Genomic DNA, 56672 nt, shown 5'->3' with positions numbered 1-56672 from the left:
TCGAGCGTCCGGGTGATCGGGAGGTTGATCCCGTAGAAGGTGGGCTCGTATCCGTCGACGACGCTGGCGGAGCTGGCGTCGAGTTCCCTGCCGGTCGTGAACTCGTCGAGGATCGCGTAGCGGATCGTGATCGAAAGGTCGGCCATCGGGACCAGGCGCTCGCCGGTGAGATCGGCCGCCACATACCAGCCGAGGTCCTCGGCGAGGTCACGCACGGCCGCCTCGGTGCGCCAGCGCAGCGCCCAGCGCCGGCGCCGGTTCGGGTTCTCCCACAGCCCCGTCATGAACATCCGGATGTAGCGGTTCCAGACGTCGATGATCCCCGGGGGCTGCGTCGCGTTGCCCCGGGTCGCCTGGATGGTCTCGCTCACGCCGTCATCCGAGCGCCGACGGCGCTCGGCCCAGTCCTCGGCGACCGCCCGTGACCAGACGCTGCGCCCGCCCACGCTGGCCTGGGGCAGCGGGACGTCGCCCTCGCCGCGGGCGAGGTAGGCGCGCAGGGTCGACGCGCCGATCCCGCCGATCGCGGCGAACTCGGCCTGGCTGACCAGTTGGTCGCCGGTGAGTTCCGGCGCGGCGAGGCGGACCACGCACTCCGCCAGCGGCCGGGCACCCTCGGGGCGGTACCCGGCCCAGCAGGCAAGCTCGTTCAGCCACGGGGCAACAAGCCGGGCGGGATCGACGCGGCCGGTGTCCGCGCCGACGTCCGCCACGGCGAACACCTGCCCGCGGGCGGCGTCCCCACCGCCGGCGAGCAGACCGGCCGCGCTGACGGTCGTCGCCCCGGGCACCGAGCGGCGCACGTAGGTCTCACCGCCGCTGGCGAGCCTCCGCCGCCGGTGCGCCACGGTGGTGATCAGGTCCTGGGCTCCGTGGTGATGCCCAGCGGGGCGGCCGACGTCGCCGTAGCAGGCGCTGGCGGCCAGGGCCAGGCGGGCGGGCCCGGTCGATCTCGGCGTCGCGTCATGAAGCCGCCTATTGTTCGCATTCGCAGAAATCCCGATAGGGACCCAGTGGCCTCGCTCTAAACCTCACGTCGCAATAAATTTCATGGCGAGGTAAACCGTTTCTTTTGGAGAGTGGTCGGGACCAATATCACGGCAACGAAAGGAGAGATGGTGACCCTTATGAGGAAAGTGCTGAGTCTTGGAGTAATGGTATTCGCGGTCTTCGCGATCGTCCTGGCAAGCACTACGGCGCAAGCCGCGCCGCCCGGTACTTCGCAGGGCGGCGGCCAGCAGGGCGGCGGCACCTGGAACGGCGGCGGCCAGCAGGGCGGGTACGGCCGTCACGACGGGTACGGCCAGCAGGGCGGGTACGGCCGTCACGACGGGTACGGCCAGCACGACGGGTACGGCCGTCACGACGGGTACGGCCGTCACGACGGGTACGGCCGTCACGACGGGTACGGCCGTCACGACGGGTACGGTCGTCACTGCCGTCATTATTATCGCTATCGCTGTAACCGTTGGTGAAGCGTCGAAAATCCTCCTACGACGGGAGATGAAGGTGCGCCGTGAACGTTCGTCCTCGGGACGGCGGGTTATGGCAGCCCGGCGATTTCTGACAATCGGGGCCTTCTCTGTCCTGCAGGGGAAGCGGCGATGATCCAGAGCCAACGCGGTGCAGCACTGGCCAAGCACAGCGAGACCCCCGCATGCGGCTAGAAGGTCGCTGAACCTGAACCAGAGGCTGTTTGGTGTCTGGTCCTCCGGGCCCGGGCGTGTGTCCGGACCCGGGGCGGCCGGGGGCCGCGTCCGCACGAGCAAGACCAACCGGGATGCAAGCACCCGTCCGGCGACCCGCGTACGCGCGTTGGGGCCGTGTGTGCACGGCCGTGCACACCGGTCTGCACGCCGTCGTGCACGGGAATTGCACGCCCCGTTGCGCGCGCGTCTTCAACTTTCGATCAGGCTCCCGCGCCCAGAAATGATCACGACGGCCCGCCCCGGGTGCGCCTTTGATCTTTTTCCTGGGGTGTGGCGGCCTGGTGTCCACGCCGCAACGAAACGACCCCCATGGCCACGCCGACGATGGAACCGACGGCGACGGCCACGATGAAGATCATGCTGTCGGTCATCGTGGTTTCCTCCCAGCCCGAAACATGTCCACGATGATCCGGTCGTATGGCGACGAGCGCCAGAGTCACGGTGCCGACCTCCTGGATGGGCGCCGGGTGTCCGGTCCCGTTGGAGATGGCCCGGGTCCAGGGCTGTGACCTGCCAGGGACCAGATCCGTGGGACACAGCGCCGCCCGCCCGTCTCGCTGGAGCTGGCCTATCCGACAAGATCTCTCCGGGTGTCCCGCTGTATCTGGTGCGTCGGGCACGGTCCGAGGGCATCGAGCCGAGCCGCCCCACCTGGTCTGGGTCGCGATAACAGACAGGATCGGTCCGGTCGGTGGCGTACAACCCACTCATGGCGGACAGCGGGGGATCAGCCCGGCGGGCTGGTCGGCGGTGATTGTGGGCGGTGGCCGGACTCGCCGGGCTGGGTGCGGTGGCCGCGGTGGTGGGGATCTGGCATCTGCCCGCGCGGATGTACCCGGGTGCCAGCGACGGCGCGGTCCAGGCCCGGGCGGCGTTGCAGGGCGGTCTGCTGACCGCGGCCGCCGCCCTGGTCGCCGTCGCCGGCGCGCTGATCGCACTGGACGAGACCCGCCAAGCCAACACCGAAACCCGCCGGGCGAACGAGGCCGCGGACGCCCGCGAGCGGGAGGCGAACAAGAACACCCACGTCCGGGAGCTGTTCATCCGCGCGGTGGACCTGCTCGGATCGGACAACGGCACGGTCCGCCTCGGGGGGATCTACGCCCTGGAACGCATCGCCACCGACTCCCCACCCGACCAGCGCACCGTCATGGAAGTCCTCTCCGCCTTCATTCGGACGCGCAGCACCGACCCCGCTCTGCGTCCACCCGTACCCGCCGACGGTGAGCCCCCGGTGCCGCCGGTCCGCCCGGCCGCGGACATTCGGGCCGCTGTCCAGGTCCTCGCCCGTCTCCCCCATCGCGACGGCGTTCCCCGCAGCGATCTGACCGGCGCCGATCTCACCGGCCCCGCCAGCCTCGACCACCTCGACCTCACCAACGCCACCCTCACCGGCGCCGAGCTGGGCGGGGCGAACCTCACCAGCGCCCGGGATCTGACCCAGGAGCAGGTAGACGCCGCTCAAGGTGACGATCGGACGCATCTTCCGGTGGGGGTCGTCCGGCTGTAGGGATCGGATGAAGATGGCCACTCAGTGCTGGTGAAACGCTGTTGTTGGCCAGCACCAGCACGCTGGCCGCCGTCATAGTTGGCCAGATTGACCGCGCCCAGCAGCTTCAGCGTGAGGCCCGCAACGCCGTGACCAGTGGCGCCCACTCTCAAAGATCATGTCCGCCGGACAGGCTGTGGGCTGAGGCGGAACAGCGCCCTTGAGACCGAGTCTCTTTACCTGGCCACCGCTCAGGAACGGACTACGGCCGACTCCAAGCCGTTGAACTGCAACCGCATACTGCCTTCGAGGTGGGCGACATCGACCTGGCCGTCGCCCGTGAGGACAAGGAGCACGTACTGTTCGGTACGGGTCACGCGTGTGCCGCTTCTCTCGGCGGCCAGCTCCACGGTGACGAGTGACACGGAGCGGCGGTGACCGTCGAGCATGATCGTGTAGGTGAACACGATACGTTCGTCAGGGACGATGTCCAGGAACTCCGAGCGATACTCGATCTGCTCCGGAACGCCCGAGGGGGCGAACGTGCCGCGGGCGATCTCGCATCCGCCGACGCGGAAGTCCAGCTCGTGATGGGCCGTCCCGGGTTCGCTGGGTATGCGGAACCAGCGTTGGCGCAGGGCGAGGTCGGAGAAGGCCGCGAAGACACGACCTGGCGGTACCGCCAGGTCACGGGACAGTGTGCAGGACCCGTGGACGAGGGGTGAACCTGCTTCGGCCGCGACAATGGCGCTGTCCGCGGTGGCCCTGGACGGGCGATCAATCGTCACCGACCCATCATCCCAAGGACTCCCCGGAGCCATGCCAAGCAGCAGCCGCGGCCGGCTGCGGGCCGCTGGCCAAGTACCCGTGCTACTGGCCAACCACTACGGCGAGTGGCCAAGTAGATCCGATCCCTACACCGGCCGGTGTCGTGGACGGAGTCCTGAGTCGAGGACCTGACGTCGCGCCGGTGCTGTCCGGTCCCGTCCGTCCGGGAGCCGATAGCGGACGAGGCCGGTCCGGGCCGGCCCCGACTTCTACAACAGATCCGTGATTCTGTTGTATCTTTCGATCATGTTCGCTGAGGCCGTCGCACCGTCCACCGACGCCGCAGTCGCCGAGATCGTCGAGCCGGGTGTGCTCGTGCCGGCCGACGGCGGCGACCCGTGGCCGCCGTTGGTCGCCCTCTGGCTCGACAGCGGGTTCGCGGCGACGACCCGGGAGGCGTACGGCCGCGGGGTCACCGAGTGGACGAGGGCCTGCGCCGGGTGGGACGTCCATCCGCTCGCCGCGCGCCGCCAGCATCTCGACCGGTGGGCCCGCGAACTGGAAACCGCCGGACAGGCCTCCACCACGATCGCCCGGAAGCTGTCCTCGGTCGCGTCGGTCTACAGCTATGCGATGGACGAGGGCGTCATCACCGCCTCGCCGGCCGCGCGGGTCCGCCGGCCGAAGACCGGCGACCGGCACCAGGCCCCCGGGATGTCCCTCGAAGAGGCGCGGGCGTTCCTCGCCGCCGCGGCCGCGGACGGGCCGCGCACCGAGGCGCTCATGGGCCTGCTGCTCCGCAACGGGCTACGGGTGTCCGAGGCGATCGGCCTGGACGTGGCCGACCTCGACACCGAACGCGGCCACCGGATCATCCGCATGGTCGGCAAGGGCGCGAAGGCCGCGGTCATCGTGGTCGCCCCGACGACCGGGCACGCCCTCGACGTCTACCTCGACGGCCGTGTCGACGGCCCGCTGTTCGCGACGGCGACCGGCCGCCGCCTCGACCGGGCGGCGGTCTGGCGCAAGGTCCGCCAGCTCGGCCGCCGCGCCGGCCTGCCCCAGACCCGGCTGTCCCCGCACAGCCTGCGCGCGACCGCGGTCACGCTCCTGCTCGACGCCGGCGCGAGCCTGCGCGACGCCCAGGACTTCGCCCGCCACGCCGACCCCCGCACCACCCGCGGCTACGACCGAGCCCGCGGCAATTTGGACCGGCACGGCACCTACACCCTGACCGCATTCCTCGACGGCTAACGACTCACACCGGCGTCAACCCACCCTGGTCAAGGCGACGGCTGCGGGGCGCCTACCCAGCCCGCGACGTCGGTTTTTCCTCACCTGCGCCGCTGCGGGCGAGGACCGACCGCTGTGCGTGTCAGCCGGCCCAGCCGTACTGGCCGCACAGCAGCCGTCGCGCGGCGAGTCCGGCCTGCGAGGTGGTCGGCGCGGTCAGCCCGGCCCAGGCCAGACCGAAGCCCGGGGTGGTCGAGTGCAACGCGGCGAAACCGGCACGCAGCGTGAGGATCATGAACTGGTTCGCGGTCTCGCTCACCTCACCCGGCGCCGGGGAGGGAGCCAGCTGCGCGGCCGCCACCGCCTGGCAGGCCGCGTCGGCGTACTGATCCAGGACCACGGTCGTGGTTGTCGAGGGTGCAGATGATGGCGTGGCCGTCGTCGAAGCCGGACCTGCAGCAGGGGCGGTGTTCGGCTCGGCCGGGTCGGTTCTGGCGCCGCAGGCCGCGAGCACGGCCAGGACCACGAGTGCGGGCAGTGCCGTACGGATGTGCATCGTCCCCCCGATGATCGAACGATCAGGGTAGCGGGGGTGGCATCGACATCATCGGCCACGCCCCATGGCTCCCGGGGAGCGTGCGCGGTGCGCGGGCTCCCTCTGCGCCGTCGGAGGTTGGTGACGCCGCGTCAGTCTGTTGATTGGCCTTCTCCTGTGTGGAGTTGGGCTCTCGGTAGGGTGCGGGATCACGTCCTACCGGGGGGATCATGGGACAGTCACGGTTCGCTGACCGTGTTGAGGCGCTGCTGCACCGGCGTGGTGTGCGGCCGCTGCTCGCGCTCGCGCTCGTCGCCCTGGCCGTCGTCGGTGTCGGTGTCGGTGTCGGCATGGCCATCGGCACGGCGGTGACGAACGCCGACCGGGTGGGGCGCAGCGAGGTGACGGTCGCGGGCTGCCGCCGGGACGCCCTTCTCGGCGCCCCGGCCGCCGATCTTCGGGTACAGAACAGCTCTCACACCACCACGAGCTACACCGTCACCGTGTCGTTCCAGGGCCCGGAAGGGTGGGGGCAGCGCAGCACCGGAATCACTACCGTCCTGCTGCTCGCCCCGGGACAGACCGCGACGTCGACCGCGCACGGCGTCCTGCAGCTTCCTGCGGGAGAGGTTCCGGTGTGCACGGTGGTCGGCGTGACGCGGACACGCGCCTACTAGGGCCCGTATCTGGTTGTGATCTGTTGGGAGGATTCGTCCTCGTGGCGGGGGGTGATCCGGTAGTTCGTGGTGCATGACGCGGGTGCAGTTGACCGATGCCGAGTGGGAGTTGATCGAGCCGTACCTGCCGATCGGCAGGTTCGGCCCGTACCCGCAGCGGTTGCGGGCGCAGTTCGAGGGTGTGGTCTGGCGGTTCCGGACGGGCGGGCAGTGGCGGGAGATGCCGCGCGAGTTCGGTGCCTGGCCGACGGTGCACAACTGGTTCCGGCAGTGGCGGGACGCCGGTGTCTTCGCGGCCCTGCTGGAAGGCATGATCGCCGAGGCTGCGAAGCGGGATGCGGTGGACCTGTCGTTGGTCAGTGTGGACTCGACGACGGCCAGGGCCCATCACGACGCCGCGGGGATGCACCTGCCGGCCGAGGTGAGTGGAACCCGTCGTACAACTCCCGCGACGAGATCGTCCGCTTGAACCGCGGATACGCCGTCCGCTCGATCGATGCCACCAGCCACCCCGCACCGCATCGCCGACAGTGATCGGCAGGCTACCGAGCGGCCCAACGCCGTACGCCACCGGGCTACAGCCGCCCGTTGCCCCTTTCTCCCGTATCTCGGCGGCCCCCCAACGGGGGCCTAGTCGGGCGGCCGGGGCGTGCGGGCTGCGACGATGAGGGCCGGAACTCCGGCGTCGTCGACGGGGGCCGCCCGGTGGGGCGGGCCGCGGCCGGCGGGGGAGGGCGAGGGAGGGGCGCGATGAGGGCACGGGGCTCTGCCGCAGGCCGGCCGCGGGGGAGAGGTCATCGGCCGATGGGCGGAACGGGCGGTGCCAGCCGCACGGCGGTGATGGTCTGCCAGGGACGGGCCGTCGCCCACGGGCGGCTCGCCCCGGGTCGCTTCGACGATCCGACCGCGAGGGCGTTCCTGCTTCCCGCCGAGCGGGGCATCGTCGACGAGGTGCGATCCGGGGATGCGCCGGCGGGCTGGGGACCGCGGTTGACCTTCGAGATGGTGCGCGCCTGCGCCGAGGTGATGGCGCCGCGCACCGTCGCGATCGACGAGGCCGTCCGCCAGGCATTGCCCGCCACCGGTGAAGCCCTCTCCGTGGCCGACGCGATGCCGGCCGACCCGATGTCGGCCGACCCGATGCCGGCCGACCCGGTGCCTGCCAACGGCGTCGAGACCGATGTTGTGCCCGTTGCCACGGCGCAGGTCGTCATCCTGGGGGCGGGGTTGGACGGGCGGGCGTGGCGGATGGCGGAACTCGCGGCCACGCCGGTGTTCGAGGTCGACCATCCGGCGTCGCAGCGCGACAAGCGCGACCGGGCCGGCGAGCTGGCGCCGGCGGGGGCGCCGCCGCGTTTCGTGCCCGTGGACTTCAGCCGCGACGACCTCGCCGCGGCGCTGGCCGCCGCGGGCCACCGCCGCTCGGTCCCGACGATCTGGATCTGGGAGGGCGTCGTGCCCTACCTCACCCGCGGCGAGGTCGCCCGGACGCTGCGGATCGTCGGCGACCGCTCCGCCGCGGGCAGCCGCCTGATCGTGCACTACCACACCCCGGCGCCCTCGGCGCCGCTCGGCCGGGGAGCGGCGCGCCTGCTCAGCGCCCTGTCCCGGCAGGCGAATCCGATGACCCGCGAGCCGAACCGCTCGGTGTGGACGCCGGCCGCCCTGCGCCGCGCCGTCGGCGTCCGCGGCTTCGCGGTCACCCAGGACGACTCCCTGCTCACCCTCGCCCAGGATCTCGGCACCCCGGTCCAGCACCGCCGCTCGCTGCGCAACGGCCGCATCCTCGTGGCCGACCGCGTCTCGGCACCCGCGTGAGGGCCGCAGGCCGCCCCGACTGATCCGTCACCGGGCCAGCGAGCACAGATCCGCTCCGTTCTCCACGTCACGGTCGACAACCAACCAAGATAATCAACAATGTTGACGACATTCGCCGCCGCCTGGATCGCCGAGCAGGTGTCCGCCGACCGGGCCGGCCGGCTCGTCGATCCCGCCATGGCGGGTGCTCGCCCCGTCGCGGTGACGGCGCCCGATACCGGCCCGGGGGAGTGGTCAGCAGGACATCCGAGGGGCCCTGGCATTAATCCGCTGTCGAACGCGATCGATCTGTAGCCGGATCGTCACGGCGTGTCTGTGAGCGCGTGTCCATGGTCTGCGGTCTGTCCGCGCGTGCCCGCTGACGGTGGTAGCGCTCGACGAGGAACGACACCAGGACCAGCCCCGCTCCGAAGACGCCATAGGGGAAGAAGCCCCAGAAGACTGCCGCCCACACGATGAACAGGCCGCCGACCACTGTGCCGGCGCGACGCTGGAAGGTCTGCGCTGCGATGTCACCGAACCGTCGGCGGACGGCCGCGGACCCCACGGTTGCCAGCACGAGGTTGACCGTCGAGAACCCGACGATCCACTTGTAGTCACCCGGGGGCACGGTGTCCATGCCTCAGGATAGGGCGACAAGCCCGCAATCACGGGTAATCGTCGTTGCCGCTCGCGAACGGCAACACGAGCACGGCGCCTCAGCAGAGGAGTCCCCGCATCATGATGTGGCAGTGGATCGGCCTGGCCCTGTTCTCCCTCACGGTGCTGCCCGCGGGACTGGTCCTGGCCGCGAACAGGGTGCCCCGCCGCCTGCGTACATGGTTGGCGCCGATACGCACGCGCGGCTGGGTCCTGCTGTTGTTCTACTGCGCGGCGCCCCTCAACACGATTCCGCGCCTGGCCGGCGCCACCTCCGCCGCGACTCGCACCTGCACCGCGGCTGGCTGCATCCTGTGTCTCGCCGGCTTCCTGCTGCTAGGCGTCGCCAGTCGGCGGCACCAGAACCGTGCCGCCGACAGACCGCAGTCGGCTGCCTGACCCGCTGGCGCGGTGTGCGGTCCTGCGGTCCAATTGAACAAGATAATCAACGGTGTTGACGAAATCGGTGAACCAAATTTGATCATAAAACAGTCATCGAAACCAAGCACCTGGCCACCGCCTCCAACAACCTCTGTCAGCGGACGGAGAGTGGGCGCGAACACGCTGACCGGGCTGCTGGGAGGATGTTCGTCCGAACGGTCCCTGGTGCAGGGACGCGAAGCGGTCGCGAGATCGCGGGGGAGGGCGGTGCGGATGGGCGACGGACGGCTTGAGGTCGACGCCGTATCCAAGCGCTACGGCGAGGTCGTGGCGCTGGACGCGCTGTCGTTCGAGGTGCGGGCCGGCGAGCTGTTCGGGTTCGTCGGCAGCAACGGCGCCGGCAAGACGACGGCGATGCGGATCATCCTCGGCGTGGTCACCGCCGACGCCGGCCAGGTCCGCTACGACGGCGCGCCGCTGACCCTGCGCACCCGCCGGCGGATCGGCTACATGCCCGAGGAACGCGGGCTGTACCCGAAGATGAAGGTCGCCGAGCAGTTGCACTACCTCGCCCAGCTCCACGGCCTGGGGCCGGCGGCCGCGCGCCGGGCGGTGGCGCGGTGGATCGAGCGCCTCGGCGTAGCCGCGCGGCGCGACGACGAGGTGCAGAAGCTCAGCCTCGGCAACCAGCAACGGGTTCAGCTCGCCGCGGCGCTCGTGCACGATCCGGTCGCCCTGGTGCTCGACGAGCCGTTCTCCGGGTTGGACCCGGTCGCGGTCGACGTGATGAGCGAGGTGCTGCGGGAGCGGCGCGCCGCCGGGGTGCCGGTGGTGTTCTCCAGCCATCAGCTCGACCTGGTCGAGCGGCTGTGTGATCGGGTCGGGATCGTGCGGTCGGGTCGGATGGTCGCCTGCGGGTCGGTCGACGAGCTGCGGGCGGGCGGCGGCGGGCGGCTCGTCGTGGACGCCCCGGACGCGCCGGCGGGCTGGGCGGACGCTCTGGCCGGGGTGCGGGTGCGCGGGCGGGACGGGTCACGCACGGTGCTCGAGCTCGGGCCGGGGGCGGACGATCAGGCGGTGCTGCGCGCGGCGTTGGCGAGCGGTCCGGTGCACGAGTTCCATCCCCGCCGGCCGTCGCTGGCGGAGCTGTTCCGCGACGTGGTGAGCGCACCCGACAGCCCCGGCGGCGCTGGCGGCGCTGGCGGCCTCGGCGGCGGCGAGGATGGCGGCGGCGGGGGACAGCCGGCTGCAGTGGCCTCGGTGGGCGCGCCACGGGCGGAATCGGCAGCGGCGCAGGCCGCCGAGGCCGGCCGGTCCGAGGCGCGTGTCGAGTCCACGGGCCGGTCGGCGTGAGCGCCGGGCCGGAGGCGTCGGCGGACGTCGGCGCGCACGGCGATGGCGTGCACGGCGCGGGCGGGCCGGACGAGTCGACGGGGGAGCTGGGGGCGTCGCGGGTGCTGCGCCTGGTCGCCGGCCGGGAGGTCGGCACGCGGGTGCGGTCGCGGGCGTTCCAGATCACCACGGCGCTGTTCGTCGTCGCGATCGCCGCGAGCGTGCTGGTGACCACCGCCGTCGGCGGTTCGTCCGCGCAGCGGGTCGCGGTGACGGCGGCGGACGGCACGCAGGCGGCGGCGATCGTGGCGGCGGCGCGTTCGCTCGACGTCGACGTCGCGGTGCGCACCTACGCCGACGCCGCGGCCGGGCGGCAGGCGGTGCTCGACGGGGACGTCGACGCCCTGGTGCTGGTCGCGCCGCCGACGGACGGGGCCGCGGGGGCGGGCGGCGGCTACCGGGTGGTGGTGGACTCCGAGCTGGGGGACTCGCTGACGTCCGTGCTGACCGTCGCGGCCCGCCAGGCGGCGTTGGAGGGGCAGATCTCCGCCCTCGGCGGGGATCCGGCGACGGTGGGCCGGGCGGTCGCGACGGCGGGGGTCGCCGTCACGGCGCTGCGCCCGCAGCCCGAGCGGGACGGGGCCCGGCTGGTGCTCGGACTGCTCGCCGGTGGTCTGATCTACATCTCGCTGCTGATCTTCGGCCCGGTGGTGGCACAGAGCGTGATCGAGGAGAAGACGAGCCGGGTGGTGGAGCTGCTGCTGGCCGTCATCCGCCCGTGGCAGCTCATGGCGGGCAAGGTGCTGGGGATCGGCGTGGTGGCCCTCGGCCAGCTCGTGCTGATCGGCGTGGTCGGGGTCGGGCTGGGGCTGGCCACCGGGGAACTCGACATCCCGGCGGGGGTCGCCGTGGGGTCGGTGGCGCTGGCGCTGCTGTGGTATCTGGTCGGGTTCGCGATGTACGCACTGATGTTCGCCGCCGCCGGAGCGCTGGTGTCGCGTCAGGAGGACGCCGGCGGGGTGACCGCCCCGATGATCGCCATGATCCTCATCCCGTACGTGCTGGGCATCTCGGTGCTGCCGTCGTCGCCGGACAGCGGCCTGATCCTCGCCCTGGCGATCATCCCGCTGTTCGCGCCGATCCTGATGCCGATGGTGATCGGGATCGGCAGTGTGGCGGTCTGGCAGGTGCTGGTCGCGCTGGCGTTGACCCTGGCGTGGATCGCGGCGCTGGTCTGGCTGGCCGGGCGGGTGTACGGCAACGCGGTGAAGCGTTCGGGGACGCGGGTGGCGCTGCGCGACGCGCTGCGCGCGGCCTGACTCCTGCGGGCCGCGTGAGCTCTGCGCCCGATCCCGCCGCCCGCGCGCCACGATCGGTAGCATCCGGAGCGATCGACCGGGCGCCGGCCATGCCGACGGCGCCCAGGCCAGCGACGACCGATGCCGGCCGGCCGGGCGCCGATGCCGGCTGGTCAGGGAAAGAGAACAGGGAGCGGTTCGTGCGAGACATCGCCGTCTTCAGCGGCAGTGCCCATCCCATCCTCGCCGAGGAGATCTGCGCGCACCTCGACGTGCCGCTGCACCGGGTGCGGGTCCAGCGGTTCGCGAACGACTGCCTGGAGGTGCAGCTACCGGCGAACTGCCGGGAGCGCGACGTCTTCCTCATCCAGCCGCTGGTCACGCCGGTGCAGGAGAACCTCGTCGAGCTGCTGCTGATGCTGGACGCGGCGCGCGGGGCGTCGGCGGCGCGTACGACGGTGGTCCTGCCGCACTACGCCTACGCCCGCTCCGACAAGAAGGACGCGCCGCGGATCTCGATCGGCGGGCGGCTCGTCGCGGACCTGCTCGTGGCCGCCGGGGCGAGCCGGGTGCTGGCGATGACGCTGCACTCGCCGCAGGTGCACGGCTTCTTCAGCGTCCCGGTGGACCATCTGCACGCGCTGCGGGAGCTCGCCAAGCACTTCCGCCGCCACGACCTGTCGAACACGACGGTGGTGTCGCCGGACCTCGGTAACGCCAAGGAGGCGGCGGCGTTCGCGCGGATGCTCGGGGTGCGGGTCGCGGCGGGGGCCAAGCAGCGGTTCGCCGACGACCGGGTGAGCATCAGCACGGTCATCGGGGACGTGGCCGGCCGTGACGTCATCGTCCTCGACGACGAGATCGCCAAGGGCAGCACGGTGCTGGAGCTGCTCGAACGGCTGCGCGAGCTCGACGTGCGCTCGGTGCGGGTGGCGTGCACGCACGGGCTGTTCTCCGCCGGGGCGCTCAAGCGGATCTCCGACCAGCCGGACGTCGTGGAGATCGTCTGCACGAACACGGTGCCGATCCCGCTGGACGACCGGGTGCCGAAGCTGGAGGTGCTCACGGTCGCGCCGCCGCTGGCCGAGGCGATCCGCCGCATCCACAACGGCGAGTCGGTCAGCGCCCTGTTCGACGCCTGATCCCGCCTGCGGGGGCGTGCCTCGGCGGTGGTCGCTGTCAGCAGGGCCGCGATGCGCGGAGGCTGGCGGGGGCGGTGGCAGCCGGATCGGCGACGTCCCGTGCGGCGGCGAGGGCCGCGAAGGCAAGGGAGCGCAGCGGCCCCGTCCGCAGCTGTCCGCGCGCGTGGAGCGGATGCCCTCAATGGCCTCGCGAGGGCGGGTGTCGCCGGGAGCCTTCTGTTCGAACTGCTGGTTCTGGCGCTCCCTGTTGCTGCCAGCCGCATCTCTGGCCGCGCCGGCTTCACCCCGCGCGGCCATCACGTGAAATGTGCGGGGAGACCCACCCAGCCAGGGTCGTAGGGCCAACCGGCGCTCTGACAGAGTGGGCGTCATGGTCACCGAGCTCGGCGTCGATGCGTCGAACGCTACCCAGTTCGCCAGCTGGGACGGCGAGGGAGGCGCTTTCTGGGTCGCGAACGCCGATCGCTTCGATGAGGGGGTCGCCGCATACCGCGATCGGTTTCTGGCTGCGGCCGCGATCGACGAGACGGCGACCGTGCTCGATGTCGGGTGCGGCAGTGGACGGACGACCCTGGACGCCGCCCGCTGCGCCACCGCCGGCTCTGTCCTGGGCGTGGACCTGTCCGCACAGATGCTCGAGCTGGCCCGCCGGCGCGCCGAACGCGAGCACGTCACGAACGCGACCTTCGAGCAGGCCGACGCGCAGATCCATCCCTTTCCTGCCGGAGCCTTCGACGTCGCCGTCAGCCGGCACGGGGTGATGTTCTTCGGTGATCCCGTCGCCGCTTTCACCAACCTCGCGCGCGCCCTGCGTCCCGGCGGGCGCATCGTTCTGCTGACCTGGCAGCCGTTCGAGCGCAACGACTGGCTCAAAGCCTTCTTCACCTGCCTGGCCGCTGGCCGGGAGATACCTGTCCCACCGTCGGACGCGCCGAGCCCGTTCGCCCTCAGCGACCCCAGCCGGATCCGGTCGCTGTTGAACACTGCCGGGTTCTGCGACGTTCGACTGGAGGGCCTCGTCGAGCCCATGTATTTCGGTCCCGACCCCGACGACGCCTTCCGGTTCGTCTCCGCCCAGCATGCCGGGCTGGTACGCGACCTCGACCCCGCCGCCGAAGACCGCGCGCTCGCCGATCTGCGAGCCGACCTGGCCGAGCACCACACCGAACGAGGCGTCCTGTACGACTCGGCCATCTGGCTCATTCAGGGCCGCCGGGACTGATGTGTTCCGGAGTGCGCGGCGCCGGGCTTCTGAAAAGTGTTGGCGGCGATGCGCACGCTTCTGCCAGGGTGGAATGGTGATCGACGAGCTTCCGGACGGTCTGGTGCTGCGCCATCCCACCCCGGACGATCAGCGGCGTGTCCTGGCCGTCATGGACGCCTGGTGGGCGGGTTTCCAGGGCGACGCCGGGTCGTTGCAGCGCAGCCTGCTGCTCCCGCGGTTGTTCTTCCAGCATTTCACCGACAGCAGCTTCCTGGTGGAACGCGACGACGGCCGGCTGGTGGCGTTCCTCATCGGGTTCGTGTCGCAGTCCCAGCCCGAGGTCGCCTACATCCATTTCGTCGGGGTCGATCCGTCACTGCGCCGCCGCGGTGTCGGTGCGCTTGTCTACCGGCGGTTCTTCCGCCTGGCGGCCGCCCGAGGCTGCCGCCGGGTGCGGTGCGTCACCAGCCCCGGAAACACGGCCTCGCTGGCGTTCCACACCGGCCTCGGCTTCCAGGTCGATCCCGGCGACACCACGATCGACGGTGTCGCCGTCCACCGCGACTACGACGGCCCCGGACTTCCTCGCGTCGCCTTCACCCGGGCGCTCACCGACCCGACGTCGCCGCCCCCACCACCGGCGATCAGAGACGTGCGGGTCTGTTTCCTCGGGGATTCCTTCACCGCGGGTGTGGGCGATCCCACCGGCCTGGGCTGGGTCGGACGCCTGGCCGCACGCACCGAGAGCAGGAGCCTGCACCTCACCGCCTACAACCTCGGGATCCGCGGAAACACCTCCGCGCAGATACGGGCCCGGTGGCGCCAGGAGTGCCTCCCGCGCCTGTCCGAGGCGCCGGAGGCCCGGCTGGTGCTGTCGTTCGGCGTCAACGACATGACCCACGACGGCCAGGGCCTGCGTGTCCCTCCCGAGAAGTCGGTGGACAACCTCAGGACCCTGCTCACCGAAACGCTGCCGACCCTGCCCGTGCTGATGGTCGGACCGCCCCCCTCCGGGGACCCGGGCAGAGACGGACGCGTCGCCGCACTCGACGAGCAGTACGCCACCGTCTGCGCGGCGAAGAACGTTCCCTACCTCACCGTGTTCGCCGCGCTGAAAGAACAACAGTCCTGGCAGCAGGGGATCGCCGCCGGCGACGGCGCCCACCCCGCGGCGGCCGGCTACGAGCAGCTCACCCGCCTCATCGCCGACCCGTGGCGACGCTGGCTCAACGATCCCCGGATGGGACAGACCTCCTGTCAGGCCAGGTAGCGGTCATCCGGCTACTGGCACTCCCGGCTACTGGAAGAAGTCGAGCAATGCCGGTGCGATGGCGTCGGGGTGTCCGCGCTCGTCGCGGTTCTGGGTGACCGCGTGCGTCTGGCCGGGGAGCTCGACGTGCGTCGCACCGGGGATGATCGCGGCAAGGCCGGTCACGGCCGTGCGCAGGAACGGCCGGGTGGCGCTGCCGTTGATGAGCAGTACGGGTGTGGCGATCGCGGCGAAGTCCGCGATGCGGTCCGCGTTCTCGCGAACGATGGCGAAGTCCACCGGGAGTGCTTCGGCCTGCGCACGTCTCTGCGCGGAGGTGAGCATCCGGCGGGAGAACGCCGCGAGGACACCGACCGGCAGGCCGAACATCCACGGCGGGCCCATCTGCGAGATCTTCATGCCGAGCCCCATCGCGGTCGCGAGGTCACCCGCGGCGACCGCGGCGTCCATCCGTGGGGCGAGGTCGAGGCGCATCGAGCCGTCGAGGGAGAGGGGCGGCTCGAACAGGGCCAGGCGTTCGATGATCTCCGGGTGGGCCAGGGCGGCCCTCGCGGCGATGATCGCGCCGGAGCTGATACCCAGGACCCGGCGGGCGCCGGTCGCGGCGAGCACGGCGTGGAGGTCGCCGACGTCCACGGCGGTCGTGACCGCGTCGGGGTAGGGTCCGCTCGCGCCGCGCCCGCGACGGTCGATCAGGTGGGTGCGGTATCTCGTGGCGAGCAGTTCGGCCAGGTCCGCTTGGCTCCTCGCTGCCTGCATCGCGCCGTGCACGACGACCACGCCCGGCCCTGAACCGAGGCTGTGGTACCCGATGGGCGTGCCATCGGCGGCCCGCACCACGCTGTCGGCGACTTCCGCATCCTGAGACACGCACTTATCTTAGTGACTAAGAGACTTCGATGTCACGGTCGGTGTCACGATGAGAGGGTGACTGCTGACCCGGACGCCGAGATCCGGCAGGACCTGATCGAACGGCTGCGGCTCCTCGGAGAGATCGAGTCGACCCAGACCGCGTTGTTCCACCAGGCCGCTGCCGCGACGTACGGCCTCGGGGTAACCGACATGAAGGCGCTGAGTATCCTGCTGCGCGACGGGCCGCAGACCGCGGGCTCCCTGATGGCGCGGCTGGCCGTGACCTCGGGAGCCGTCACCGGCGTCATCAACCGCCTGGAGGACCACCGGCTCGCCCGCAGGCAGGCAGACCCGCAGGATGGGCGCAAGGTCGTTGTCACGGTGGACCTCGCCGGGTTGGCCGCTCGCGAGAACGTCTATCTCGGCATCGGGGCCGCCTTCGACCGGCTCCACGCCACCTACTCCACCCAGGAGCTGCGTTTCCTCACCCGGCACCTGGAAACCGCCATCGAGATCACCCGCCAGGAGACAGCCGCCCTCAACCGCGCCAGGGCCAGTCCCGCGCGCGACCTTCGCCGATGACCGTCATGAACGCGATCCACCCCACCTACCAGGCGATGATCGAAGTAGGCGACCACTGCTATTCTTCTGGCGGCCGTGCGAGAGGACGAGGAGGTGGTACCCGTGAACGCAGTATCGACATGGGTGCTCCCCTCCGGGGTCACGGTCGGACGATAGGTCGTCCGGGAGCGCCGTTCACGAACGCTCCCGAAAGGCACGACCATGCGATTCACGTCCGAACAGCGCCTCGACGACGGCGTCCTCGAACGCGCATTCACCCTCGGCGAGATCCCCGGCATCCTGTGGACGCCCGGATCCGCATCCGCACCTGCCCCGCTGATCCTGGTCGGCCACCCCGGCGGACTGCACACGATGCACCCCCGACTGGCGGCCCGGGCCCGGCACTACGCGGCGCAGTACGGCTTCGCCGCGGCCGCCATCGAGCTCCCCGGCAGCGGTGACCGGCCCCGTTCGGCCGCCGGCGAGCAGGCTCGCACCGACCTGCGGCGGGCGATGGAGGCCGGCGAACCGGTCGACGAGATCGTCGACGCCCTCGTCCTCCCGCTGGTCGAAAAGGCGGTCCCGGAATGGCAGACCACCCTGGACGCCCTCCTGGCGCTGCCCGAGATCGGCGGCCCGGTCGGGTATGAGGGGGGAGTGATCGCCATCGGCATCCGGCTGGCGGTGGTCGAGCCGCGCATCTCGGCCGCCAATCTGTTCGCCGGGAGTTTCGTGCCCGCCACCCTGGTCGAACAGGCCCGCCAGGTCACCATTCCGCTGCAGGTCCTGCTGCAGTGGGACGACGAAGGCAACGACCGGCAGTCGGCCCTGGACCTGTTCGACACCTTCGGCACCAGGGAGAAGACGCTGCACGCCAATCTCGGCGGGCACACCGGCGTTCCGTCGTTCGAGATCGACGCCGGGGCCCGGTTCTTCGCCCGGCATCTGCGCTAGCCGCCGGCCGGCCCCGCCGTCAGGCGCCAGCAGCAGACGGTAGGCGGTACCGGCCGGTCGGGGCGGCGCTCGGCCACATAGCCCCCACCAAGCACGCCGCCCGGGGCGTCGGCAACCCGCCACGCACGGGAGATCGGGGAGGTGCGTTCGGCTACCTGGTCGTCGGCGACGGCCGCGCCGCGGCGGGGCTGCTGTCGTGGAGGATCGGTTTCTCCCAGATCAGGAGGTAACGCCAGAACAGGAGCCGTCGCACGCGCGCGCCGGGCAGCACCGCGGCGGCCACGCGGGCGGCCTGGCGCGTGGTCAGCGGCGGATCCAGGACCACGGGCATGCCCGTGCGCGTGTGATGCTCCTTCGCGAACGAGCTGGTACCCCGCAGCAGCCTGTTCGCCAGGAAGATGACGCCAAGCAGGCGATATCCGACCATCGCGACGATCTCGACAGGCCACTCCCGGCGCAGGTCCAGCCGGGGAAGGACGACGGCGGCAAGGACCCCTCCGGGCCGCAGCGCAGCCGCGAGCACCTCAAGCGCGTCCTCCAACGGCATGTGGTGCAGCGCGGTGATCGAGACGATGGCGTCGTAGTCCTTGCCCGGCAGCGGATCGACCAGCACGTCGGCGAGAACGCAGGTGACGTTGTCGGGGGTGCGACGCCTCGCCTCCTCGATCATCCGCACGGAACGGTCGACGGCGTCGACCTGTTCGACGCGCTGGGCGAGCCGGGCCGCGAACGCTCCGGCGCCACAGCCGACATCGAGCACCCGCCGGCAGGGCCGCGGCAGGTGGCGCAGCAGCAGCCGCTGGTAGTAGACGTTGTGATCCCAGTCGAGCACAGCCGACACTATGCCGCTGCACAGCCGCCGCCCCGCAGGCGGTCTAGGCTACGGCGGTCTGGCTGCGGTCACCCCTGGAGGCTCACCTTCGCCAGCCACGGCCGCGGTGCATCCGGGCCCGCGGCCCGCACCCGCGCCGCGCGGACCAGCCGCGCCACGAACCCGCCTCAGCCTCGAACCCGCCTCGGCCTCGAACCCGATCATCGAAAGGGCCGTGGGTTCGTCGCGAAGACCCCTCAGTCAGGCTGAACTTGCGAAGGTTCCGGGACTCGGGTCCGTGCCACCAGGTCGGGTATGTGGTTGTGATCAGACGGCTTGTCTGCGCCACCAGATCCGGACCGTCGAGGCGTCGAGGGGGGGACGTGGGGACACACCGTGGCCATGGAATCCGGGGTCGTCCTCACGCCGGGCTCGCCTCCGACGGCGCCGGCACGGTTCCGCGGAACACCACGATCAACAGTGTCGGGCTCGAGCCGAGCAGGCCGTACCCCACCGATCACGTACAGACATGAAGATCGGCCCGCGGTAGACCCGGCCCCACGGCGGCCGGCAGGTGCAGGAGCCTGACGCCCGTACGCCCGGCCCCCACCGTCATCAACCTCCTGCACGTACCGACACAACCGAAACAGGCCCCGGCCCACACGGAGCTCCCGTACACCACCCCTTGATCACAAGTAGAAGGGAATCAACGTGCCTCCGCCGTTCGTGCTGTACGGCACCGACCGGATGACCGGTGAGGACTACCCGGACGGCGCCAAGGCCACCGCATTGCCCGCAGCGGCGGACCATGGACAACCGCCAAGCAGGCCGCTTGCTGCCGGCCACCGACTCGCCAACAACAACCTCACCAAGCCGAGACACTCGCCAACTTCCCGCGATCTCTGCACCCGGCCTCGATCGCCGCCTGCAGGTTGGCCATGGTCCGCCGAAAACAAGGTGGGAAAAGGTCAGGATTGGCTGATGTCAGTGTCCGCTGTATCGTTGAGGCATGGTCAAGGTTGCCTCACCCGCGGAGGTGCTCGCCCGGTTCGGTCACGCGCTGTCCGATCCGACGCGGGCGCGGCTGCTGCTGGTGCTGCGGGCCGGCGGGGCCTACCCGTCGGAGCTGGCCGAGATCCTCGGCGTGGGCCGCACGAACCTGTCCAACCATCTCGCCTGCCTGCGCGGATGCGGGCTGGTCGTCGCCACCCCGGAGGGCCGCCGCCAGCGCTACGAGCTCGCCGACGACAAGCTCCGCCACGCGCTCGGTGACCTGCTCGACGTCGTCCTCGCCGTCGACACCGAGCACGTGCACTCCGACAGCGGCGCCGTCGCCGCGGAGGCGGTGGCACCGGCGCCGGCCGGGCCCGGGGCGGGCATGTCCGCCGGGGCGTCCCTGGCGGGGGTGGGTGAGTCATGACCGCGCCCGACCACGGCCACGAGCCGCACGTCGGTCACGAAACGGACCATTCTCACGAGGCCAGCCACGCCCATGAGGCCAGCCACGCCCACGCCCACGGGCACAGTCACGGGGTGCCGGGGGGGCGGAGGGGCGCGCGGCAGCGGCGCCGGCTGTGGCTGGCGGCCGGGCTGAACCTTGCGATCGTCGTCGGGCAGGCGGTGGCCGGCTTCGCCGCGGGGTCCGTCGGCCTGCTCGCCGACGCCGGGCACAACCTGACCGACACGGCCGGGGTGGTGCTCGCGCTGGTGGCGTTGACGTTGTCGCAGCGTCCGCCGTCGGCGCGGCGCACGTTCGGCGGGGTGCGCTGGCCGGTGCTCGCCGCGCAGGCGAACGCCGCGGCGGTGCTGGTGGTGACGGCCCTGCTGGCCGTCGAGTCGCTGCGCCGCCTCGGCGAGCACGGCCCGGTCGACGGTCCGGTGGTCGTCGGCGTCGCGTTCGCCGCGGCGGTCGTCAACGTGGTGAGCGCCCTGGTCGTCCACGAACGCGACGCCGATCTGAACACCCGCGCGGCCGTGCTGCACCTGGCCGGGGACGCGGCGGTGTCGGTGGCCGTCGCCGCGTCGGGTCTGGTGATCTGGCTGGTCGGCGGCTGGTACTGGCTGGACCCGCTGGTGTCACTGCTGATCGCCGTGCTGATCGCCGGGCAGGGGGTGAAGCTGCTGGTCAGCGCGTCGCGGGTGCTGCTGGAGGCGACGCCGGAGAGCCTGGACGTCGCCGCGGTGCGCGCCGACATCCTGCGCGACACCCATGTCCTCGACGTGCACGACCTGCATGTGTGGAGCCTGTCCGACCGGGTGTTCGCCGCGTCGGTGCACCTGGAGCTCGGCCATCTCGACGGCGTCGAGGATGGTCATCCCAGCCTGGCGCAGGCGCGGGCGGTGTCCGACGGGATCAAGGCGATGCTCGCCGAGCGGTACGCCATCACGCACGTGACGATCGAGTCCGAGTGCGAGCCGTGCACCCCCCCGCACGACGATCCCTGCGGCATCGCCCGTGACCGGGCGGCGGCCGGCGAGCCGAGGATGTCCGGGGCTGGCCGCGACTGATCGACTGCGGTCACCTCGACTGCGGTCACCGGCCGCGTCCGCACGGGTGCGGAGGTCTGACGAGTAGCCGACAGCGACAGGACGCGCTGGTCCGCGCGCTGCGACGATCGCGGCGTGACGGGTGTGGTCGGGTTCGGGGTGGGCTGGCGGCCGGAGCTGGCCGCGGTGCTCTGCTCCGGGCCCGTAGACGGTGTGGCCCGCGGCGAGGAGTCGGCGGGCGGTCTCGAAGCCGAGACCCTTGTTCGCTCCGGTGATCAAGGTCGTGGTCATGTCCTCAGGGTGCGGCCCGCCGCGATGGTCAGGCAGACGTCGGATCTTCCTGGGACTGCCAGTACCAGGACGGTCCGCCGCGGCGGGGTGCACAGTGGTGCCGTGGCGCCCACGGAGTTCCGGCACCCGGAGTTCGGGCGCACGGTGCGGCGCTGGCGCGACCGGGTCTCCCCGCAGGCGGCCGGGCTGCCCGTCGGCGGCCACCGGCGCGCGGCCGGGCTGCGCCGCGAGGAGCTCGCCCTGCTGGCCGGTATCTCGGTCGACTACGTCACCCGGCTCGAGCAGGGCCGGGCGACCCACCCGTCGGCACAGGTCGTCGAGGCGTTGGGGCGGGCGTTGCGCCTGTCCGCGGCCGAGCGTGAGCATCTGTTCCGCCTCGCCGGGCTCGTGCCGCCGGGCCAGGGCACGGTGCCCGCCTACATCACCCCGGGGGTGCAGCGGATGCTGGACCGGCTGACGGGGACGCCGGTGGCGGTCAGCGACGCGGCGTGGACGCTGCTGCTGGCCAACCCGCTGTACACGGCGTTGATGGGGCAGCGCCGCGGCAGCGAGCGTAACGCGGTGTGGCGCACGTTCCTCGGCGCGCCCAGCCGCGTGCGCCACACCGCGCAGTCCCAGGACGACCTCGAGGTCTCGCAGGTCTGCGCGTTACGGGCGGCGGCGCACCGGTATCCGGCGGACCAGCGGCTGCGTCGCCTGGTCGCCGAGCTGCGCGCGCGCAGCGACCGGTTCGCGCAGGTGTGGGATTCCGGTGCGGTGGGCCGGCCCGCGGCGGGCCGCAAGACCGTCGATCATCCGCAGGTGGGCGCCGTGACCCTGGACTGCGACGTGCTCAGCGTCGCGGGCAGCGACCTGCGCATCCTGGTCTACACAGCCGAGCCCGGCTCGCCCGACGCCGAACGTCTCGCGCTGCTCGCCGTCCTCGGCGCCCGGACGCTTTCTCCGCCGGAGGGCAGGGAAGAGCCGCGCGGGAGCGGGGCGGTCGGCGGCGGCTGCTCGGAAGTCGCCGGGAAGGTAGGCGACGGGGCGGGAACGGGCGATGATCAGCGTCTGCTAGCGTACGGCTGTGTTCGACTGGAGTCACAACGCCTACTACCAGCGGCTGCTGCTGCGCCAGCTGCCGCAGCCTGGCCGGCGGGTGCTGGATGTCGGCTGTGGCGCCGGCGCGTTCGCGGCCCGGCTCGCCCAGCGCAGTGAGCAGGTCGACGCCGTCGATCGTTCCGCCGAGATGATCGAGCAGGCGAGGCGAGGCACCCCGCGCAACGTGCACTGCGTGCTCGCCGATGTGCTGGCTGACCCGCTGCCGGGCAAGGACTACGACGCGATCTTCTCGATCAGCGCGCTGCACCACATGCCGTTGGCGGAGGCGCTCGGGGTGCTCGCGGCCGCCCTGCGGCCCGGCGGGGTCCTGGCCGTCGTTGCTCTGCCCCGGACGGACCTGCGCCACGAACTGCCCGTCGAGATCGTCGCGGCGCTCGGACATCGCCTGCTGGGCGCGGTGTTCTTCGCGAACAGGCTCCTGGGACTGGGAGGCGGAAGCTGGTTCGCGAAGGACCCTGCGCACGCGAGTATGCCGGTGGTCATGAACCCGCCGCTGACCACTCGGGAGGTCGCCCGTCTGGCCGCTGCCGTGCTGCCCGGCGTACGGGTGCGACGGCTGCTGTTCTGGCGTTACCTCCTGATCTGGCACAAGCCGATCACCCCGGCCGGCTGACAGGTCGGGCTCGGCCACAGCACGTCGCCGGCCCTCGCGGCCCTCGCGCGAGCCGCCGGCGCAGCCAGTCCGAGCCGTCCGGCGGCCGGCGCTGTCTGATCAGAACGAGCCCCGAGGCTGCGGTCTGACGGTGAACTCGGTAGTGGGTAAAGCTGGTGCGCAATTCCATCCGGGGAAGCGGTGATCCTGAGCCCATGGACTCTGCGCTGGAACCGGCCCCGGTGGTGGTCCGTCTCGCCCGTGACGACGATTTTCCCGCTGCGCTGGACGTCTGGCGCGAGGCCAATGGCGCCCGTGGACGACCTCCCGACGCTCGCGTTCGCGCAACGCCCTGGAGCTGTGCGGCGGGTCGCGGCGTGCGGTGCGCGGGATCGGGGGCAGGGAAGGCGCACGGCACGCCGCAACGGACCCGTCGGCGCCGTGACCGGTGGGACGGACGGCGGGGCGGGGCCGACGTCACGGCGCGGCCGGCCCCGATGGTCGTTCGGGCGGTGCTGGGTCAGACGGCGGTGCGGGGTCGGACGGCAGTGCGGGTCAGACGGCGGTGCGGGTCAGGCGGCGGTGAACACGAGGGTGGCGTTGTGGCCGCCGAAGCCGAAGGCGTTGGCGACGGCGGCGTGGACGGTGTCGTGGCGGGCGGCGCCGGTGACCACGTCGAGTTTGATCGCCGGGTCGAGGCGATCGAGGTTGCGCACGGGGGGGATCGCGCCGTCGCGCAGGGCGCAGATCGTCGCGATCGCGCCGATGGCGCCGGCGGCGCCGAGGGTGTGGCCGGTCATCGACTTCGTCGCGGTGACCGCCGGGTGGGTGCCGATGGTCTCGGCGATCGCCTCGGCCTCCAGCGGGTCGCCGACCGGGGTGGAGGTGGCGTGGGCGTGCACGAGGCCGATGTCGGTGGGGGCCAGGCCCGCCCGGGTCAGGGCGGTGCTGATGGCGCGGGACTGCCCGGCCGGGTCGGCGGTGACGATGTCGAGGGCGTCGGAGTTGACCGCGGCGCCGGCGGCGACGGCGTGCACCCGGGCGCCGCGGGCGGCGGCGAAGGACTGCCGTTCCAGCACGACGATGCCGGCGCCCTCGCCGAGGACGAAGCCGTCGCGGTCGGCGTCGAAGGGGCGGGAGGCGGCCGCGGGATCGTCGTGGCGGGTTGACAGGGCCCGCATCTGCGCGAACGCGGCCAACGGCAGGTTGTCGATGGCGGCCTCGACGCCGCCGGCGACGACGACGTCGGCGAGGTCGTGCTGGATCATCTCCATGCCGATGGCGATCGCCTCGGCGCCTGAGGCGCAGGCGCTGACCGGGGTGCGGGCGCCGGCGCGGGCGCCGAGGTCGATGCTGACCCAGGCGGCGGGCCCGTTGGCCATCAGCATGATCACCGCGTGGGGGGACATCTTGCGGGCGCTGCCCGCCTCGACGATGCGGTGCTGGCCGAGGGTGGAGGCCACCCCGCCGTAGCCGGTGCCGATGACGACGGCGAGGCGCTGCGGGTCGACCTCGGGCCGTCCGGCGTGCGCCCACGCCTCGCGGGCGGTGACGATCGCCATCTGTTCGCAGCGGTCGAGCCGGCGGCTTTCCTTGCGGGGCAGCGACGCGCCGGGGTCGACGGGCAGCCGCGCGGCGAGGCGGACGGGCAGGTCCGCCGCCCAGTCGTCCTCGAGGACCGTGACGCCGGATCTGCCCGCGAGCAGCCCGCTCCACGTGGTGTCGAGGTCGCCTCCGAGCGGGGTCATCGCACCCATCCCCGTGACGACGATTGTGTCGTGCACCACCCTGTCTCCCCTTCGCTGCCGCTGCCGTGGTGGCGCGGGACGGCCATGTCACGGTCCCGCTGCCGTTGTCCGGGGTTCACCTTCGCAGCCGCGCCGCGCCCGGCCCAGCTCTGACGGCGCCGAGGTCGGCGGCCTGTCCTTGTGGCTTTCCCACAAAGCACGACCGCGAGCACCGGTCCTGCGTGTCGACCCCGGCATGGAGGCGCGGGGTGTGCGGACCGAGCGAGCAGCGTCAGGCCGACGTCGCCGCGGTAATCGATCCACGCCAACCGGTGGCCGATCCTGTGCCACCGTGTTAATCATGACGGTGCTGGGAGACGCGCTGGAAGCGATGGTGACGTCCGCCGAACGGTGGATGTCCCTGCGGACCGAGCTGCACTGGCGGGTCGACGGCGAGGCGCGCGCGGCGGCGCAGAAGGCGACCAACGCGGCGCTCGGCTTGCCCGCCGCGATCTCGCCGCCCGGCGCCCCCGCATCGTGCAGGACGCCCGCGGCGGTGGAGCAGCGGCGCGGTTCCCTGCTGGCCGCCCCGGACCTGCTGCGGATCGACTGGCACGACGACGACGCGGCGATCGTGGTGCGGGGCGAGCAGTGGCGCCGGCGTCGCGACGGTCAGGTGCAGGGTTCGCCGCCCTCCGAGCCTGGTAATCGGCTTGTCGCCCTGTGGATCTCCGAGCTTGTGCTCGTACGGCCCTGGCAGGTCCTGTCCGCCCTGTCGCTGTCCGTCCGTGCCGCCGGGGACCGGGAGGGGCGGCGGGCGACCTGGCTGCGTGGGGTGCTGCGCGAGCCGGGTGCGCTCCGTCAGGTCCACGGCCTTCCCGAGGGCGACGCCTACGACCTGGTCGTCGACGACGCCACCGGACTGCTGCTGGAGCTGACCGCCTGGTCCGGCGAGCAGGAGGTCGAGCGGGCCACCCTGCGCCACCCGCAGGTCGACGGACCTGTCGACGCGGACCGCTTCGACCTGGACACCGTCGGCACGGTTGACGAGTCCGAGCCGCCCGTCGGCCGGTCGCGGCCGCTGGCGGCGCTGGCCGGCGAGGCGGACTTCACCCTGCTCGCTCCACGCGACGAGGCCTACTTCGGCAGCGTCGATCCTGACGACGAGGACGGGATCGCGGTGATGGCGTATCCCGCCGGGGGACGCCCACCCGACCGTCGCCTGTGGTTCACCCAGTCCCGGGGAGCGAGGATGGCGGACCCGGCCGAGTGGGAGACGATCGTGTTGCCGGACGGCACCCCCGCGCGCTGGTGGTCGCCCGCCGCCGACCCCGAGCAGGGCCATCTGCGGTTCGAACGGGCCGGCACCCAGGTCTGGATCCAGGGCCGTGATCACCAGGGCATCCACGATCTTGCCGCCGCCCTCGCACCGGTGCCGCCGGAGCGCCTCTAGGTTTCGGGTGTCCGGCGTCGGGGCGGGGTGGTTTTCGTCAGGAATGCCATGAGTCGCCACGGGCGGGTGGGATGTTGCGACGACTCGACGAACCGGGTCACCACGAGTGGCGAACAATCCCCGATCACGCTTTCCGGGCGACCCCGCCGTAGATGCCGACCTGCGCGTCGCGCAGGGGGGTGGAACGGTCGTCGTCGGGCCGCCAGCGGTGCGCGAGGAGCAGGCCCGGTTCGACCAACTCCAGTCCGTCGAACAGGCGTTCTACCAGGGTGTGGGTGCGGAGCTGGAACGGAAGGCCACGCCTGCGGTAGGCGGCCGCGAACTCCTCGGCTTCCGGGTCGAAATCCGCGGTCCCGTGGGTGAGGACCAGATAGCTGCCCGACGGCAACGCATCGACGAGGCGACGCACGATCGCGTGGGGATCCTCCTCGTCGGAGACGAAGTGGAGGATCGCGACGAGGGACAGGGCGACCGGCCGGGCCAGGTCCAGGGTTTCGCGCAGCTCGGGCGAGTCGAGGATCGCGGCCGGGTCACGGATGTCGGCGTCGATGTAGGCGGTCTGGCCCTGCGGCGTGCCGGTGAGCAGGGCGCGGGCGTGGGTGAGCACGATCGGATCGTTGTCGGCGTAGACGACGCGGGCCTCGGAGACGATGCTCTGGGCCACCTCGTGCAGGTTCGGCGACGTCGGAATCCCCGTCCCGACGTCCAGGAACTGGCTGATCCCTGCCTGCGTGGCCAGGTAACGCGTCGCCCGTGTCATGAAGGCGCGGTTCTCCCGGGCGGTCACCCGCGCGTTCGGAAACGCGGCGATCGCCAGGTCGGCGGCCTCCCGGTCGGCCGGGAAGTTGTCCTTGCCGCCGAGGTAGTAGTCATACATCCCCGCCGGGTGCGGCAGATCCGTCCGCAGCGTCTTGCCCGCCGAGCCCGTGTCGGCACCTGGGTCCGCCATCGCCCTGCCCCCTCACGCTCACGCTCATGCCACCAGACGGTCACCCTGTCGGCAGGGAACGGGGCAGGCCGGACGGATACGCATGAGAATCACGGTGCGCGGCAATCGTCGGTTGGGATGGGTGCCGTGTCCTATCGCCATCGATCGGGCGCTGGGGCGCCTCCGTCGTGACCGTCTCCGTAGGTGTGCCAGGCCACCGCGCGTCGCCATGGCCAGCGGCAGGGCGAATTGTCTGTGGCCGGAGAGCAACATGACGAGTCGAGACGTCTATCCTGTTGCGCGAATCGGAATTTCATGGCCTATTCCAGGGGCCGGTAGCGTCGGAATCATGGAGTGGAGTTTTCAGTCAGCCGAAGAGCTCGCGGCCGCATTGCGTTCCGGTGACGTGACCTCGGCGGAGCTGACCGACGAGGCGATCGCCCGTATCGAGCGCGACGACAAGGTGATCAACGCGATCTGCGTGCCGGACTTCGACCGCGCGCGGGCCGCCGCGCGCGGCGCCGACCAGGCGCGCGCCCGCGGCGAGGACCGGCCGCTGCTCGGCATTCCGGTGACGGTCAAAGAATCCTACAACATCGCCGGGCTGACCACGACCTGGGGCATGCCGCAGCACCGGGACTATGTGCCGGCCGAGGACGCGGTACAGGTGTCGCGGCTCAAGGCCGCAGGCGCGGTGGTGCTCGGCAAGACCAACGTGCCGTTGGGGCTGCAAGATATCCAGAGCTTCAACGAGCTCTACGGCACCACCAACAATCCATGGGATCACGATCGCACGCCGGGCGGATCCTCCGGCGGATCGGCGGCGGCCCTGGCGTCCGGATTCTGCGCGCTGTCCATCGGCTCCGACCTCGCCGGTTCGCTGCGCACCCCCGCGCATTTCTGCGGCATCTATGCGCACAAGCCGACACGCGGACTGGCGGCAACCCGCGGCATGGTCGCGCCGCCGGCACCGCCATTGCCGGTCGACCTCGACCTCGCCGTCGTCGGTCCGATGGCGCGCACTGCCCGCGACCTCGCGATGCTGCTCGACGTCATGGCCGGACCGGACCCGCTGACGCTCGGCGTGGCGCACGACGTGACGCTGCCGCCCGCGCGCCACGAGCGGCTCGGTGACTTCCGGGTCCTGGTCGTCGACGAGCATCCGCTCATTGCGACCGGGTCCGCTGTGCGGGCGGGCGTGAACCGGGTGGCCGACGCGCTTGCCGACGGCGGCGCCCGCGTCGAGCGGCACACTCCGCTGCTGCCCGATCTGACCGAAGCCGCGACTCTCTACACGCAGTTGCTGTTCTCGGGCTCCGTCGCGCGTTTTCCCGTCGAGGCGTACGAGCAGCTGCGGACCCGCGCCGCCGGACTGAGCGCAGACGACCGGAGTCTCGACGCGGCGCGGCTGCGCGCCATGGTGTTCAGCCACCGCGACTGGATCGAGGCGAACAACCGTCGCGAGCTCCACCGCCACGGCTGGCGGCAGCTGTTCGCCGAGTTCGACGCCGTGGTGTGCCCGATCACGCCCACTCCCGCGTTCGGTCACGACCACAACCCCAATCCACTGGAACGCCGGATCGACATCGACGGCGTCGAGTACCCGTACTTCGACCAGCTCGTCTTGGCCGGCCTGGCCACCATGCCGGGCCTGCCGGCCACCGCCATACCAGCGGGCCGGTCCCCCGAGGGCCTGCCGGTGGGAGTGCAGCTCATCGGCCCGATGTTCGAGGACCGCACCCCGCTGCGGCTGGCCGAACTGCTCGAGCAGAAGATCGGCGGCTTCCAGACACCGACGTTAGGGCGTACCACCGGGTGTCCGTCGAGGATGAGGTAAGGATGTTGTCTTTCCACTGACCAGCGGGAACAACCGCCACAACCCCTTTCTGGTGTATTCGGTTCCCACCCCCACAATGGCCAACCAGCATGCTCCCGGTGACGTGGTCGGCTTCGCGGACGGGCGCCACCCGTGACGACGACCGTGATCCGGCCGCGGTGGGGGAGCCGGCATCGGCGCGCGCGGAGCTGGTCAGTCGCTGCGGGTGGCTTCGGGGCCGGTGATGCGGCGCAGCAACGGGAAGGTGGCGGCGAGGACGGCGAGGGAGGCGAGCAGGCCGGCGAGGACGACGAGGTAGTACTCGCCCGCGGGTGGCCGCAGCGTCTCGTGGAGCTGGGAGCGTAGGAACAGGCCCGCGGCGAGGAATCCGGTGCCGATCGACACGACGGTGAGGACCAGCAGCGGCAGCGCGCTTTCCAGGGCGACGACGCGGCGCAGCATCCCGAGGGGGGCGCCGGCGAGCCGCAGCAGACCGAAGGGCCGTCTGCGGTCGTTCAGCCCGGCCACCACACTGACGGCCAGGCTGGCGCCGGCGATCGGCAGGCTGGTGAGGATCACGACGTTCGCCAACTGCTGGTAGGCGGTGGTCAGCCGCATGCCGCGGTCGAGGTCCTCGGCGATGGTGACGGGCAGGTAGGAGGAGGGGTAGGCGAGGTCGAGCACGGTGCGGGCCCGCTCGACCGCCGCCGGCCCGTCGGTGTCCACGGCGAGGGACTGGACCGGAAGGTGGCGCAGACCGTCGAGGGACAGGGCCGCCGGCCAGACCGTCCCGGCGTGGTCGCCGAACCTGGCCTCGAAGTCGGTGCTGAGGGTGGCCGTGTCCGATCCGGCCGCGCAGCGGCCGAGCGCCGGGGTGCCGGACAACTCGGCGCAGGAGACGACACCGATCAGCGGGTCGACGTGCCCCGCGCCGGGAGGCCGATGGATCACGGTCACGCCGCGCACGCCGGGGACCCGGCGCAGATCGCGCAGCAGGGAGGCCGGGATCGAGGCGATGTCCTGCGGTCCTGCGAGGGTGTAGGTGGTGAAGCGGTCGATGAGGGTGTGGCGTTGCGCCGGGCCACGTGCGGCGACATGGTCGCGCGTGCCGGTGGTGCCGTAGGCGTTGATCGTGGTGATGATCCCGACGGCGACGCTGGTGACGAACAGGGCCAGGACGAGACCGGCGACGGCGCGGAAGCCCGCCTGCGGGTTGTCGGCGAGGCGGCGCCCGGCGATGAGCACGGCGGGCCGCTGGGTGCGCCGGGCTGCCAGGCGGGCGCCGGCGTGGGTCAGCCACGGTCCGACGGCGATCAGTCCGATCATGGTCAGCAGGATCCCGGACAGGTATGCCTGGACCTGACCGGCGGTGCTGGCGGGCTGGCCAGCGTGGACGAACCAGACGAGTTCGCCCAGGCCGGCCAGCAGGGGCAGGATCCGCCAGGCCCGCGAGGGGCGGGGGGTCACCTGCCGGGTGACGCCGAGCGGCGAGAGGGTCACCCGGCGCAGCGCCAGGCGGGCCGCCGCCGCGGCGGCGATCGGCACGCCGAACGCGACCAGCAGGACGTCGGCCAGGCTCAGCGACAGGTCGGCGGGGTAGAACGGTTCCCCGGTGAAGGGGATCGGCGCGAGCGCCGGGCGCAGCAGGGCGAACAGCCCGAACCCGGCGGCGACGCCACCGACCGCGGCGACGCTCGACTCGACCGCCGCGATCACCGAGATCTGCCGCGGAGTCGCACCGAGAAGGCGCAGGGCGGCGAAGCGCTGCTCGCGGCGGGCCGCGGACAGCCGCGTCGCGGTGCCGATGAAGATCAGGACCGGGAACAGCAGTGCGGCGGTGACGACGGACAGGACGAGGTCGATGCCGTTCGCGTTGATGCCGACGTCGAGGCACTGCCCGCTGCAGCCGCTGGGCGGTGTGGTGGCGATGGCGGTGACCCGCTCGGCCTGCGGTGTGCGTGCGAGCTGGTCGGCGCGGCGGCCGACGACGACGAGCAGGGAGTCCGGGGCGGGCAGCGCCGCGGGGCCGAGGGTGCCGACCTGCCGTCCCGGGTAGCGGGCGCCGAGTTCGGCGGGCGGGGTGGTGCGCAGCAGCGTGGCCAGCGCCGGGGAGGCGTAGAACTGTCCCGGGCCGGGCAGGCGGGTCAGGCCCGGGGGGAGCGGTGCGTGCGCGCCGGTGGGGGCGACGTCGACCCGGCCGATCTGCCTGCCGTGGAAGGCGTCGACGCTGAGCAGCCACCACAGCGGATCCACCGCGCGGCCAGCCGGCGGTGTCGCCACGTTCGACGCGGTGCCGGTGGCGAGCCAGGCGTAGCGGGCGTTCTGGGCGTTGACGGCGTTGATCCCGGCGAGGGTGGCCAGCAGCATGGCGGCGCCGAGGGCGACGGCGCCGGCGATGAGCGCGAGGCGCACGGCCGACTCCCGGCCGCCGCGCAGGGCCAGGCGCAGGCCGAGCCGGATCACGACGCAACCGGCGCGGGCGGGGCGGGCGGGGCCGGGGCGAGGTCGTAGGAGGTGACCGTGCCGTCGCGGACGATGATCTCACGGTCGGCGTAGGCGGCCACGCGCGGCTCGTGGGTGACGAGGATGACGGTCGTGCCCTGCTCGCGGGCGCTCGCGACCAGCAGGTCCATGACGTGTTCGCCGGTCAGGGAGTCCAGCGCGCCCGTCGGCTCGTCGGCGAACAGGACCTGGGGGCGGCCGACCAGGGCACGGGCGAGTGCGACGCGTTGCGCCTGCCCGCCGGAGAGTTCACCGCAGCGTCGGGTCCGGGTCGCGTCGAGGTCGAGCCGGGTGAACCAGGTCCGGGCGCGGGCCAGCGCCTCGGCGCGGGGGGTTGCGCGCAGCAGCAGCGGCAGCGCGACGTTCTCCTCGGCGCTGAGCTCGGGAACGAGCTGGCCGAACTGGAACACGAACCCGAAGCGGTCGCGCCGCAGCGCGCTGCGGGCGTTCTCGCGCATCGTGTCCACCCGGCGCCCGTCGAGGAGGATCTCGCCGCTGTCGGGGACGAGAATGCCGGCCAGGCAGTGCAGCAGCGTCGACTTGCCCGAACCGCTGGGCCCCATGACGGCCAGAATCTCCCCGGCCCGCACCGCCACGCTGGCGCCGCGCAGCGCCGGCGTCGGCCCGAACGCCAACGTCACCTCCCGTGCCTCGAGCAGCGGGCCGGCCGCCTCGGATCGCCCCCGGGCGGCGGTCCCAGCGGTCTGGGCCGGCTCGGCGCTCACGCGCGCACCACCGCGGCGAGCGCGTCGAGGCGGGCCGCGGTCAGCTCGATCCAGCGCAGATCGGCCTCCAGGTGGAACAGGCCGTGGTCGGCCAGCAGCGCGTCGACCAGGCCGCCGGTCCGTTTCAGCGCGGTCAGCTCGCGCATCCGCTGCAGGTGGGCGGCGCGTTGGCGGTCCAGGTAGCCCTCCGCGGAGCGCCCCGACATCAGGGCCAGCACGACCTTGACGAACAGCACCGTCTGCAGGTGGGGCTCGGGTTCGACGGGTTCGTGCAGCCACGCCTCGACTTCGCTGACCCCCTGTTCGGTGATCACGTAACGCTTGCGGTCAGGACCTGCGCCCGGTTCGGCGTCGCCGACGAGGACTTTTCCGTCCCGGGCCAGGCGGCCCAGGGTGGCGTAGACCTGGCCGAACGGCAGGGGTTTGCCGCGGCCGAAGTAGGCGTCGTAGTCGCGTTTGAGGTCATAGCCGTGGCTCGGCTCTCGCTCGAGCAGGCCCAGCAGGGCCATGGGTACCGTCACACCCCAGTGTCTACATCGAGTGTATACGCGCGGTCAATAGCGGGCGGGTGGTGAGGGGCGAGCCGGGACACGCCTTGTATCGACATCACCATGGCGGATTTCGCGCTGTTCACCCGCGACAAGCCGGCCGACGTCAAGCTTTCCTGCACATGAACGCGCTCGACCAGGGACGGGAACACCCGAGGAGCTCTACCGGGACGGCAATCTTGGCGCCGAGCGGTCCGCGGCCGCGGACAAACTCACGACAGACCCGGCATCCAGCTGGGACGCCAGCGTGGCACGGTTCGGCGACATCCTCACCGCTCTGCTCAGGTGATGAGCCGGGTCAGGGAGCGTGGCTGCGCGTGGGGGTGGGGGTGGGGATAATCCCTGCCCGAAGCACCGTCATGGTCGCGGGAAGCGGGAATGGGTCGCGCCGGGACCGAGGTGCCAAACGGGCCGTGTAGCCTGAGTTCACGAGCATCTGTCCGGGGGTCGCACCACGGGTGTTCTTGACGGGGGTCAAATAGTAGGTGCATTTAGAGGATTCTCGCGTTGTGTCCGTCGCAGGGCGCGGCGTCGTATGGTTCGGCATTCCCGCCGGATGGCGGCGAGCCCTGCCGGTGGTGGTGGCCGCGTCCGTCCTGGTGGCGGGCGTGGGGGCTTTCCTCGGCTGGGGACACGGCGTGGCGCGGGTCGGTTTCGACAGCGGTTCGATGTGGCTGTCCGGGTCGACGGCGGGTGTCGTCGTGCACGCCGCGGGCACGTCGGCGACCGCGGATGCGCCGGTGCCGCTGCCCGGTGGCGCCCACCAGGAGCTGGACCTGGCCGTCGACGGGGACGCGGCCGTCCTCGTCAGCGCGGGGACCACGGGAACGGTGGTGCGCGTCGACGCCTCGGCGCCCGGCCGGCCGGTGGCCAGGGCCTCCTTCGCCGCCGAGGGTGATCACCTCGAGGTCGCCGTCGCCGGAGCCGACGGGTACGTGGTCGACCGCGAGGCGGGCACCATCGTCGTCATCGACCCGAGGTCCCTGCGTCCCCGTGGGCCGGTGCGGCCGCTGGGCGCGCCAGCCGGCGGGCTGTGGCCGGACGGGGAGGGCCGGGTCTGGGTCGCGCTGGCCGGCGGGGTGGTCGTGCCCGTCACCGCCGCGGGCGTGGGCGCACCCGTGGCGGTGACCCGCTCCGGGCGGCCTGCGGTCGTCGTGCTCGCGAACGGCCGCCCGTGGGCCGTCGACGCCGCCGGGGGTCGGCTCGTGGCCCTGCGTGGCGCCCGGGACGTGATCGTGCTTCCCACGGACGGCGGCGGGCGGGCCGCCGAGGTCCGGGTGCCGCGTGGGGACGGCGGGCCGGTGGTGCCACTGATCGTCTCCCCGCGCCGCGCGCTGCTCGTCGACACCCGCTCCCGGCGGGTCCGCACCGTCGCGTTGCCGGCGGGCGGGGCGGCGGACTCCCTCGGCGCGCCCGCGCTGCAGCGGGGAGTGCTCTACACGCCGGACAACCGCAGCGGCCGCGTCGTCACCGTCGACACCGCGACCGGGCGGGCCGGACCTGGTTTCGCCGTGGGCCCCGCCGGTGCGGACATCGATCTTGTCACACGGGGGGCGATGCTGTGGGCCAACGACCGTCGCAGCGGGCAGGCGAGCGTCACCTACGACGGCCGTACCCGCCCGATCCGCCCGCGCCCCGCCGCGCCGCCGGCCACCGAGGCGCACGGGGCCACCAGCCCGCCCACCTCGACGTCCTCCCTGTCGCCCACCCCCACCACCCCGGCGACGAACCCGGCGGCCACCCGAGCGCCGGCGCCCCGAGCACCGACGGCGCACCCGCCCGCCACAGCGGCGCCGGCGGGAACGTCGCCGCACGCCCAGCCACCGCCGTCGACCGGTCCGCGGCCCTCGTCGAGCCGGCCGATCTCGCCGGCCCCGGAGGTACCTCCGCCCGGAACGCCGTCCCCCGCCGGCGAGGGGCCGAGCACGTCCGCCGGCGACCGTTGGGGCGTGCCGACGCCGCCACCGGGACCCACCGCTCCCAGCACCCCGCCCCGCCTGCCGCCGCGTTCGGTCCCACCCCCGCCGCCACCGAGCGCGGGACCGAACGCGGGACCGGGACCGGGGGTCGGCACACCGGTGGGCACCCCGTCCGACGAGGCGACTGGTACCTCGGGCCGCCGGCCCGGTGACATGACGGTGCGGGTGGCCGGCGACTCCCTGGTGGACGTGACCTTCGCGGCCCCGGCAGGGGTGTCGGCCGCCGGGGCGTCGCTGTCGGTCACTCCGGACGCCACGATCGTGTCCACCTCCGGGAACACGTTCCGGGTCCGCGTTCCCGACTGCGGGATGCGCACCTACTCGATCACCTTCCTCGACCCGGCGGTCGCGGCGCTGCGCCACGACTCCTACGGATGCGCGCAGCCGGGTCGTCTCGCGAACCAGCGCATCGTCACCGGCAACGGCTTCTTCGATCTCACTTTCACCCCACCGAGCGGCGGCCCGACCGAGCAGGTGTGCTTTTCCTACACGTTCGTCCAGTTGGGAACGGGCGGCACCCGCGGCGAGAGTGGTTGCCTTCAGCCGTGGGCGGCGGAGTTCACCCAGCTCGCGCCGGACGGGTTCGTCCACTTCGACGTCCGCCTCGGCATGGGCACCTACATCACCAATTTCCACTACCAGGTCTGCAACGCCGTCGGCTGCTCCGAGATCACCACCGACACCATCACCGCCTGGAAGGATCCAGGCTGCTCCTACTGCGTCTACCAGAACATCGACGACCTGCCCCTGCTCGACGCTCCCGGCGGCAGTCCCACCGGCCCCGTGCTGCCCGCGACGCCGCCGAACACCTGGGGTGTCCAGGTGCAGGTGCAGTGCCAGGCGACGGGACCCGCCTGGCCGCCCGACAATCCCCTGTCCACCTGGTGGGACCGGGTGATCTACGACGGCCAGCCCGGCTTCGTTCCAGACGTCTACGTGGGAACGCCGATGTCGCGGGCCAACGAGCCGTCGCCGGGGATCCCGCCGTGCTGAGCGGGCGCGGCGGGGGGCGGCCACGGCTGAGCCGCCGTGGCATGGTCACGGGGGCCGCCGCCGTGGGCGGGCTGGTCGCGGGCCCGCTGCTCGGCTACCCGGAACTGGCGATGCTCGGTGCCGGCGCCGCGGCCGGCGTCGCCCTCGCCGCCGCCGTCGTCTGGCTGCCGCACGTCCCGATGACCGCCACCGTCAGCCTGTCGCGCGCCGTGGCCGCACGCGGGGACGACGTGTCCGCCCGACTGCGGCTTCGGCTGCGCGCACGGCCCGGGCGGCGGCGCGGCGAGGCGGAGATCCAGCTCGCCCTGCCGGGCACGGGATGGGCGGGCCGCGCGCTGCTGGCGGGCATGGTCGACGTCGTCGCCGAGGTGGCGGTGCCGACCGGCCGCCGTGGCCTGCACACGGTCGGTCCGCTGCGCCAGCGCCGCGCGGACCCCTTCGGTCTGGCCGTCCGGGCCCGAGACGTCGGCGAGGCGACGTCGCTGCTGGTGGGCCCGCGAATCCTGCCGATCCCCGCGCCGGCGCGGGCCCGCGTGCACAGCCCCGACGCGGACGCCACGCCGCCCGGACGGCGTGACGGCGGGTTCGCCTTCGCCGGGATTCGGAACTACCAGCCCGGTGACGACCTGCGCCGCATCCACTGGCCGTCGACGCTGCGCGCTCGGGCCGGTCAGCCGCAGACGCTGCTGGTGCGCCGGTTCACCGAGTCCCCCGAGCCCGCGCTGAGGCTTCTGCTGGACACGCGGGCGGCGTCCTGGGCGGCGGACGGTCCGGCGGCGTTCGAGGAGGCCGTCGACGTCGCCGCCTCGCTGGGGGCCGCCATGGTGCGCGCCCGCGGGCGGCTGCTGCTCGCCACCACCACCGCGGCTCACGGCGGCGTAGGCGTCGGCGGGGCGGTTCTGGCCTGCGACGGTCGGCGCGGCGACGTCGACCGGATGCTGGCCTGGCTGACCGTGCGCGGCATCGACGAAGACCCGCCGCGGCCCGTGGCGGCACCCCACACCAGGTGGCCGGCCGGGACGGCGGTGACGACGGTGGTCGTCACCGGGCGGCGCGGGCCGGGGACGAAGGGGCTGACAGCGGTGCTGGCGGCCCACCCAGACGGGCGGGGCCGGCGGAGCGGGGCGGGCGTGTTGCTCGTGCGCCTGGGCGCCGGGCCCCCGGTCACCGAGGCCGCCGTGGGGGGCGTGGCGGTGCTGTGCGCCGCGGACGCGCCGGCGCTGCTGCGGCTGTGGGCCGCGGCCGGTGAGGGGCGCGGCCGGTGAGGGGCGCGGCCGGTGAGGGATGACGTGCGAGGTGCGCAGGGTCAGCGGACGGCCGCCGTGGTTTCTCCGCAGGGGCCGCTGTCCGATCTAGGTGACGGGAGGGGTCTGCGGGGTGAGCGGATCGCCGCTCCGGTGGCGGTCGGGGCGCGCGCCGCGGTGATCGCCACCGTGGTCGTGGCGACGCTGTGTGCCGGGTTCGCGTTCGGTCGTGCGTTCCCCTCGTCCGCGCTGTGGTCGGCAGTGTTGGCGGGTGCGGTCGGGGGACCGGCGGCGCTGGTCGTCGCCCGGCGGCTGGCCGGGCGGTGGCGGGTCGTGCCGGTGCTCGGCGCCGCCGTGATCTGGGAGCTGGCCGGATGGTTCGGTGTTCTGCGGGCGAGATCGGCACCGTGGGCCGCGCGGACGGTGCACGCGCTGGTCGTCGACCTTCCCGACGGGCCGGCCCGGATCCTGGAGTCGACCCTGCCGGTGCGGCCGACTGCCGACCTGCTGGTCGTGCCGTTCACCGTCACCTGGCTCGCCGGCGCCGCCGGGATGATCCTGGCCCGCCGCGACGGGCCGGCGCTGCGGCCTCTGCTGCCCGCCGCACTCGCGGTGGCGGTGGCGGTCCTGCTCGCCGCGCCCGGTCCGGCCGCGATCATCCCCACGGCGGGCCTGGTTGCCTGCGCGGCGGTCCTGCTCGCCGCGGCGCGACCGCCCGCGCTCGCCCTGTCCTCACCGCCGGACGTCCCCGCCACGGACATCCCCGCCACGGACGACCCCACCGCGACCCGGCTCGTCCGCCTGCGTCCGGCCGCGGCGGCCGCGGGTGTCACGGCGCTGGTGGTGGCCGCGGCGGCGCTCGTCGGCGGCGTGGTCGACCGGGGCACCGGGGCCAGGGCCGATCCCCGCGGTGTGCTGCGGCCGCCGACGCATCGCTGGGAGGACGTCAGCCCGCTGAGCAAGGTCAGCGGCTGGCTCGGTGAGCCGGAGCGGGTGCTGTTCACCGCGACGGCGCTGGGCGGGGCGGCACCCGGTCGCACCTGGCGCCTGGCGGTGCTCGACACCTTCGACGGCCGGGACTGGTCAAGCTCGGCGCGTCCGGTGCCCGCCGGGCTCGGCGTGCCCATGCCCAGCCGTGGCGTCGACGGCGCCGCCCGCGCGCGGCTGGGTCCACGCTCGTCGCTGCGTGTCGACGTGGGCGAGCTCAGCGGCCCGCTGCTGCCGACCGTGGACCGCGTCGTCGGCCTGGACGCCCCCGATCTGTCCGTCGACGTCGCGACCGGCACCGTGCTCTCGCGGGTGCCGCCGCGGCCCGGCGCGACCTATGGGCTGCGTGTGCGCGCGGTCAGGGAACCCGGTGCGGCGACGCTCCGCGACGCGGTGGCGCTGCACCCCGACCTGGCGGGGCAGGGGCCGGCGGGGTTGCCGGCGGCCGCGCCGGTGGGCGATGGCGTCGCCTTCGACGGCGCGGTGGCGGGGCCGCTGACCCGGCTCGTCACGGACGTGCGCCGTTCGGCGGCCGGCGGGTACCCGGCGGCGGCACTGCTCGCCGACACGCTGCGTTCCGGTTTCACCTACGATCCGGCGTCCGGCGCGGGGCACGCGCCGGCTGATCTGGCCGCGTTCCTGCAGAAGCGGCGCGCGGGAACCCCTGAGCAGTTCGCCGCCGTGTTCGCCCTGGCCGCCCGGGGCCTGGGACTGCGCTGCCGGCTCGTGGTCGGGTTCCGCGCCGCTGGGTCGCCGCACGCGGGCGTCGCGGTCAGTGTGCGGGGGGCCGACGCCACCGCCTGGCCGGAAGTCGCCTTCGACCGGGTCGGCTGGGTGGCGTTCGACCCCACCCCGCGTCGCGCCGACGGCACGCACCCGGTCGCCGCGGGCGGCGCCGGATCCGGCGACGCGAGCCAGGGCCCGGGCGGCGCGCAGGGCGGCGCGGCGGGCGGGCAGGGATCGGCGGCGGGCGACGTCTCGGCGACGCGCGGCGTGGCGCGGCCACCGGCGCCCGCCCCGCCGCCGCGCCACGACCTGCTGCGCCGCGTCCTGCTGGTCGTCGCCGGTGTGCTGGGCGGAGTGGCGCTGTGCTACCTGCTCGCCGTGCTCGTGCTGCCCCGGGCGGTGCGCGCGGGGTGGCGGCGTCAGCGTTCGCCGCGTCACCGGGTCGGTGGCGCGTGGCTGGATCTGCTCGCCGAGCTGGGTGACGCGGGCACGGCGCCGCCGCTGGCGGCGGGCCGGCGCGCCACGCAGGCGCTCGTCCTGCAGCGGCTCGCCGCCCGAGGGCCCGGCGCCCGACAACAGGCCGGGCGAGGGCAGGCCGGGGGGAGGCAGGGCACTTGGAGGCAGGGCACTTGGAGGCAGGGCGAGGACGCGGCGGCGATGCACCGCCTCGGGGAGCTGGCGGGAATCGCCCTGTACTCGTCGGCGACGCTCACCGACCGCCACGCCGCGCAGGCGTGGCAGGACGCCGACCGGCTGCGCCGGGCACTACGCCGGGCCAGACCGTGGTACCGGCGGGGGATCGACCGGATGCGGCCGCGGCGGTTGCTGCGACCGGGTCCCGACGGGGAGCGGATGGGCCCCGGGCAGCTCGTGCGGGTGGTGCGGGCGCCGCGCGGGCCGCGCCGCGTACGCCTGCCGACCTGAGAGCCGGCATCGATGTGGCCGCGTCGCGCCCACCAGGCGGGCCGTCCGGCGGGCCGTCCGGCGGGCCGTCCGGCGGGGCGGCCGTCGTCGGGCCGCGAGGGATCGGGCCGCGAGGGATCGGACAGCGAGGGAGATGTGGATGGCCAGGGGGCTGCGGGACGGGGCCGGGCTGAGCAGCGCCGGTTACCGTGACCTGTTTGACGATCTGACGGACAACGTCGAGCAGCGGGTCCGCGGGAAGAACGCGGCGGTCCGCCTCGCGCTCGCCTGCGTCCTGGCCCGCGGCCACCTTCTGATCGAGGACGTGCCCGGCGTCGGCAAGACGTTGTTGGCGCGCAGCGTCGCGGACTCCTTCGGGTTGTCCTTCGCGCGTGTCCAGTTCACCGCGGACCTGCTGCCCGCCGACATCACCGGTGCGGAGATCTACGATCAGGCGGCGAACGCCTTCGAGTTCCGCCGCGGCCCGCTGTTCGCGAACGTCGTGCTCGCCGACGAGATCAACCGGGCCTCGCCGAAGACGCAGTCGGCGTTGCTGGAGGCGATGGAGGAGGGGCACGTCACCGTCAACGGTGTCCCGTACCCGCTGCCCGATCCGTTCGTGGTGATCGCCACGCAGAACCCGGTGGAGATGGCCGGCACCTACCCGCTGCCCGAAGCCCAGCTCGACCGGTTCCTGCTGCGGGTGAGCCTGGACTATCCCGACGCCGCCGCCGAGGTCGACGTCCTGCGCGATCATCACGAGGGCCGCCACGCCGTCACGCTCGACGCGGCGTTGCGCGCCGACGAGGTCACGTCGCTGTTCGCGTTCCCGCGGCGGGTCGAGGTCACCGAGCAGGTCCTGCGTTACATCGTCGCGGTCGTGGCCGCGACCCGGGCGATGCCCGGGGTGGCGCTGGGGGCCAGTCCGCGGGCCGGCGTCGCGCTGCTGCGGGCGGCCCGGGTGTGGGCGGCCGCGGCGGGCCGCGGCTACGTCGACCCGGAGGATGTCCAGGGTCTCGCCCCGTCGGTGCTCGCCCACCGGCTGATCCTCGATGCCGCCGCGCCCGCGCAGGTCGGGGACATCGCGGCGCGGCGGGTGGTCCAGGAGGTGCTCGCCCGCGTCCGGCTGCCCCGCGCGTTCGACTGACCGGACACGGATCCCCGCCAGGCGGTGATCGTCGCGGGTGCCGGTCAGCGCAGGGCGTCACGGGTCAGCGCAGGGCGTCGATGACGGCGGCGCGCACGGCGTCGCCGTCGGGCCGTTCGCGGGCGATCCGGCGCCAGGCGTTGCGGGCCGAGCGGGTGCCGACCGGAACGGAACGGCGCACGACGGCCGCCTGCGCGGCGCCGAGCGCGGCGGCGGGGAACGGCGTGGTGAGGGCGAGTTCGACCGTGCTCGCGGTGGTCGTCAGCTCCACGCCGGCGATCAGTGCGCCGGCGGGGTCGCGCCACAGCGGCAGTAGGTAGACGTCGGCGTCCCGGCCGGTGTCGCCGACGGGGCCGGTGTCGCCGGCGGGGGTCGCGACGGTGACGGCGAGGACGTCGCCGTCGTTGCCGCGTTCTCCGACGGCGATGAGCACGTCCACGGTGGCCCGGCCGGTCGAGGTCGCGATGACGCGCATCCCGTCGACGGCGGATTCCACCCGGTCGCCCGCACGGGTGCCGTCGCCGCCGGTGTCGGCGCGGGCGACGAGTCCACGGTCGAACAGCGGCAGCGGTCGCAGGCGTCGCCCGAGTTCGCCGAGCAGGCGGCCCAGGGGCCGGGCGTCATCCGGCTCGGCCCGAGCCTGCGTCCGGGCCTCGTCGCGGGAGCTGTCGGGATCGTCGTCCGCCGCCGTCGGCGGGTCTGCCGGATCGCTGTCGGGAATGCCCAGGTCGTGCACGACGATGTTGCGCAGCAGGCGGGGAAGCCGCGGTGGGGGTTCGCCGCCGGCGCCGTACCGGCGGGCCTCGGACCGTCCGATCGCCGCCAGTTCATCGTGGATCGACCCGAGCGCACCGCGGTCCGCGGCGCGCAGCGCGGTGCGCAGCGCGTCGAGCAGCACGCCGACGCGGTCCCACTGCTCGGGCGGCAGCCGCCAGCGCGCGATCGCCGGGAGCAGCGTCACCAGGTCGGGGTCGGCGGTGCGGTCGAGCGGTGGCGGCGTGTCCGCGGACGGCTGGTCGGCGTTGTCCCCCTGATCCCCCATGGCGGGACAGGGTACTCATGTCGTGGCGGTTCGACTGCGATCCGCCACAGATCACGACGGTGGTGGGGGTGGTTCGGTCAGGCCGTGGCGTCGGGCGAGGTCATGCAACCGGGGGTTGTACGGATAGCGGCGGCGGGCCGCGCGCAGCAGTCGGCGGTACGGCTCGGGGATGGGGCCGCTGTCCAGCACGTGGAACATCTCCGCCCACCAGTCCAGGGGGTTGGTCTGTTCGCCGGGGGGATGGCGGGCGCGGGACAGTCCGATCCGCTCGACGAGCAGCCTTGCCTCCGCACGGGAGTAGCCGTTGGCCAGTTCGGCGGCGAGCCGCTCGCGTTCGTCGTCGGACAGACGGATGTCCGCCGGCCAGGGTAGATCGGTCCGGCCGTCGCCGAGGTTGCCGTCGCCGAGGTTGCCGTCGCCGTCGGCCTCGTCGGCGCCGCCGTGGGTGGCCGCGGTCGCCGCCTGCCCGGCGCGCCGCACGGCGGCCTCGGCGCGTTGCGTGGCCGCGGTGACGAACCCCAGGTCGGCGTCGAGCTGGACGCCGATGTGGCCGGCGAGCGCCAGGTCGTCACCGAAGGCGTCGCCGTCACCGGGGGCGGTGCTCTCGGCGGACAGCAGGGTGCGCATGTTGCGCTCGGCCAGCTCGACGCTGAGGCGCATGGTCGTCAACGTCGCCGTCAGCGACGCCAGATCGACCAGATCGGTGCGCAGCTCCTCCACGGCGACGTCGAACATGCCGGGCGTCGGCGCGTCGCGGCCGTCGCCCCGGCGGCCGTCGAGCAGCCGGCGCAGGTGACGCACCCGCGCCTCGACCCGCTCGAGCTGGCGGCGCATCGGCGCGCCGTCGCCCCACACCCGCCACTGGTAGCGGAGCTTGGCGGCGTTGGCCAGGTAGGCGACCAGCGCGGGAACGGTGCCGTCGTCGTGGACCCAGGTCCAGTCGCTGAGTGCGTCGTCGCCGTCGGCGGGGGCGAGCACGAGCAGCCGCCGTTCGCGGCGGTCGTCGGCGCCGCGCTGCGGTTCCCACACGGCGAACCCGTGCCCGGTGCGCGCGCCGGCGGCCGGCCAGCCGCCGGCGCGCAGCCGCGCCGGTAACGACGGTACGCACGCGCGGGCGGTCTGGGCGTCGGAGGGCACCGGCTGCCCGGCGGCGGCGCCGGGTGCACCCCAGCGTGCCTGGTAGACCCGCGCCACGCCGACGAGCGACGCGCAGGACGGCCCGGTCACGGCGTCCCAGCGTGCGTCGAGCTCCGCCCAGCTCGGCAAGGCAACGGCATCGGGGACGCTGTCGGCATCGGAGACGGCGTCGGCATCGGAGACGGCGTCGGCATCGGAGACGGCGTCGGTGTGTGCCGGCGCCGGGTGGGGGTCGGGGGCGAGCATGACCGACATGCAGAGCAGGTCGTGGTCGCGGCGCAGCACGGCCTGGAAGACGTCGCCGGACTCGCCGCCGTCCGGCTTCTCCTGGGCGGCCAGGATTCCGTCGCCGGCGATGATCGGCGGTGTCAGCGGCAGGTCCGCGGGCAGGTCGCGTCCGGGCACCGGGCCGCCCATCCCGAGTTGGTCCCGGCAGCCGGCCCACACCGCACGCAGGAAGGCGTATCCGGCTGCGGCGCGCGGCCCGTCGGCCGGGGCGAACAGGTGCACCACGAGCTCGGTTCCATACGGTCCGGGCTCCACGGCGGGCCGCGGACGGGCGGGGTGGTCACCGGTGGGGGACACGGTGGTCATTCTGCGGCCCGCCGCGCCGTCGGGATGGGCATCCTGCGCACCATCGTCGTATCTGATGCCTATGTGAGCACACCGAACTCGGGTGCCAACAAACGATCCCCTGGCATCCAGCCATGCTGAGCGGCGTGCAACCGGCCCCCGGTCAGTGCCCGCAGGTTCGGCGGTAGGGGATGTCGGGGGCGAAGCGGGCCCATTCCTGCTCGTTGAGGCCCCGCCAGGTCATCTCGCACGCCTGGGACACCTCGCGGCCGACGTCTCGGGCCAGACCGTCCAGATCCCACAGCGCCGCACCGCCGGCCGGCTCCGCGCCGATCAGTGGCGTTCCCCTGCCTTCGGTCGCCAGGATGGCCGTGCCCTGGTCGAGGCCGGCTGCCGTCGCCAGGCGTCGAGGCCGGGTGGCGTCGCGCACATCCCACAGCGCCGTCTGCGCATCCCGCCCGCCGGTGACGAGCACGGAGCCACCCAGGGCAAACGTCGCCGCGGGGGCCGCGCCGGTGTCTGCGGGGACGGTGGCCAGGCGGCGCACGTGAGCCGGATCGTCGACGTTCCACAGCGTGGGTGCGGTGGTGGGGCCGGCGGTGGCGAGCTGATGGCCCGCCGGGGAGAAGCGGGCGACGGTCTGCCCGGGGGTGCGCAGGTACGTGCCGAGCCGGGGATGGGCGGGATCACGGGTGTCCCACAGGACGGTGTCGGCCGCGGCGGCGGTGACCAGCAGGGCGCCGTCCGGGCTGAACGTGGCGTCGGTGAGGTCGTCGGTGTAGGTCCCACGCAGGACCCGCAACAGCGACGGGCGGGTGGGCGTGGCGATGTCCCAGAGGTCGAGCACGCCGTCGGAGGCGGTGACGAGCGTCTTCCCGCGGGGCGAGAACGCCAGAACCGTCGCGTCGGTCCGTCCGAACGCGCCGTGACGCAGGACCGGTCCGAGTCGGGACGGCCGGTCTGGACGCCGCATGTCCCACAGGGTGGTTCCGGCTCTGTCGCCGGTGGCGAGCAGGGTGCCGTCGGGGCTGAAGGCGACGGACTGCAGGTACGGCTCGCCCGGGGTGAGTGTCGCGCGTCGGACGGGCCGGCTCGGGTCGCGCACGTCCCAGACTCCGACGTGGTCGCCGGCGACGATCGCTGCCAGCGAGCCGTCGGGACTGACCCGGATCGCGGCAGCGGAACCGGCGAGCCGCGCGGCGGGTGTCAGCTCGGCGGGGTCCGCGCGGGGCGGACGCCACAGCGTCGCGCCGCCGTCCGCGGCCGCGGTGACGAGCAGGTCCGCGGCGGGGAAGGTGACCGCGGCCAGCGGCGGCCCGGGGCTCGTCGCGGCCTCCCGGCGCGGCCGGGCCGGATCGCGCAGATCCCACAGGACCACCCGGCCGTCCTCCCGGGTGACGGTGGCGCAGGCCAGCCGGGTTCCGTCCGGGCTCCAGGCGATGTCCTGGGACGTCCCACCCGCCTCGAGCGCGGCCCGCACGACGACGCGGGTGGGATCGTGCAGGTCCCACACCCGTGTCCTGCCGTCGGTGTCGGCCGTGGCCAGCAGGGTGGCATCCGGCGACAGCGCGATCGCGTCGCTGCGCGCCTCGGGCGGGGCCGGGACGCGACCGAGCCGCCGGGCCCGCTGCGGGTCGGCGACATCCCAGACGCCGATGCCGCCGCTCGTGCCCAGCGCCAGCGTGGTGGCGTCGGCGTCGAGGGACACCGTCGCCTCGTCGCCGACTCGGCCGGGGGGATCCACCGGCAGGACAGCGAGGCGGCGGGGATGGTCGGCGTCGTGGGTGTCCCACAGCACGCCCCCGGCGGTGGAGACGGTGACCAGCAGCCGGCCGTCGGCGGAGAACCGAGCGTCGTCCACCGTGCCGCGCGGCGCGGGCAGCGTCGCGCGACGGCGGGGATGGGCCGGGTCCCGCAGATCCCACAGCGAGCTCTCACCGCCCAGGACGGTGGCCAGCATTCCCCGACCGTCGAGGGTGAGGACGTCGACGCCGGTGGGCGACGGCAGCGTCGCGATCTCCCGCGGCCGCGGCGAGGCGAGGTCCCAGACGTGGATACCCGCAGCGGAACCGGCGTGGGGATCGGCGCGCGGATCGGCACCGGTCGCGGTCACCAGGATCCGCCTGCCCGGGTCGACGACCGCCGCGGGCACCGCGGTGCGGTGGCCGACCGTGGCCTGGCGGATCGGTACGGCGTCGAGGGTCGCGCGCAGGGCCGCGAGGCGTGGTGGGGTGTTGCCGTCGAGGGCCGCGGCGGCGATCTGCAGGCGCAGCGCGGTCATCGGATCGTGGTCGGCGAGGGTGACGGCCTGGGCCGACAGGGCGCTGACGGCGGTGTCGTGGCGGGCCTGGGCGGCCCGGCGCCGCTCGGCGGCGGCGTTGCGGGACAGCACGATCCCCAGGGTGCTCGCCGCCAGCGCGATGATGAGCGTGACGGCCACGGGCCAGGCGAACGCCGGGTTGAGCGTGGTTCTCGTGCGGCGCACCGCCTCGGCGACCGTCGCCGCCCCGGCCGTGGTGATCCCGGCCTCCTTCGCCTTCTGCCGGGCGTCCTCGGCGTTGGCGGCCGGGACGACGATCCGTCCCAGGTCGGCGGCGCGGGCGGCCTGCAGCTTGTTGGCGATCGTGGCCGGTTCGACGGGCGCGAGGGCGGTGCCGTGCACGTCGAGGGCGGCGGTGACCGCGCAGCGCCGGTCCAGCCGCCGTGGGCTGATCCGGCTGGTCAGTCGGCGTAGCCGGTGCAGTTCGACGAGGCCGACCGCGGCCGCGCCACCCAGCGAGCCGTCCGCGAGGTCGTTGACGGGCCGTCCGTCGTCGCCGACGACCGACCAGGTGACGCAGGTCCCGGTCCGGGCCAGCGGCGAGCCGTGCCAGGCGCGGATGAGCGAGTCGGCGAAGGCGGTGTCAGCGAGTAGGAAGGCCATGACCGGCTCGGGGTGCAGGCCGGGCGGTCCGCCGTCCACGACCGCCAGGCGCAGACGGGCGTGGCCGCCGCCGGTCGTCCGGTCGAACAGCACCGGCAGCCGCACCAGCCGTGTCACCGGGGGTTCGTGGCCGGTCAGGTGCAACGCCAGCAGCGTCAGCAGGCCGCGGTGGGTGATCTGTGGCGTCGTGTCGACGGCGTGCAGGACCTCGTGGGTCAGCCCGCGCTCCGCGCGATGTCGCGCTCCGGTCGCGTCGCCGTGGCCGGTCTCGTCGACGCAGGGCAGCGCGGCGCGCGCCCAGTGTCGCGCGGCGACCCGGACCTGCTGGCGGGCGGCGGCGCCGCACAGCGCCCGGATGACGGCGACGATCGCGGCGGCGGCCGCGAGATCGAAGGTGTCCGTGGCCTGCTCGTCGGCGAGGGGATCGTCCGCGCCGGACTCGGCATCGGATGAGGCATCGGATCGGGCGCCGGGCCAGCGCCGGCCCGACTCCGTGAGCGCCTCGTACATCAGGGGGTCGACCATCGTGGAACCGGCGTCGAGCAGCGTCGCCAGCCTGTCGCGGGTCTCGTCGTCGACGCGGGCGGCCGCGTACAACGCCGACCATGCGTCCAGGCGCATGGTCAGCTGCAGATAGCGCTCACGCCGGGCGGCGGCATCGCGGGCCGCACGCCGTTGGGTAACCGCGATGGGCGCGCCCGTGAAAGGCGCATCCGATCCGTTTCCGTGCCCCCGATCCCCCATGACCGAAAAGGCTACCCATGCCCCCCGGGCCGACGATCAGCACGTACACCCGCTGCACGCCACCAGCCCCACCGTGACGGTCCGTCCCATCTTCGGGGAAGGGCCGGAGAAAGGCCGAAGTGGTATTTGCACGTCATGTCCTCCGGCTCCGTCATGGCTGGTCATGCGGGCCGGAGAACACGCCGGAGAATGTCTTCCTGCTCCGCCGCCGGGCTGTGCTTCTCCACCATCCGTGACCATCGCACCGAATGGTTGTCGGGACACTCGGCGGCACGCAGAGCTCCGCCACCGCGATCAACGACACCGGCGAGACGCCTACGACCTCAACCGGGCGGGTCAGGGGCCGTAGATGCGGGTGGGGGTGAGGAACACCGCGGTGCGGCGCTGTTCGGCCATCACCCGGTCGTAGGTGTGCCAGTCGTCGTGGGTGCCGCCGGCGGCGAGGAAGACCTCGCGCAGCAGCAACCGCAGCCGCACGGCGTCGACCCCCGGGCGCGGGTCGTCGGGGCCGATGATCTCGGCGACGCCCTCGACGGTGGCCCACCGCCAGCCCGAGCGCACCGTCGCGCTGGCCTGCGGGCGGGCCCGCAGGTGGGCGAGTTTGACCGCGCCGTACGTCACGAACGCGACGACCTCGAGGTCGGTGAGCGGATGGCGCATGAAGGCGATGTTGACGACGGATGCCTGGATGCCGCCGTCGTCGCGCAGCGTCGAGATGACGGCGAGGCCGCTCTCGGCGCGGCTGAGGGCGGCGGCGTCCTCGAAGCTGGTCACGGCTTGTTCGCCCTTCGTCGCGATGGCCCGGATCCGACCGTGCGGCCTCGTCACTGTCCGTCCTTGTGGTAACGATTTCCACCGTATAGCTCTGCCCGGGGTGACCGGTGTCGCTTGCAGGTCGCGGGGTGCGGGGTGCGGGTGGCGACGGCAGGCGGGATGTACCGGTGCCTGCGGCGACGTAGAAACGCCCTGGTGGAAAGTTCCGTGGGGGGCGCGGTCGGGAGGCTGGGATGAGTGGTGTGCACGGCCCGATCGGTGGTGTGCGAGGCCCACAGGTGGTGTCGGTCAACGTGGGTCTACCCCGCGCCGTCCCTCGCGGCACCGGCGGTGACGGCGGCGAGGTGATGACGGCGATCTGGAAGGAGCCGGTGGCCGGGCGGGTCGCGGTGCGCCGGCACAATCTCGACGGCGACCGGCAGGCCGACCTGGTCAACCACGGTGGTCCGGACAAGGCCGTCTACGCCTACACCCTGGAGGATCTCGCCTGGTGGAGGCAGGAGTTGGGCCGAGACGTGCCGGTGGGGGCGTTCGGGGAGAACCTCACCATCGCCGGGCTGGACGCGGCCGGGGTCGTCGTCGGCGAGGTGTGGTCGATCGGGTCGGCGCGGCTGCAGGTCGCCCAGCCGCGCATCCCGTGCTTCAAGCTCGGGATCCGCTTCGCCGATCGCAGCCTGCCGCGGCGGTTCGCCGCCGCCGGGCGACCGGGGATCTACCTGCGGGTGCTCACCGAGGGGGAGCTGGGCGCCGGCGACGCCATCGACGTCACGCCGGGTGCGCCGACGGCGGTCGGGGTCAGCGCGCTCGCCCGTGCCTACCACGGGCACGACGCGGCGCTGGCCGCGGCGCTGGCCGCGGCGGTGCTGGCCGCCCCCGACCTGCCGGCGTCCTGGTACGACTGGGCCCGCGAGCGCACGGCTCCGCGGCGCCGCCGCCGTTCCTGACGCAGCACCGACGGCCGACGCCCCCGCCCGGTGGCGGTCGTCGGGCGGGGGCGGTCGTCGGGCGGGGGGCGACCGGCTCTCCTTGCCGGGCGGGTCAGCCCACCAGCTCGCCCAGGAGCCGGCGTTCCTCCTGCTCGCTGAGCCCTTCGTCGCCCGGCGCCGGGCCACCGCGGGCGGTGTCCCACGCGAGCGTGTCCGCCAGGGTCTGCGCGAGCGGGCAGATCGTCAGCCCGGCGGCGATCGCCCGCGACACGTCGATCTGGTTGATGGCGGCGCACCCGGGGACGGCGATCCACGCGGACAAGTCACGGGTACGGGTGCGGTCCCCGAGGACGGTCTCGGCCGCGGCGAACAGCCCGGGATTGGTCTGACCACGGTGGAACAGGGTCACCTGGTGGCCGTCGGCCAGCGCGGCCTCGACGAGGGCTCGGCCCACGAAGCGGGTGCCACCGAGGACGAGAATGCTGCGCGGTCGGGAGGTGGTGCCTGGCATGATGTGCGGCTCCGGCGGCAAGGGTTCATCGGACATTCACGGTGACGATCCGCATTCCGCCTGCGCCGCAGGGGAACGTGTGATCCATGCCTTTGACTTTGATCACCGGAACCTTCCGGGTGGTGGGCGCCTCCCCGGACGGCGACTCGGTCCGCTTCTACCCGCACAATCCGCAGGCGTTCCGCCGGGCGGGCATCACGGTGAAGGCCAACCGGGCCGGTGGGGTGCAGCTTCGCCTGGACGCCATCGACGCGCTGGAGACGCATTACACCCCGCCGCACGGCCGGGAATGGCATCAGCGTGCCGAGTTCGGCCGGGGCGCCGCCGACGCCCTGCTGCACGAACTGGGTTTCACCGAGGTCACCCGCGACGCCCGCGGCACCGTCACCGCCGCCACCCCCGCCCAGGCCGGCGGGTACATCCTGACCCGTTTCGCCGACAAGTACGGCCGCGCCGTGGCGGTGGCCTTCGCCGGCGCGCCGCCGGCGGGGCAAACCGACGGCGCGGCGGTGTTCCTCGACGTCGACGGGCTGCACCGGTCGGTCAACCACCGGCTGCTGGCCGCCGGCTGGGTGTACCCGACGTTCTACTCCAAGCTCTACGTCGACCTGCGCGCCGATCTCGCCGCGACCACCGCGACGGTGCGCCGTGCGGCGAGCGGCATCTGGAAGCTCGACGCCACCACGTCCGGATTCACCGTGACCTCCCGCGAGCAGCTCACCGACGATCTGGTCATCCTGCCGAAGCTGTTCCGCCGGCTGGCGGAATACCTGACCCTCGACGAGACCGGCGGGGTGGATCTGGCCGGTTTCGCGGATTTCCTCGCCGCCGGCGACGACAAGCTGTTCACCGTCCCCGCGGGCCAGGCCACCGCCCTGGACACCCTGGTCCGGGTGCGGACCGATCCCGCCACCGGGCAGGAGAAGGTCACCCTCACCGTCCCCCCGGAGCACATCGTCTTCCTCGAAGGCTGACGTTCCCGCGGTGTCGCCGACGTCAGCCGACGACACCGCGCCACACGCCACCCGCGTGACATCCGTGGCGCGGGACCCACGACGGCACCTGCACCACTGACCTCCGGGCAGGACCTCGGCCCGATGCGCGACCAGGTCGCCTACGCAGCCAGCAAAGGGGCCCTCGCTTCCATCACGCGCACCCTCGCTGACCATCTCGCCGACCCCGCCCGCCTCATCACCTGGCTCGCGACCGACGACGCCGCCTGGATCACCGGGCAGACCATCAACGCCGAGGGCGGCTTCCGCCGCTCGGACTGACAACCCCACAACCTCGACCGAAGGGAATTCCGACAAAGGGAATTCCGGGAGGTGCACCATCCGATGCCGACGGCGACGCCCTGCGGAGGCCGGGACGGACGCGCTCGACGTCCCCTACGACGGGGACGGTCGTGGCGACAGTTCCCGCACCGTCGGATCCGGCCCGCCGGTCGCCGGCACCGGTGCGATGGCTGCGCCGCCATATTCGATGCGCCAGGCCCGGGCCCGCGCGAATGCGTTCGCCTCGTAGACGGCCTGCAGCCGGGTCGGCCAGGTCTGTGCCTCGCGCGGATCGTCGGTCAGGCGCCAGTCGAGCACGTCGGCGAGGTAGCGATGCTCGCCGTCCCAGGCGACGTTGATCCGCCACCGCACGTCCTGCTCCACAGCCACCAGCACAGCACACGCACCCCCGTCGTGTCGAACGCTAGTTCGACGTCCTGGTCCTGGGCTCGCTTTCGCGCCTGCGTTGATTCTGCGCATGTCGCGCGGTGTGTTGCCAGCCCCCTCGGCGCGGGGACAAATATCGAGGCGTGTATCCGGGCCCGAGGTCAGATTCGGCCGCCGTCTCCTTTCCCGTCGACGGCCCGTGAGGCATCGACGGTCAGAGGTGTGTCGATCTCCGGGGGGGTGAGGTGGCGTTGGCGCCGCGAGGCGGAGAGCAGCCGCCACATCCGCCCGGCGACGAAGGCGCCGACGAACATGAGCACGTAGACCAGCGGCGTCCACGCCCCACCGACCGAGGTGTGTGTTCCGTGGTGGTAGGTGAAGGTGGCGTCGCTGGTCAGGTAGGGGACGCCGGCCCAGCGAAAGGTGCCGGTGGCGTCGGGGGTCGCGGTGATCCCGGCGTCGAAGGCGCTCCTGGCGACATAGTCGACCAGCATCATGACGGCCTCGACGGCGAAGATCGTGAAGGCGGCCGCCGTCCAGGACGGGCGCCGCGCCAGCTCGCCGTACTCGGCGGCGAGGTAACCGGCGGCGAGGACGCGCAGGTCCCCGAGCTGGCGCACGGCCTGGCGGGCGCCGACGTCCGCGGCCGCGGCGTGGAGGTTGTCGCGCAGTTCCCGACGCCGCGCGGCCCGGGATCGGCGCGGCAGGTCCTGCAGCCTGGTGTCCATCGTCCACACGGCGCGTGCGATCCGCAGCCGGTCGAGGGTGCTCAGCGAGGTGGCCATCGTCAGGTGTCCTCCGAGGCGGTGGGCGGGGTGGCCTTGGGTGAGGCGGCCTTGGGCGGGGTGTCGGTGGGCGGATCGGGAAGGCGCCGGACCAGGACGGGGTGGACCACCGCGGCCAGCGACAGCCAGCTTGCGGTGCCCTGCGCCAACGCCTGGTCCCCGGCCGGGGTCGGCCGGTAGTACTTGCGGGCCGGGCCGGAGCGGGAGGCGACCAGCCGCCCGTGGAGCCGCCCCTCGCGTTCCAGCCGGGCCAGCGCCGGATAGACGCTGCCCTCGCTGATGTCGGTCAGCCCGAGCTCGCGCAGCCGCTGGACGACCTCGTAGCCGTAGGACTCCCGTTCGGCGAGCAGCCGCAGCAGCAGCAGCGACAGGACACCCTTGAGCAACTGGGGATCATGCGTCGGCGCCATGAGAACAGGCTAAGCCAGGTACCTTGCATTGTCTAGTAGCCGCCCGCCCGAGGCGCCCAGCGACAGCGCCAGCCATCCCAGCGCGTCGAAGTCCCATCAGCCACCGCCGCGTGGGTGACATGATCCGTGCAGACGCAAAGCGCCCTCGGCGGTCGCCTCGAGGTGACCTGACAGGGCCATGCCGGTGGAGAGCTCGGTGAGTCGAGTGTCGCCGATTTCCAGCCCGGTCCGGCAGACGGGGGACTGAGGATGTCGCAGGACGGTGTGGCCATCGTCGCCGCAGTGCTGGTACCGGTGGCCACGGCTGCGGTGGGTGCGCTCGGACTGGTGGTGAAGGACTGGCGGGACGGCCGGGCCTATGCAGGCAGGCGCCGGCCGCCCTTCGAGGACGCGGCTCGGCAGGTCGGCTTCGCGGTCGAGTGGTGGCAGGCCAGGCAGACGATCTCCGCCTCGGCCGAGGACCTGACCGAGGCGCGGTCCCGCGCGCTGGCCTGGTTGGACGAGGCGTCGGCGCTGGTCACCCAGACGGCCACGACTCCCGGAGTATCGGTTCGCCGGCTCCTGCTCCTCGCGCCACGCCTGCACGACCGTTTGGCCAAGGTGATCCGGGTGGCCTTCTACCTCAGCCTTGCCGTGATGGTCGTGTTCAGCATCGAAGGGACAGCCGCCGCGGTGGCGGGCGGCAGAGCCGGAGAGGTGTCCTGGACCTACGTCTGGTCTGCGGTATTCGGGGCGCTGTCCTTGATCCTGCGGTATGCGACGGTCGCCGCGGAAGCACGCTGAGCCCGACGGGGGGCGTCGCCGGCGTCTCAGACGGCGAGATCCAGCACCGTCGCTCCGCGCCTACATCAAACCGCCGCTCAGAACACGATCGAGCGCTGCCCGGCCTGCGGGTCCCCACGTCGGCTTGCCGCCAGGAAGGCCCCGGTCTCCGTTCTGGCCCACCAGCATGAGGACCAGGCTTTTCAGAACAGCCAACCCGCGGGCGCGCCGGATCGCCGCGGCGTCCGCATGCGCGTACACGTCGAAGAAGCGTGCGGCGGCGCCCGCAGGAAGGACCACCCATGCGGCCGCGAGGTCCCACGCCGGATCGCCGGCGAACATGTCACCGAAGTCGATCACGCCTGAGAGCGTTCCGTCCGAGACGACGACATTCGCAGGATGAAGGTCACCGTGCACCCACACCGGCGGACCCTCCCACTCGGGCGCCGCAACGGCATCATCCCAGATGGCCCGGACATCGTCGGCAATGCCGCCGGGGACAACGGCTCGCAAGAAGCGCTCGAAGCCGGCCGTGCACTTCTTGGGGTGAGCGCCGCGGTCCGAGCTGATCGGCGCCTCGGCGGGCGCCGCCACGTGCAGCGCTCCGAGGAAACCCGCCAGAGTGTCGGCCGCGTGGTCGCCGCGGCTGATCGAGGTGTAGTCCAGTGGCTCGCCGGGAACCCACGTCATGACGGTCCAGGGCTTCGGGAAGCGCGCGGACGGTTCACCGATCCGTACAGGGTTCGGGACCGGGAGCGGCAGGCGCGGGGCCAGGACGGGCAGCCACCGGCACTCCTTGCGCTGGAGATCCGGGGCACGCTGCGTACGCGGCATGCGCACGGCCAACTCGTCCCCAAGGCGCCACTGCTGGTTGTCCCACCCGCCCGCTACCTCGCGGATGGCCAGCCCGGCAAGGTCGGGATGCTGTTCCTGCAGCAGGTCGTGGACCAGGTCCGCGGTGATCTCGATCTCGGAATCGGTCATACGAAGCCACAGTACTGAGGCAGGCGCCGACTCTGGCGCCGCTCGTGATCCGCGACTGGCCAGCTGCCCCAGCCCGTCCATCTGGGGGTCGAGGAGGATCCGGGCAGCGGTTGGCGTTAGCGGTGATCCAGGTCTTCGGCGATCGATCCGCTGGTGATCGGCGGACCACCGGACACCACGGTGGGACGATCGTGCTGTGCTTGTTCGCCCGGCCGTTATCGACGATGTCGAACGGGTCGCCGAGGTGCATGTGTTGTCCTGGCAGGTCGGCTACCGCGGGCTGTTGGCGCAGTCGCTGCTCGACGGGCTGCGTCCGGCGCAGCGGGTGCCACGGTGGACGGCGGCCGTGCGGCAGGCGGCGTGGCCAGCCCAGGGCACCCTGGCCGCGGATGACGCCGGTGACGTGGTCGGCTTCGCCTCCCTGCGTCCACCGGATCGGTTCCTGCTCTTCCTCGTCACGTCCCGGCCTGTCGGGCCGGGAAGGTTCCGGGGGTGAAGCGGCGGCATCCCGGAGGGCGGGGAATGGAGGGCGGGGGCATGGACGACGACGGCGGGAGCGACGGCCACCCGGTGGGGGCGGGGCGGGCCTGGCCCACAGACGGCGCTCCCCGGTGGCAGACCGCGATCGCCGACTGGTCGGTGACGCCCGACGGCCGCGAGCTGCGGTGCACGGTGCACAGTCATGCGGACGAGGTGCTGGCCGGCGTCGACGTCGAACAGAACCCCGAGCGGGTCGCCGTGCGGGCCTGGCTCACCTTCGGCCCGCACGGCCCGACGACCTTCGGCGAAGGCGGCCTCACCGGGCTGCCCGACGGGCGCAGGGTCCGTCCCGTGGCACGCCAGGGCGCCGGGCGCCGGTGGAGCACCGTCGTCCGGCTCGCCGAGCCCCTGGGCGCCCGGCCGGTCGTCGACGTCGCCTCTCCCGACCCGGGCGGCGCCCGCACGGCGCGTCGGGCCTGGCTCGCCGCGCGCGGCTGCTGACGCCCACCCGCGGAGGACGGGCATCCGCTCCAGGAGCCGACGGCCGGGGCGTCGCCGGGGAGGTGGCAGCAGCGATCGACGAGTCGTTGCGGGAATCCTCCGGATAGCCGTCCTGACGCTTCTGCGCTGGCCAGCGCCATGGTTTCGAGTTTTCCCTCGACAAAAATTGCGCAAATCCCTCTCTCCGAGAGAGGTGTCGGCACTTCCTGTCGGCTGCCTTACAACAACCTTCCGCCGCCGCTAAGCGCCTAACTGGGTGTCGAGCGCAGGCAAGGTCGCCACCGGCGGTAGAAGCCGAAACACCGGTGACCTCACGGCGTTGGCCGGTTTCCGGGTTGATGCCACGGAGGCTTCCGGTCTCCGGTCGGCCGGCACCCGACAGAACACGTAGCCCACCCGCACGTTTACCTCTCGGAAAGGAACACGGAGATGACGGACACAGAATTCCTGGCTACTCAGGCCGGGATTCTTGCGCGGGACCCGGCCACGGCCGGATCGGCCGTCGACGGGAATATCTTCCGGTCGGAGATTCTCAGCCGGGCTCAGTTCTGGGTCAACCACAAGGTGACCTACACCCAGTCGGCCTCGGCACCCGATCCGCGGGGGCGCCGGTACCGGCGGGACTGCTCGGGCCTGGTGTCGATGGCCTGGCACCTGTCGTCCAGCCGCACGACGTACACCTTCGCCTCCTGGTCGGGGAAGATCCGCCTGTCGAGCCTGCACGACCTCAGGCCCGGCGACGCCCTGCTCAGGAGCGAGCACATCGAGCTGTTCGTGAAGTGGAAGAACAAGGCGAACCACGCCGCGGGCGCGTACGTGTACTCCTTCAACCACACCGGGGAGACCGTCGAGAACCCGACGGCACCCACCAACCAGGGAAGGATCGGTTTCGACACCTGGAGCGAACTGAGCACCTACACGCCGATTCGTTACCGTAAGGCGGTCAATGCCCCGCGGCCCGCGCTGCTGGCGGCGAGGAGCGTCCAGTCGGCCGGTTCCCCGCCGCCGAACTCGGACGGTTCTCTGGTGCGTGAGCCCGACGGCGGTATCAACCTGATCGTGGGTGGCGTGCCCTTCGAGCTGGAGCCGGCGGAATATGCGGCCCTCGGTTCCCCGCAGGTGCGCGACGTTCCCGCCGACACCCTCGAGGACATGCCGGATCTGATGCGGGACGGCACGATCGTGGCCACCGGTGACGGCACCCGTTTCCTCATCGCCGGGAACGCGAAGTACCGGCTCACCCCCGCGGACTGGGACGCCCTGGGAAAGCCGTCGTCGGTCACCGTGCCCGCGCGGCTCGTCGACGTTCTCGACGTGGTGCCGATCGACGACACCTTCCTGCGGGATGCGGCGACGCACACCGTCTGGCAGATCCTCGGGGCGGCGAAGTACCCCCTGACCCCGGCCGAGTACACCAGTCTGGGCAGCCCCGCCCACGTCGACGTGCCGACGGGTTTCCTCGACGCCGTCGCGAACCGGACGCCTGTCGGCAGCTACTTCCTGCGTGATCCTCTCAGTGCGATCGTCTACCAGGTCGTCGCCGGCGCCGAGCACCCGCTCAGCGCCGCCGAGTACGCCGCGCTCGGTCAGCCGGACGTCATCGACGCCCCGCTCGGTTTCGTCATGACCCTCGGCCC

Annotated in this window: 51 protein-coding genes and 1 pseudogene (2 of these 52 only partly in view); 30 read left to right on the top strand and 22 right to left on the bottom strand. The window is 72.9% G+C overall.

Features of this window, described 5'->3' with window-relative positions; translation table 11 throughout:
- From AC5R91_RS02905 to AC5R91_RS02895, 3 genes are all read right to left on the bottom strand, one after another.
- Positions 1 to 848, bottom strand: partial view of a helix-turn-helix transcriptional regulator gene (locus tag AC5R91_RS02905; protein WP_495395535.1) — the 5' portion only. Its footprint begins 193 nt before the window's first position; 848 of the gene's 1041 nt are visible here — the first part of the coding sequence; its start codon is at positions 846 to 848; the stop codon falls past the left edge of the window.
- Positions 849 to 1031: 183 nt separating this feature from the next.
- Complete coding sequence (locus tag AC5R91_RS02900; protein ID WP_495395534.1) at positions 1032 to 1436, bottom strand: hypothetical protein; 405 nt, start codon at positions 1434 to 1436, stop codon at positions 1032 to 1034.
- Between the two features lie 497 nt (positions 1437 to 1933).
- Positions 1934 to 2149, bottom strand: a complete 216-nt coding sequence (locus tag AC5R91_RS02895) for a hypothetical protein (RefSeq protein WP_495395533.1) — start codon at positions 2147 to 2149, stop codon at positions 1934 to 1936.
- A 323-nt stretch (positions 2150 to 2472) separates the two neighbouring features.
- Between AC5R91_RS02895 and AC5R91_RS02890 the strand changes: the two genes are divergently transcribed.
- Positions 2473 to 3219 (top strand): pentapeptide repeat-containing protein, encoded by a 747-nt coding sequence (locus AC5R91_RS02890; RefSeq protein WP_495395531.1) that lies wholly within the window; start codon positions 2473 to 2475, stop codon positions 3217 to 3219.
- 230 nt (positions 3220 to 3449) lie between these two features.
- Here the strand turns inward: AC5R91_RS02890 and AC5R91_RS02885 are convergent, their stop codons facing one another.
- Positions 3450 to 3986 carry an SRPBCC domain-containing protein gene (locus AC5R91_RS02885; RefSeq protein WP_495395530.1) on the bottom strand — a complete coding sequence of 179 codons (537 nt, stop codon included), beginning with the start codon at positions 3984 to 3986 and terminating at the stop codon, positions 3450 to 3452.
- 286 nt (positions 3987 to 4272) lie between these two features.
- On the opposite strand from AC5R91_RS02885, the gene AC5R91_RS02880 reads away from it, so the two are divergent.
- On the top strand, positions 4273 to 5220 hold the full coding sequence (locus AC5R91_RS02880) for a tyrosine-type recombinase/integrase (protein ID WP_495395529.1): 948 nt from the start codon (positions 4273 to 4275) through the stop codon (positions 5218 to 5220).
- Between the two features lie 121 nt (positions 5221 to 5341).
- Here the strand turns inward: AC5R91_RS02880 and AC5R91_RS02875 are convergent, their stop codons facing one another.
- Positions 5342 to 5599 (bottom strand): hypothetical protein, encoded by a 258-nt coding sequence (locus AC5R91_RS02875; RefSeq protein ID WP_495395528.1) that lies wholly within the window; start codon positions 5597 to 5599, stop codon positions 5342 to 5344.
- Positions 5600 to 5964: 365 nt separating this feature from the next.
- On the opposite strand from AC5R91_RS02875, the gene AC5R91_RS02870 reads away from it, so the two are divergent.
- From AC5R91_RS02870 to AC5R91_RS02860, 3 genes and pseudogenes are all read left to right on the top strand, one after another.
- Positions 5965 to 6411 (top strand): hypothetical protein, encoded by a 447-nt coding sequence (locus AC5R91_RS02870; RefSeq protein ID WP_495395527.1) that lies wholly within the window; start codon positions 5965 to 5967, stop codon positions 6409 to 6411.
- Between the two features lie 73 nt (positions 6412 to 6484).
- Positions 6485 to 6823: pseudogene (locus AC5R91_RS02865) on the top strand (transposase); the annotation flags it as partial.
- 392 nt (positions 6824 to 7215) lie between these two features.
- The gene (locus AC5R91_RS02860) at positions 7216 to 8229 is read left to right on the top strand and encodes a class I SAM-dependent methyltransferase (protein ID WP_495395526.1); all 1014 of its coding nucleotides are present in this window, start codon (positions 7216 to 7218) and stop codon (positions 8227 to 8229) included.
- Between the two features lie 262 nt (positions 8230 to 8491).
- On the opposite strand, the gene AC5R91_RS02855 is transcribed toward AC5R91_RS02860, so the two are convergent.
- Positions 8492 to 8848: a hypothetical protein gene (locus tag AC5R91_RS02855; protein ID WP_495395525.1), complete on the bottom strand. Its 357-nt coding sequence runs from the start codon at positions 8846 to 8848 to the stop codon at positions 8492 to 8494.
- Positions 8849 to 8949: 101 nt separating this feature from the next.
- Between AC5R91_RS02855 and AC5R91_RS02850 the strand changes: the two genes are divergently transcribed.
- The 6 genes from AC5R91_RS02850 to AC5R91_RS02825 all read left to right on the top strand — a co-directional run bounded on the left by AC5R91_RS02850 (position 8950) and on the right by AC5R91_RS02825 (position 15495).
- Positions 8950 to 9267 (top strand): hypothetical protein, encoded by a 318-nt coding sequence (locus tag AC5R91_RS02850; RefSeq protein WP_495395523.1) that lies wholly within the window; start codon positions 8950 to 8952, stop codon positions 9265 to 9267.
- A 255-nt stretch (positions 9268 to 9522) separates the two neighbouring features.
- On the top strand, positions 9523 to 10602 hold the full coding sequence (locus tag AC5R91_RS02845; RefSeq protein ID WP_495395522.1) for an ABC transporter ATP-binding protein: 1080 nt from the start codon (positions 9523 to 9525) through the stop codon (positions 10600 to 10602).
- The gene (locus AC5R91_RS02840; RefSeq protein WP_495395521.1) at positions 10599 to 11900 is read left to right on the top strand and encodes an ABC transporter permease; all 1302 of its coding nucleotides are present in this window, start codon (positions 10599 to 10601) and stop codon (positions 11898 to 11900) included. The genes AC5R91_RS02845 and AC5R91_RS02840 overlap by 4 nt, the downstream gene beginning before the upstream one ends.
- 179 nt (positions 11901 to 12079) lie before the next feature.
- Positions 12080 to 13021 (top strand): ribose-phosphate diphosphokinase, encoded by a 942-nt coding sequence (locus AC5R91_RS02835; RefSeq protein WP_011604764.1) that lies wholly within the window; start codon positions 12080 to 12082, stop codon positions 13019 to 13021.
- Between the two features lie 370 nt (positions 13022 to 13391).
- On the top strand, positions 13392 to 14243 hold the full coding sequence (locus AC5R91_RS02830) for a class I SAM-dependent methyltransferase (protein ID WP_495395520.1): 852 nt from the start codon (positions 13392 to 13394) through the stop codon (positions 14241 to 14243).
- Positions 14244 to 14316: 73 nt separating this feature from the next.
- Entirely contained in the window at positions 14317 to 15495 is a 1179-nt protein-coding gene (locus AC5R91_RS02825) for a GNAT family N-acetyltransferase (protein WP_495395519.1), read from the top strand.
- A 27-nt stretch (positions 15496 to 15522) separates the two neighbouring features.
- Here the strand turns inward: AC5R91_RS02825 and AC5R91_RS02820 are convergent, their stop codons facing one another.
- Positions 15523 to 16365 (bottom strand): alpha/beta fold hydrolase, encoded by an 843-nt coding sequence (locus tag AC5R91_RS02820; protein ID WP_495395518.1) that lies wholly within the window; start codon positions 16363 to 16365, stop codon positions 15523 to 15525.
- 57 nt (positions 16366 to 16422) lie between these two features.
- On the opposite strand from AC5R91_RS02820, the gene AC5R91_RS02815 reads away from it, so the two are divergent.
- Complete coding sequence (locus AC5R91_RS02815) at positions 16423 to 16929, top strand: MarR family winged helix-turn-helix transcriptional regulator (RefSeq protein WP_495395517.1); 507 nt, start codon at positions 16423 to 16425, stop codon at positions 16927 to 16929.
- Positions 16930 to 17130: 201 nt separating this feature from the next.
- Positions 17131 to 17862 carry an alpha/beta hydrolase gene (locus AC5R91_RS02810; protein ID WP_495395516.1) on the top strand — a complete coding sequence of 244 codons (732 nt, stop codon included), beginning with the start codon at positions 17131 to 17133 and terminating at the stop codon, positions 17860 to 17862.
- A 151-nt stretch (positions 17863 to 18013) separates the two neighbouring features.
- Here the strand turns inward: AC5R91_RS02810 and AC5R91_RS02805 are convergent, their stop codons facing one another.
- Positions 18014 to 18694 (bottom strand): class I SAM-dependent methyltransferase, encoded by a 681-nt coding sequence (locus AC5R91_RS02805; protein WP_495395515.1) that lies wholly within the window; start codon positions 18692 to 18694, stop codon positions 18014 to 18016.
- A gap of 988 nt (positions 18695 to 19682) precedes the next feature.
- Here AC5R91_RS02805 and AC5R91_RS02800 point away from each other — a divergent pair.
- The 4 genes from AC5R91_RS02800 to AC5R91_RS02785 all read left to right on the top strand — a co-directional run bounded on the left by AC5R91_RS02800 (position 19683) and on the right by AC5R91_RS02785 (position 23165).
- Entirely contained in the window at positions 19683 to 20093 is a 411-nt protein-coding gene (locus AC5R91_RS02800) for an ArsR/SmtB family transcription factor (RefSeq protein ID WP_495395513.1), read from the top strand.
- Positions 20090 to 21181: a cation diffusion facilitator family transporter gene (locus tag AC5R91_RS02795; RefSeq protein ID WP_495395512.1), complete on the top strand. Its 1092-nt coding sequence runs from the start codon at positions 20090 to 20092 to the stop codon at positions 21179 to 21181. The genes AC5R91_RS02800 and AC5R91_RS02795 overlap by 4 nt, the downstream gene beginning before the upstream one ends.
- A 114-nt stretch (positions 21182 to 21295) precedes the next feature.
- Entirely contained in the window at positions 21296 to 22648 is a 1353-nt protein-coding gene (locus AC5R91_RS02790) for a helix-turn-helix transcriptional regulator (RefSeq protein ID WP_495395511.1), read from the top strand.
- Positions 22554 to 23165: a class I SAM-dependent methyltransferase gene (locus tag AC5R91_RS02785; RefSeq protein ID WP_495397884.1), complete on the top strand. Its 612-nt coding sequence runs from the start codon at positions 22554 to 22556 to the stop codon at positions 23163 to 23165. The genes AC5R91_RS02790 and AC5R91_RS02785 overlap by 95 nt, the downstream gene beginning before the upstream one ends.
- Positions 23166 to 23716: 551 nt before the next feature.
- Here AC5R91_RS02785 and AC5R91_RS02780 read toward each other — a convergent pair.
- Complete coding sequence (locus AC5R91_RS02780) at positions 23717 to 24928, bottom strand: beta-ketoacyl-[acyl-carrier-protein] synthase family protein (RefSeq protein WP_495397883.1); 1212 nt, start codon at positions 24926 to 24928, stop codon at positions 23717 to 23719.
- Positions 24929 to 25232: 304 nt separating this feature from the next.
- Between AC5R91_RS02780 and AC5R91_RS02775 the strand changes: the two genes are divergently transcribed.
- Positions 25233 to 26324, top strand: a complete 1092-nt coding sequence (locus AC5R91_RS02775; protein ID WP_495395510.1) for a hypothetical protein — start codon at positions 25233 to 25235, stop codon at positions 26322 to 26324.
- A 124-nt stretch (positions 26325 to 26448) separates the two neighbouring features.
- Here the strand turns inward: AC5R91_RS02775 and AC5R91_RS02770 are convergent, their stop codons facing one another.
- Positions 26449 to 27273, bottom strand: a complete 825-nt coding sequence (locus AC5R91_RS02770; RefSeq protein ID WP_495395509.1) for an SAM-dependent methyltransferase — start codon at positions 27271 to 27273, stop codon at positions 26449 to 26451.
- 208 nt (positions 27274 to 27481) lie between these two features.
- On the opposite strand from AC5R91_RS02770, the gene AC5R91_RS02765 reads away from it, so the two are divergent.
- Positions 27482 to 29089: an amidase gene (locus tag AC5R91_RS02765; protein WP_495395508.1), complete on the top strand. Its 1608-nt coding sequence runs from the start codon at positions 27482 to 27484 to the stop codon at positions 29087 to 29089.
- A gap of 192 nt (positions 29090 to 29281) precedes the next feature.
- Here the strand turns inward: AC5R91_RS02765 and AC5R91_RS02760 are convergent, their stop codons facing one another.
- Genes AC5R91_RS02760 through AC5R91_RS02750 form a run of 3 tightly spaced genes read right to left on the bottom strand, consistent with a single transcriptional unit; the run spans position 29282 to position 32816 of the window.
- On the bottom strand, positions 29282 to 31531 hold the full coding sequence (locus tag AC5R91_RS02760; RefSeq protein ID WP_495395507.1) for an ABC transporter permease: 2250 nt from the start codon (positions 31529 to 31531) through the stop codon (positions 29282 to 29284).
- Complete coding sequence (locus AC5R91_RS02755) at positions 31528 to 32295, bottom strand: ABC transporter ATP-binding protein (protein WP_495395506.1); 768 nt, start codon at positions 32293 to 32295, stop codon at positions 31528 to 31530. The genes AC5R91_RS02760 and AC5R91_RS02755 overlap by 4 nt, the downstream gene beginning before the upstream one ends.
- Positions 32292 to 32816, bottom strand: coding sequence for a PadR family transcriptional regulator (locus AC5R91_RS02750; protein WP_495395505.1), 525 nt, complete (start codon positions 32814 to 32816; stop codon positions 32292 to 32294). Before AC5R91_RS02750 ends, AC5R91_RS02755 begins: the two co-directional genes overlap by 4 nt.
- Before the next feature lie 536 nt (positions 32817 to 33352).
- On the opposite strand from AC5R91_RS02750, the gene AC5R91_RS02745 reads away from it, so the two are divergent.
- The 4 genes from AC5R91_RS02745 (at position 33353) to AC5R91_RS02730 (ending at position 40822) form a co-directional block, all read left to right on the top strand.
- Complete coding sequence (locus AC5R91_RS02745) at positions 33353 to 35815, top strand: hypothetical protein (protein ID WP_495395504.1); 2463 nt, start codon at positions 33353 to 33355, stop codon at positions 35813 to 35815.
- Between the two features lie 41 nt (positions 35816 to 35856).
- Entirely contained in the window at positions 35857 to 37080 is a 1224-nt protein-coding gene (locus tag AC5R91_RS02740; RefSeq protein WP_495395503.1) for a DUF58 domain-containing protein, read from the top strand.
- A 57-nt stretch (positions 37081 to 37137) separates the two neighbouring features.
- Positions 37138 to 39696 carry a transglutaminaseTgpA domain-containing protein gene (locus AC5R91_RS02735; RefSeq protein WP_495395502.1) on the top strand — a complete coding sequence of 853 codons (2559 nt, stop codon included), beginning with the start codon at positions 37138 to 37140 and terminating at the stop codon, positions 39694 to 39696.
- Between the two features lie 139 nt (positions 39697 to 39835).
- The gene (locus AC5R91_RS02730; protein ID WP_495395501.1) at positions 39836 to 40822 is read left to right on the top strand and encodes an AAA family ATPase; all 987 of its coding nucleotides are present in this window, start codon (positions 39836 to 39838) and stop codon (positions 40820 to 40822) included.
- Between the two features lie 64 nt (positions 40823 to 40886).
- Here AC5R91_RS02730 and AC5R91_RS02725 read toward each other — a convergent pair whose 3' ends face one another.
- The 4 genes from AC5R91_RS02725 to AC5R91_RS02710 all read right to left on the bottom strand — a co-directional run bounded on the left by AC5R91_RS02725 (position 40887) and on the right by AC5R91_RS02710 (position 48069).
- Positions 40887 to 41864 carry a CATRA system-associated protein gene (locus AC5R91_RS02725; protein WP_495395500.1) on the bottom strand — a complete coding sequence of 326 codons (978 nt, stop codon included), beginning with the start codon at positions 41862 to 41864 and terminating at the stop codon, positions 40887 to 40889.
- Positions 41865 to 41915: 51 nt separating this feature from the next.
- Positions 41916 to 43586: a CATRA conflict system CASPASE/TPR repeat-associated protein gene (locus AC5R91_RS02720; RefSeq protein ID WP_495395499.1), complete on the bottom strand. Its 1671-nt coding sequence runs from the start codon at positions 43584 to 43586 to the stop codon at positions 41916 to 41918.
- Between the two features lie 151 nt (positions 43587 to 43737).
- Positions 43738 to 47118 carry a hypothetical protein gene (locus AC5R91_RS02715; RefSeq protein ID WP_495395498.1) on the bottom strand — a complete coding sequence of 1127 codons (3381 nt, stop codon included), beginning with the start codon at positions 47116 to 47118 and terminating at the stop codon, positions 43738 to 43740.
- Positions 47119 to 47577: 459 nt separating this feature from the next.
- The gene (locus AC5R91_RS02710; RefSeq protein ID WP_495395497.1) at positions 47578 to 48069 is read right to left on the bottom strand and encodes a TIGR03618 family F420-dependent PPOX class oxidoreductase; all 492 of its coding nucleotides are present in this window, start codon (positions 48067 to 48069) and stop codon (positions 47578 to 47580) included.
- Positions 48070 to 48248: 179 nt separating this feature from the next.
- On the opposite strand from AC5R91_RS02710, the gene AC5R91_RS02705 reads away from it, so the two are divergent.
- Positions 48249 to 48959, top strand: a complete 711-nt coding sequence (locus AC5R91_RS02705) for an MOSC domain-containing protein (protein WP_495395496.1) — start codon at positions 48249 to 48251, stop codon at positions 48957 to 48959.
- Positions 48960 to 49053: 94 nt separating this feature from the next.
- Here AC5R91_RS02705 and AC5R91_RS02700 read toward each other — a convergent pair whose 3' ends face one another.
- Positions 49054 to 49452 (bottom strand): NAD-dependent epimerase/dehydratase family protein, encoded by a 399-nt coding sequence (locus AC5R91_RS02700; protein WP_495395495.1) that lies wholly within the window; start codon positions 49450 to 49452, stop codon positions 49054 to 49056.
- Positions 49453 to 49538: 86 nt separating this feature from the next.
- Between AC5R91_RS02700 and AC5R91_RS02695 the strand changes: the two genes are divergently transcribed.
- Positions 49539 to 50426 carry a nuclease gene (locus AC5R91_RS02695; RefSeq protein ID WP_495395494.1) on the top strand — a complete coding sequence of 296 codons (888 nt, stop codon included), beginning with the start codon at positions 49539 to 49541 and terminating at the stop codon, positions 50424 to 50426.
- 123 nt (positions 50427 to 50549) lie between these two features.
- Entirely contained in the window at positions 50550 to 50726 is a 177-nt protein-coding gene (locus tag AC5R91_RS02690; protein WP_495395493.1) for a hypothetical protein, read from the top strand.
- 114 nt (positions 50727 to 50840) lie between these two features.
- Here the strand turns inward: AC5R91_RS02690 and AC5R91_RS02685 are convergent, their stop codons facing one another.
- From AC5R91_RS02685 to AC5R91_RS02675, 3 genes are all read right to left on the bottom strand, one after another.
- Complete coding sequence (locus AC5R91_RS02685; protein ID WP_495395492.1) at positions 50841 to 51122, bottom strand: streptomycin-6-phosphate phosphatase; 282 nt, start codon at positions 51120 to 51122, stop codon at positions 50841 to 50843.
- A gap of 152 nt (positions 51123 to 51274) precedes the next feature.
- Positions 51275 to 51898 (bottom strand): hypothetical protein, encoded by a 624-nt coding sequence (locus AC5R91_RS02680; RefSeq protein ID WP_495395491.1) that lies wholly within the window; start codon positions 51896 to 51898, stop codon positions 51275 to 51277.
- 2 nt (positions 51899 to 51900) lie between these two features.
- Complete coding sequence (locus tag AC5R91_RS02675) at positions 51901 to 52284, bottom strand: PadR family transcriptional regulator (protein ID WP_495395490.1); 384 nt, start codon at positions 52282 to 52284, stop codon at positions 51901 to 51903.
- A gap of 288 nt (positions 52285 to 52572) precedes the next feature.
- Here AC5R91_RS02675 and AC5R91_RS02670 point away from each other — a divergent pair, with 288 nt between their 5' ends.
- Positions 52573 to 53091 carry a hypothetical protein gene (locus AC5R91_RS02670; RefSeq protein ID WP_495395489.1) on the top strand — a complete coding sequence of 173 codons (519 nt, stop codon included), beginning with the start codon at positions 52573 to 52575 and terminating at the stop codon, positions 53089 to 53091.
- 60 nt (positions 53092 to 53151) lie between these two features.
- Here the strand turns inward: AC5R91_RS02670 and AC5R91_RS02665 are convergent, their stop codons facing one another.
- Positions 53152 to 54054: an aminoglycoside phosphotransferase family protein gene (locus tag AC5R91_RS02665; protein ID WP_495395488.1), complete on the bottom strand. Its 903-nt coding sequence runs from the start codon at positions 54052 to 54054 to the stop codon at positions 53152 to 53154.
- Positions 54055 to 54250: 196 nt separating this feature from the next.
- Between AC5R91_RS02665 and AC5R91_RS02660 the strand changes: the two genes are divergently transcribed.
- From AC5R91_RS02660 to AC5R91_RS02650, 3 genes are all read left to right on the top strand, one after another.
- On the top strand, positions 54251 to 54550 hold the full coding sequence (locus AC5R91_RS02660; RefSeq protein ID WP_495395487.1) for a GNAT family N-acetyltransferase: 300 nt from the start codon (positions 54251 to 54253) through the stop codon (positions 54548 to 54550).
- A gap of 41 nt (positions 54551 to 54591) precedes the next feature.
- Positions 54592 to 55035, top strand: a complete 444-nt coding sequence (locus tag AC5R91_RS02655) for a hypothetical protein (RefSeq protein ID WP_495395486.1) — start codon at positions 54592 to 54594, stop codon at positions 55033 to 55035.
- A gap of 429 nt (positions 55036 to 55464) precedes the next feature.
- Positions 55465 to 56672 carry the 5' portion of a hypothetical protein gene (locus tag AC5R91_RS02650; RefSeq protein ID WP_495395485.1) on the top strand. The gene runs 166 nt beyond the window's last position, so 1208 of the gene's 1374 nt are visible here — the first part of the coding sequence; the start codon lies at positions 55465 to 55467; its stop codon lies beyond the right edge, outside the window.

The organism is Frankia sp. BMG5.60 (genome assembly GCF_059428125.1).
This window is presented reverse-complemented; position numbering and strand designations above follow the sequence as displayed.

What these genes read in the sequence shown, in the direction of transcription:
- AC5R91_RS02880 (WP_495395529.1), top strand. Translation starts at nt 4,273, where the DNA reads ATGTTCGCTGAGGCCGTCGCACCGTCCACCGACGCCGCAGTCGCCGAG.
- AC5R91_RS02870 (WP_495395527.1), top strand. Translation starts at nt 5,965, where the DNA reads ATGGGACAGTCACGGTTCGCTGACCGTGTTGAGGCGCTGCTGCACCGG.
- AC5R91_RS02860 (WP_495395526.1), top strand. Translation starts at nt 7,216, where the DNA reads ATGGGCGGAACGGGCGGTGCCAGCCGCACGGCGGTGATGGTCTGCCAG.
- AC5R91_RS02855 (WP_495395525.1), bottom strand. Translation starts at nt 8,848, where the DNA reads ATGGACACCGTGCCCCCGGGTGACTACAAGTGGATCGTCGGGTTCTCG.
- AC5R91_RS02850 (WP_495395523.1), top strand. Translation starts at nt 8,950, where the DNA reads ATGATGTGGCAGTGGATCGGCCTGGCCCTGTTCTCCCTCACGGTGCTG.
- AC5R91_RS02845 (WP_495395522.1), top strand. Translation starts at nt 9,523, where the DNA reads ATGGGCGACGGACGGCTTGAGGTCGACGCCGTATCCAAGCGCTACGGC.
- AC5R91_RS02830 (WP_495395520.1), top strand. Translation starts at nt 13,392, where the DNA reads ATGGTCACCGAGCTCGGCGTCGATGCGTCGAACGCTACCCAGTTCGCC.
- AC5R91_RS02825 (WP_495395519.1), top strand. Translation starts at nt 14,317, where the DNA reads ATGGTGATCGACGAGCTTCCGGACGGTCTGGTGCTGCGCCATCCCACC.
- AC5R91_RS02810 (WP_495395516.1), top strand. Translation starts at nt 17,131, where the DNA reads ATGCGATTCACGTCCGAACAGCGCCTCGACGACGGCGTCCTCGAACGC.
- AC5R91_RS02800 (WP_495395513.1), top strand. Translation starts at nt 19,683, where the DNA reads ATGGTCAAGGTTGCCTCACCCGCGGAGGTGCTCGCCCGGTTCGGTCAC.
- AC5R91_RS02795 (WP_495395512.1), top strand. Translation starts at nt 20,090, where the DNA reads ATGACCGCGCCCGACCACGGCCACGAGCCGCACGTCGGTCACGAAACG.
- AC5R91_RS02775 (WP_495395510.1), top strand. Translation starts at nt 25,233, where the DNA reads ATGACGGTGCTGGGAGACGCGCTGGAAGCGATGGTGACGTCCGCCGAA.
- AC5R91_RS02770 (WP_495395509.1), bottom strand. Translation starts at nt 27,273, where the DNA reads ATGGCGGACCCAGGTGCCGACACGGGCTCGGCGGGCAAGACGCTGCGG.
- AC5R91_RS02765 (WP_495395508.1), top strand. Translation starts at nt 27,482, where the DNA reads ATGGCCAGCGGCAGGGCGAATTGTCTGTGGCCGGAGAGCAACATGACG.
- AC5R91_RS02740 (WP_495395503.1), top strand. Translation starts at nt 35,857, where the DNA reads ATGGTCACGGGGGCCGCCGCCGTGGGCGGGCTGGTCGCGGGCCCGCTG.
- AC5R91_RS02730 (WP_495395501.1), top strand. Translation starts at nt 39,836, where the DNA reads ATGGCCAGGGGGCTGCGGGACGGGGCCGGGCTGAGCAGCGCCGGTTAC.
- AC5R91_RS02725 (WP_495395500.1), bottom strand. Translation starts at nt 41,864, where the DNA reads ATGGGGGATCAGGGGGACAACGCCGACCAGCCGTCCGCGGACACGCCG.
- AC5R91_RS02715 (WP_495395498.1), bottom strand. Translation starts at nt 47,118, where the DNA reads ATGCGCCTGGACGCATGGTCGGCGTTGTACGCGGCCGCCCGCGTCGAC.
- AC5R91_RS02705 (WP_495395496.1), top strand. Translation starts at nt 48,249, where the DNA reads ATGAGTGGTGTGCACGGCCCGATCGGTGGTGTGCGAGGCCCACAGGTG.
- AC5R91_RS02700 (WP_495395495.1), bottom strand. Translation starts at nt 49,452, where the DNA reads ATGCCAGGCACCACCTCCCGACCGCGCAGCATTCTCGTCCTCGGTGGC.
- AC5R91_RS02695 (WP_495395494.1), top strand. Translation starts at nt 49,539, where the DNA reads ATGCCTTTGACTTTGATCACCGGAACCTTCCGGGTGGTGGGCGCCTCC.
- AC5R91_RS02690 (WP_495395493.1), top strand. Translation starts at nt 50,550, where the DNA reads ATGCGCGACCAGGTCGCCTACGCAGCCAGCAAAGGGGCCCTCGCTTCC.
- AC5R91_RS02680 (WP_495395491.1), bottom strand. Translation starts at nt 51,898, where the DNA reads ATGGCCACCTCGCTGAGCACCCTCGACCGGCTGCGGATCGCACGCGCC.
- AC5R91_RS02665 (WP_495395488.1), bottom strand. Translation starts at nt 54,054, where the DNA reads ATGACCGATTCCGAGATCGAGATCACCGCGGACCTGGTCCACGACCTG.
- AC5R91_RS02655 (WP_495395486.1), top strand. Translation starts at nt 54,592, where the DNA reads ATGGACGACGACGGCGGGAGCGACGGCCACCCGGTGGGGGCGGGGCGG.